32 protein-coding genes (2 of these 32 cut by a window edge) are annotated in these 57,671 nt (G+C 75.7%); 19 read left to right on the top strand and 13 right to left on the bottom strand.

Annotated features, from left to right (window positions below; all coding sequences use genetic code 11):
• A protein-coding gene (locus ACIRD3_RS10510; protein ID WP_402213954.1) for an ABC transporter substrate-binding protein crosses the window boundary here: on the bottom strand, positions 1-386 show its 5' end (the start). The gene continues 913 nt to the left of window position 1, outside the view; 386 of the gene's 1,299 nt are visible here — the first part of the coding sequence; the start codon lies at positions 384-386; its stop codon lies off the left edge, out of view.
• A 283-nt stretch (positions 387-669) separates the two neighbouring features.
• Here ACIRD3_RS10510 and ACIRD3_RS10515 point away from each other — a divergent pair, with 283 nt between their 5' ends.
• Entirely contained in the window at positions 670-1,704 is a 1,035-nt protein-coding gene (locus tag ACIRD3_RS10515) for a LacI family DNA-binding transcriptional regulator (RefSeq protein ID WP_402214055.1), read from the top strand.
• A gap of 126 nt (positions 1,705-1,830) precedes the next feature.
• On the opposite strand, the gene panD is transcribed toward ACIRD3_RS10515, so the two are convergent.
• The 4 genes from panD to ACIRD3_RS10535 are packed head-to-tail and all read right to left on the bottom strand — an operon-like array spanning position 1,831 to position 11,022.
• A complete protein-coding gene (gene panD, locus ACIRD3_RS10520) occupies positions 1,831-2,250 on the bottom strand; it encodes an aspartate 1-decarboxylase (RefSeq protein WP_402213955.1) in 420 nt (139 codons plus the stop codon).
• Complete coding sequence (locus ACIRD3_RS10525) at positions 2,247-8,963, bottom strand: amino acid adenylation domain-containing protein (RefSeq protein WP_402213957.1); 6,717 nt, start codon at positions 8,961-8,963, stop codon at positions 2,247-2,249. The genes panD and ACIRD3_RS10525 overlap by 4 nt, the downstream gene beginning before the upstream one ends.
• Positions 8,960-10,804, bottom strand: a complete 1,845-nt coding sequence (locus tag ACIRD3_RS10530) for an amino acid adenylation domain-containing protein (RefSeq protein WP_402213959.1) — start codon at positions 10,802-10,804, stop codon at positions 8,960-8,962. Before ACIRD3_RS10530 ends, ACIRD3_RS10525 begins: the two co-directional genes overlap by 4 nt.
• The gene (locus ACIRD3_RS10535; protein WP_402213961.1) at positions 10,804-11,022 is read right to left on the bottom strand and encodes an MbtH family protein; all 219 of its coding nucleotides are present in this window, start codon (positions 11,020-11,022) and stop codon (positions 10,804-10,806) included. The genes ACIRD3_RS10530 and ACIRD3_RS10535 overlap by 1 nt, the downstream gene beginning before the upstream one ends.
• A 213-nt stretch (positions 11,023-11,235) precedes the next feature.
• Here ACIRD3_RS10535 and ACIRD3_RS10540 point away from each other — a divergent pair, with 213 nt between their 5' ends.
• The 5 genes from ACIRD3_RS10540 to ACIRD3_RS10560 all read left to right on the top strand — a co-directional run bounded on the left by ACIRD3_RS10540 (position 11,236) and on the right by ACIRD3_RS10560 (position 21,921).
• Positions 11,236-17,679, top strand: coding sequence for an amino acid adenylation domain-containing protein (locus ACIRD3_RS10540; RefSeq protein ID WP_402213963.1), 6,444 nt, complete (start codon positions 11,236-11,238; stop codon positions 17,677-17,679).
• Between the two features lie 494 nt (positions 17,680-18,173).
• The gene (locus tag ACIRD3_RS10545; RefSeq protein WP_402213964.1) at positions 18,174-18,800 is read left to right on the top strand and encodes a LuxR C-terminal-related transcriptional regulator; all 627 of its coding nucleotides are present in this window, start codon (positions 18,174-18,176) and stop codon (positions 18,798-18,800) included.
• A complete protein-coding gene (locus ACIRD3_RS10550; RefSeq protein WP_402213966.1) occupies positions 18,797-19,438 on the top strand; it encodes a response regulator transcription factor in 642 nt (213 codons plus the stop codon). Before ACIRD3_RS10545 ends, ACIRD3_RS10550 begins: the two co-directional genes overlap by 4 nt.
• Positions 19,439-19,650: 212 nt before the next feature.
• Positions 19,651-20,922 (top strand): diaminobutyrate--2-oxoglutarate transaminase, encoded by a 1,272-nt coding sequence (ectB, locus tag ACIRD3_RS10555; RefSeq protein ID WP_402213968.1) that lies wholly within the window; start codon positions 19,651-19,653, stop codon positions 20,920-20,922.
• A gap of 27 nt (positions 20,923-20,949) precedes the next feature.
• Complete coding sequence (locus ACIRD3_RS10560) at positions 20,950-21,921, top strand: ornithine carbamoyltransferase (RefSeq protein ID WP_402213970.1); 972 nt, start codon at positions 20,950-20,952, stop codon at positions 21,919-21,921.
• Positions 21,922-22,080: 159 nt separating this feature from the next.
• Here the strand turns inward: ACIRD3_RS10560 and ACIRD3_RS10565 are convergent, their stop codons facing one another.
• On the bottom strand, positions 22,081-29,463 hold the full coding sequence (locus tag ACIRD3_RS10565; RefSeq protein ID WP_402213972.1) for an amino acid adenylation domain-containing protein: 7,383 nt from the start codon (positions 29,461-29,463) through the stop codon (positions 22,081-22,083).
• Between the two features lie 185 nt (positions 29,464-29,648).
• On the opposite strand from ACIRD3_RS10565, the gene ACIRD3_RS10570 reads away from it, so the two are divergent.
• From ACIRD3_RS10570 to sbnB, 3 genes are all read left to right on the top strand, one after another.
• A complete protein-coding gene (locus ACIRD3_RS10570; protein WP_402213973.1) occupies positions 29,649-30,911 on the top strand; it encodes an MFS transporter in 1,263 nt (420 codons plus the stop codon).
• Between the two features lie 191 nt (positions 30,912-31,102).
• Positions 31,103-32,116: a 2,3-diaminopropionate biosynthesis protein SbnA gene (gene sbnA / locus ACIRD3_RS10575; protein ID WP_402213975.1), complete on the top strand. Its 1,014-nt coding sequence runs from the start codon at positions 31,103-31,105 to the stop codon at positions 32,114-32,116.
• Complete coding sequence (gene sbnB / locus ACIRD3_RS10580; RefSeq protein ID WP_402213977.1) at positions 32,110-33,123, top strand: 2,3-diaminopropionate biosynthesis protein SbnB; 1,014 nt, start codon at positions 32,110-32,112, stop codon at positions 33,121-33,123. The genes sbnA and sbnB overlap by 7 nt, the downstream gene beginning before the upstream one ends.
• 127 nt (positions 33,124-33,250) lie before the next feature.
• On the opposite strand, the gene ACIRD3_RS10585 is transcribed toward sbnB, so the two are convergent.
• From ACIRD3_RS10585 to ACIRD3_RS10610, 6 genes are all read right to left on the bottom strand, one after another.
• The gene (locus ACIRD3_RS10585; protein WP_402213979.1) at positions 33,251-36,160 is read right to left on the bottom strand and encodes an AAA family ATPase; all 2,910 of its coding nucleotides are present in this window, start codon (positions 36,158-36,160) and stop codon (positions 33,251-33,253) included.
• A gap of 195 nt (positions 36,161-36,355) precedes the next feature.
• Positions 36,356-36,562, bottom strand: coding sequence for a hypothetical protein (locus ACIRD3_RS10590; protein WP_402213981.1), 207 nt, complete (start codon positions 36,560-36,562; stop codon positions 36,356-36,358).
• A 40-nt stretch (positions 36,563-36,602) separates the two neighbouring features.
• Positions 36,603-39,689, bottom strand: coding sequence for a type 2 lanthipeptide synthetase LanM family protein (locus tag ACIRD3_RS10595; protein WP_402213983.1), 3,087 nt, complete (start codon positions 39,687-39,689; stop codon positions 36,603-36,605).
• Between the two features lie 166 nt (positions 39,690-39,855).
• Entirely contained in the window at positions 39,856-40,215 is a 360-nt protein-coding gene (locus ACIRD3_RS10600) for a nuclear transport factor 2 family protein (protein ID WP_402213985.1), read from the bottom strand.
• Positions 40,216-40,292: 77 nt separating this feature from the next.
• Complete coding sequence (locus ACIRD3_RS10605; protein WP_402213987.1) at positions 40,293-41,219, bottom strand: SDR family NAD(P)-dependent oxidoreductase; 927 nt, start codon at positions 41,217-41,219, stop codon at positions 40,293-40,295.
• A gap of 160 nt (positions 41,220-41,379) precedes the next feature.
• The gene (locus tag ACIRD3_RS10610) at positions 41,380-42,579 is read right to left on the bottom strand and encodes an MFS transporter (protein ID WP_402213988.1); all 1,200 of its coding nucleotides are present in this window, start codon (positions 42,577-42,579) and stop codon (positions 41,380-41,382) included.
• 128 nt (positions 42,580-42,707) lie between these two features.
• Between ACIRD3_RS10610 and ACIRD3_RS10615 the strand changes: the two genes are divergently transcribed.
• Positions 42,708-43,598, top strand: coding sequence for a LysR family transcriptional regulator (locus ACIRD3_RS10615; protein ID WP_402213990.1), 891 nt, complete (start codon positions 42,708-42,710; stop codon positions 43,596-43,598).
• Positions 43,599-43,705: 107 nt separating this feature from the next.
• Here the strand turns inward: ACIRD3_RS10615 and ACIRD3_RS10620 are convergent, their stop codons facing one another.
• The gene (locus tag ACIRD3_RS10620) at positions 43,706-44,728 is read right to left on the bottom strand and encodes a LuxR C-terminal-related transcriptional regulator (protein WP_402213992.1); all 1,023 of its coding nucleotides are present in this window, start codon (positions 44,726-44,728) and stop codon (positions 43,706-43,708) included.
• Between the two features lie 307 nt (positions 44,729-45,035).
• Between ACIRD3_RS10620 and ACIRD3_RS10625 the strand changes: the two genes are divergently transcribed.
• The 9 genes from ACIRD3_RS10625 to ACIRD3_RS10665 all read left to right on the top strand — a co-directional run.
• Positions 45,036-45,254 (top strand): hypothetical protein, encoded by a 219-nt coding sequence (locus tag ACIRD3_RS10625; RefSeq protein ID WP_402213994.1) that lies wholly within the window; start codon positions 45,036-45,038, stop codon positions 45,252-45,254.
• A 101-nt stretch (positions 45,255-45,355) separates the two neighbouring features.
• A complete protein-coding gene (cysC, locus tag ACIRD3_RS10630; RefSeq protein ID WP_402213995.1) occupies positions 45,356-45,952 on the top strand; it encodes an adenylyl-sulfate kinase in 597 nt (198 codons plus the stop codon).
• A complete protein-coding gene (gene cysD, locus ACIRD3_RS10635; RefSeq protein WP_402213997.1) occupies positions 45,949-46,887 on the top strand; it encodes a sulfate adenylyltransferase subunit CysD in 939 nt (312 codons plus the stop codon). Before cysC ends, cysD begins: the two co-directional genes overlap by 4 nt.
• Entirely contained in the window at positions 46,887-48,131 is a 1,245-nt protein-coding gene (locus ACIRD3_RS10640) for a sulfate adenylyltransferase subunit 1 (protein ID WP_402213999.1), read from the top strand. Before cysD ends, ACIRD3_RS10640 begins: the two co-directional genes overlap by 1 nt.
• A complete protein-coding gene (locus ACIRD3_RS10645) occupies positions 48,128-49,570 on the top strand; it encodes an FAD/NAD(P)-binding protein (RefSeq protein WP_402214001.1) in 1,443 nt (480 codons plus the stop codon). The genes ACIRD3_RS10640 and ACIRD3_RS10645 overlap by 4 nt, the downstream gene beginning before the upstream one ends.
• Positions 49,567-50,490, top strand: a complete 924-nt coding sequence (locus tag ACIRD3_RS10650) for a Gfo/Idh/MocA family protein (RefSeq protein ID WP_402214003.1) — start codon at positions 49,567-49,569, stop codon at positions 50,488-50,490. The genes ACIRD3_RS10645 and ACIRD3_RS10650 overlap by 4 nt, the downstream gene beginning before the upstream one ends.
• 179 nt (positions 50,491-50,669) lie before the next feature.
• Complete coding sequence (locus ACIRD3_RS10655) at positions 50,670-53,822, top strand: amino acid adenylation domain-containing protein (RefSeq protein WP_402214005.1); 3,153 nt, start codon at positions 50,670-50,672, stop codon at positions 53,820-53,822.
• Positions 53,819-55,072 (top strand): MFS transporter, encoded by a 1,254-nt coding sequence (locus ACIRD3_RS10660; RefSeq protein ID WP_402214007.1) that lies wholly within the window; start codon positions 53,819-53,821, stop codon positions 55,070-55,072. Before ACIRD3_RS10655 ends, ACIRD3_RS10660 begins: the two co-directional genes overlap by 4 nt.
• Before the next feature lie 26 nt (positions 55,073-55,098).
• Positions 55,099-57,671, top strand: the 5' portion of a protein-coding gene (locus ACIRD3_RS10665) for an amino acid adenylation domain-containing protein (protein WP_402214009.1). The gene runs 490 nt beyond the window's last position; only the first 2,573 of its 3,063 coding nucleotides appear in the window; its start codon is at positions 55,099-55,101; its stop codon lies beyond the right edge, outside the window.

A 57,671-nucleotide genomic window follows, 5' to 3' on the forward strand; every position in this document is an offset into this window, starting at 1 on the left:
TCCCCCGGCACCGGCAGCTGCAGCACCGGCGAGAGGTCCAGGGCCTGCCCGGCCGCGGCGGTGGTGCCGTAGACCTTGTCGTCGGACTCGTCCCACAGGTCCGGGGCCCGGTTGGCGGCGATCGCCGGGCCGATCTTCTTGGCGATGTCGCGGCCCGCCCAGGTGACGTCGACCTTGGCACCGGTGACGGCGGTGAAGTCGTCGATCGCGGCCTTCAGCACCTTGGCCTGCGGCTCGTCGGCGCGCCACATCGACCAGTAGGTGAAGCCGCCGTCGGCCTTCGCGCCAGCCCCCGGGCCGCTGCCGCAGGCGCTCGCCCCGAGGGCGAGGGCGAGGGCGGTGGCCGCGCCGGCGATCCGGCGTGCGGACATGGTGGTTCTCCCCATGGTGGTTCCTCTCGGAGGCGCGAGATCGCGAGATGCCGTGCGGACGGGTCGTCAGCCGGGGCCCGAGGACGGGGCGTCGCTGTGGATGGCTGGGACGATACGGTCGGGTTGACCGGTAAATCAAGGGTGCGCACAGAATCGGCTTCCGGCTCCGCGCGGCCCGCCGGGCGCTGTCGCGACGAACCCTCACATCACGGCCCGGACAAGGGCTCGGAGCAAGCTTGACGGCCCCTCAGCGGTGCCTTACGGTGCACCGACAGCAACTTGACCGGTAAATCGAAGGATCCAGCCCATGGTGACGATGCAGGACGTGGCCGAGCGCGCCGGGGTCACGAAGCAGACCGTCTCCAACGTCATCCGGGGGCGGGGGGCGGTGAGCCCGGCGACCGCCACCAGGGTGCGCGCCGCGATCGAGGAGCTGGGGTACACCCCCAACCTGGTCGCCCGCTCACTGGCCACCGGCGCCACCCGGACGGTGGGCCTGTTCGTCCCGACCGTGACGGGCTCCTTCTACCCCGCCATCGTCGAGGAGGTCGAGGACGTCCTCGACCGGAACGGCTACCACCTGCTGCTCTGCACCACCCGGCTGGACGGCGAGCGCGCCAAGCGGCACCTCGCGGGACTGACCAGCCGTTCGGTGGACGCCCTGCTGATCGCCGGCGACCGGGACCTGATCGACCACCTGCCGCTGCTGGCCGAGGCCTCCTTCCCGGTCGCCCTGTGCGCCTGGGAGACCGACGCCCCGGACCGCTTCCCGGTGGTCACCATCGACTACGAGCGGGCGGGCTACCTGGCCGGGCGCCACCTGCGCGAACTCGGCCACCGGCACGTCGCCGTGCTCGCCAGCCCCGACCACGCCCCCCGGGTGGCGGGCTTCCGGCGCGCCTTCGCCGCCGACGGCCTGACCGTCCCCGACAGCGCCGTGCACACCGCGCCCGAACCCACCCCGGCGGGCGGCTTCGCGGCGGCCACGACGGCGCTGACGGCCGACCCGGCGGTCACCGCGCTGTTCGCCACCCACGACGTCCTCGCCCTCGGCGCCCTGGAGGCCGCCCGGGCCGCCGGCCGCTCCGTCCCGCGCGACCTGTCGATCGTCGGCCACGACGACAACCCGGAGGTCGGCGCGGCCCGGCCGGCCCTCACCAGCGTGGCCATCCCCAAGCGGGAGATGGCCCGCGAGGCGGTCGAGCTGCTGCTGCGCGCCCTCACCCGCTCCGGCAGCCCGGCCAACTCGCTCCAGCTGCTGCGCCCGGAGCTGGTCGTCCGGGACAGCACGGGCCCGGCCGGGAACGCCGGCGGGACCGGCCCGTCGGTGTGACCGGCACGGCGGGGGCCGGCGACGTGACCGGCCCGCCGGCGGACGGCGGACGGCTGACGGCTGACGGCCCGCGAACGGGTGGAGCCCCCGGCGGGGGCCGGGGGCTCTCGGGGCGGGCGGGGTCGGTCAGCGCGGGTCGACGGCGTCGCCGCGGCTGGTGCGGGTGCCGGGGACGGGCTCGGCCGGGTCGGTGGTGTGGGCGATCGGGCGGTTGTCGGCGTCGACCATCAGGACCGTGGGCACCAGGGCCTTGGCCTCGACGTCGCTGACGGTGGTGTAGCTGATGATGATGACCAGGTCGCCGGTGTGGATCAGCCGGGCGGCCGCGCCGTTGATGCCGATGATGCCGCTGCCGCGCGGGCCGGCGATCACGTAGGTCTCCAGGCGGGCGCCGTTGTCGATGTCGACGATGTGGACCTGCTCGCCGGGGAGCAGGTCGGCCGCGTCCATCAGGTCCTGGTCGATCGTCAGCGATCCCACGTAGTGCAGGTCCGCCTGGGTCACGGTGGCGCGGTGGATCTTGGACTTGAGCATGGTGCGGGTCACGGCCGGTCTCCGTTGGTCTCGGGGTGGGATGGGTGGGAGTCGCGGGCGGGTGGGGCCGGCCGGCGGAAGCGGCGGCCGGCCACCAGCCGGGGCGTCTCGTCGGTCGGGCGCGCGGCGTAGTGGGGCAGCGCCGCGGCCAGCGCGGCGACGGTGGAGCGGTCGAACAGGGCCCGGACCGGCACGTCCAGTCCGGTGGCGTCGCGCAGCCGCAGCGCGATGCGGGTGGCCAGCAGGGAGTGGCCGCCGAGGTCGAAGAAGTTCTCGTGCACGCCGACCCGTTCGACCCCGAGCACCTCGCACCACGCGTCGGCGACGGTCCGTTCCCGCTCGGTCCGCGGCGCCAGGTGGGCGCCGGTGCGGGCGGCCGGGGCGGGCGCGGGGAGCCTGCCCCGGTCGACCTTGCCGCTCGGGGTGAGCGGCAGCGCGTCCAGCACGACGAAGGCCGCCGGGATCATGTAGTCCGGCACCGACCGGCCCACCAGGTCGCGCAGTTCGGCGCTGTCCGGCACCGTGGCGCCGGGGAACGGCTCCAGGTAGGCGACCAGTTCGGCCTCCCCGGTGCCCAGCGCGGTCGGGTGGACCACCGCGGCCCGCACCTCCGGGCGGCCGAGCAGCACCGCCTCGATCTCGCCGGGCTCGATCCGGTGGCCGCGGATCTTCACCTGGTGGTCCGCCCGGCCGAGCAGCTCGACCCGGCCGTCGGGGTGGCGGCGGCCGAGGTCACCGGTCCGGTAGAGCCTGGCCCCGGGCTCGCGGCCGTGCGGGTCGGGCACGAAGGCCTGCGCCGTGACCCCGGGCCGGTCCAGGTACCCCCGGGCCAGGCCGGCGCCGCCGAGGCAGATCTCGCCGGGGACGCCGACCGGCACCGGCTCCAGCCCGCCGTCCAGGACGTGCAGGACGGTGCCGGGCACCCGCGACCAGTGCGCCGGGGTGCCGTCCGGGTGCAGCCGGGTGACGGTGGTCCACACCGTGGTCTCGGTGGGGCCGTACAGGTCCAGCACCCGGGCGCCGTCGGCGGCGAGCCGGCGGGCCAGGTCGGCGGCCAGCCGCTCACCGCCGCACAGCACCACCAGCCCGGCCGGGGCCGACCAGCCGCTGTCCAGCAGCATCCGCAGGGTCACCGGGGTGGACTGGACGATCGCCGGGGTGGTGGCGGTGATCAGTGCGGCCATCCGCAGCGGGTCCCTGGCCTCCTCGGCGGTCGCCATCACCACGGCGGCGCCGACCAGCAGCGGCAGGTACAGCTCCAGGACGGACGGGTCGAAGGAGACCGTGGTCAGCGCGGCCACCGGCGCGCCGGGGCGCAGGCCGGGCAGGTCGAGCATCGCGGTCAGGAAGTCGGCCAGGCCGCGGTGGGTGATCATCACCCCCTTGGGCCGGCCGGTGGAGCCGGAGGTGTAGATGACGTACGCGAGGGAGTCCGGGTCGAGCTCCGGGGCGGTGAAGGACGGGCTCTGCCGGGCGATCGCCGCGCGGGCCGCGTCGAGCCGGACGACGGCGGGGCCGCTGCCGTCCGCCGGCAGCCCGGTGAGCCGCTCGGCCAGGCCGGTCTCGGTGACGATCACCGAGGCGCGGGTGTCGGCCAGCACGAAGGCGTTCCGCTCGGCGGGGTGGTCCGGATCCAGCGGCACGTACGCACCGCCGGTGGCGAGCACCGCCAGCAGGGCGACCAGCAGCTCCGGGCCGCGCGGCAGGTGGACGGCGGCGGTCGAGCCGGGCCCGAGGCCGAGCTCCCGCAGGTGGCCGGCCAGCCGGGCGGTCCGCTCGGCCAGCTCACGGTAGGTCAGCCGCTCGCCCGGGTGCGACCCCGAGCCCGGGTGCGCCCCCGAGCCCGGGTTCGAAGCCGGAGCCGGACCCGGACCCGAGCCCGAGCAGATCACGGCCGTCGCGTCCGGGCTGCGGGTCAGCTGGTCCTCGAACAGCGCGAGGAGGCTGCGTCCGGGGGCGGCGGCCGGCGGCTCGGCGTTCCAGCGCTCCAGCAGCGTGCGGCGGTCCGCTGCGGGCAGCGTGGCCCGGCGCGGGTCGGCCTGCGGGTCGGCGGCCAGCCCCTCCAGGACGTGCCGGTAGGCGCGGGCCAGCAGACCGAGCTCGGCCGGGCCGACCCGGGCCGGGTCGGCCTCCAGCAGGAACCCGCCGCCGACGGTGGAGACCGAGAGGCCGAACTCGTTCGGCTCGCGCTCCCCGACCGCGTCCGGGCCGGCGGCCGCGCCGTCCCGCACCGCGAGGTCGGTGTGGTTGAAGAAGACGTCCACCAGGGGCGTCCCCTGGCCCCACGCCCGCTGCATCGCGGCCAGCGGGTAGTGCCGGTGCGGCCACAGGGCGGTCTCCTCGGCGAACACCGCGCGGGCCAGCTCGGTCCAGCTCGGGGCGTCCAGGGTCTGCCCGAAGGGGACGGTGTTGAGGAACATGCCGCGCGCCTGGTCGCCGTCGGCCGTCTCCGGCCGCACGTGGCAGACCAGACCGGTGTGGAAGGCGACCGGGCTCTCGGTACCGCCCCTGATCAGGCCCAGCACGGTCAGGTGCGCGGCCAGCAGGACGCTCTTCAGCGGCACCCCGGCGGCCCGCGCCACCGCGTGCAGCTCCGGCAGCAGGTCGCGGAAGTCGACCCGGGCCACCTCCTCGGCCGCCGGCCGTCCGGCTTCGCCGGGCCGGGCCGCCCAGGCCTGCGGGAGCGCGAGCGGGGTGAACCGGGCGAGCCGCTCGCGCCAGAACTCCTGGTCCGCCTCGGACCGCAGGGAGCGCCGCTCCAGGGCGATCGCGTCCGCGAACCGGGTCGCGGGCGGGGCGGCCGGGGCCGGCTCCCGGCCGTCCCGGAGGGCCCGGTAGCAGCCCAGCAGCTCGGTGACCAGCGAGGTCTGGCTCCAACCGTCCAGCACGGCGTGGCAGTTGCTCACCGACAGCTGCCAGCGCCGCTCGTCCAGCCGGTAGGCGGTCAGCCGCAGCAGCCCGGGCACCGCCAGGTCGAAGGGCGCCAGCCGGTCGCGGGCGACGGCCGCGGCGAGCTCGGCCCGCTGCTGCGCCGGCTCCAGCTGCCGCAGGTCGACGTGGCGGACCGGGACGGTCGCGGTGGGGTGCACCAGCTGCAGCGGCTCGGAGAACGAGGACAGGTCGATGGAGGTGCGCAGGATCTCGTGGCGCTCGGTCAGCAGGGCCACGGCGGCGTGCAGCGCCTCCGCGGAGAAGGCGCCGTCGTCGTGGACCGGGTGGTGGAGGCCGTTGAGGTACACGCCCCGTTCGGCGCCCGCGAGCATCTCGTAGACCATGCCGGTCTGGCCGAGCGAGAGCGGGTAGGCGTCCACCAGCCCGTCCGGGAGGAGCGCCCGGTCGGCCTCGCCGACCAGCTCGAAGCGGGCCGGGCCGGCCTGCGCGGCGCTCGTGCCGCGCGGGGCGACGGCCTCGGCGAGCCGGGCCACCGTCTGGTGCCGGAAGACGTCCTGGACGGCGAGGTCGAGCCCGGCCGCGCGCAGCCGGCCGACCGCCCCGATGGCGCGGATCGAGTCGCCGCCGAGCGCGAAGAAGCTCTCGTGGACGCCGATCAGGTGCGGCTCGGTGCCGAGGGCTTCGGCCCAGGCCCGGGCGATCAGCTGCTGGGCCGGGGTGCTCGGCGGGGTGTGGTCCGCCGCCTCGGCCGGTGCCGGGTCCGGTGCGGGGAGGGCGTTGCGGTCGATCTTGCCGCTGGGGGTGAGCGGCAGGGCGTCGAGGGCGCGGTAGTGGCCGGGCAGCATGTGGGCGGGCAGGGTGTCGGCGAGGTGGGTGCGCAGCTGCGCGGGGGTGGGCGGGGTGGCGCCGGGGGCGGTGACGGTGTACGCGGTGAGCCGGCCGGTGTGGACGGTGACCACGGCCTGGGTGAGCGCCGGGTGGGCGCGCAGGGCGGTTTCGATCTCGCCGAGTTCGATCCGGTGGCCGTGCAGCTTGACCTGGTGGTCGGTGCGGCCGTGGTAGGTGAGGGTGCCGTCGGGGTTGTGGTGGGCCTGGTCGCCGGTCAGGTAGAGCCGGGTGCCGGGGTGGCGGGGGTCGGGGTCGGGGACGAAGCGTTCGGCGGTGAGGGCGGGGCGGCCCAGGTAGCCGCGGGCGAGCTGGACGCCGGCGAGGGCGAGTTGGCCGGTGAGGTGGACGGGTTGCGGGGTGAGGTGCTCGTCCAGGACGTGGGTGCGGGTGTTGGCGATGGGCCGGCCGATGGTGACCGGCTTGCCCGCCGGGCAGGGGGTGGCGGTGACGTCGACGGAGGCCTCGGTGGGGCCGTAGAGGTTGTGGAGTTCGGCGTGCCGGGTGGCCGGGTGCCGGTGGAAGGCCTCGACGAGGTCGTCGGGCAGGGCCTCGCCGCTGCACAGGACCCGGCGCAGCGGGGTGAGCGCCGTGGCGGGCGGCAGGGTGTCGAGGAAGGCCCGGAGCATGGCGGGGACGAAGTGGGTGGTGGTGATCCGCTCGCCGGCGATGGTCTCGGCGAGGTAGCCGGGGTCGCGGTGCCCGTCCGGGCGGGCGACCACCAGCGTCGCCCCGGTGGCCAGCGGCCAGAAGAACTCCCACACCGAGACGTCGAAGCTGTACGGCGTCTTCTGCAGCACCCGGTCGTCCTGGTCGAGGCCGTAGGCGTCCTGCATCCAGTGCAGCCGGTTGACGATGCCGCGGTGGGTGATCACCACGCCCTTGGGCAGGCCGGTGGAGCCGGAGGTGTAGATCACGTAGGCCGGGTTGTCCGGGTCCACCGGCACGGCCGTCCGCGGCGGCTGCGCGTCTTCTTCGGGCATGGGGGCCTCGCCGGGCGCTCCCGGGGGCTCGTCGATCAGGACGGTCCGGGCGCCGTGCCCGGGCAGGCCGGCCGCCAGGTCGGCGGTGGTGACCACGACCGGGGTTCCGGAGTCGGCGAGCATGTGGGCCAGCCGCTGGGCGGGGTACCCCGGGTCCAGGGGCAGGTACGCCCCGCCGGCCTTGAGCACGCCCAGCAGCGCCACCGGCAGTTCCAGGCTGCGGTGCAGGCACACGCCGACCACCGACTCCGGGCCCACGCCCGCCGTCCGCAGCCGCCGCGCCAGCCGCTCCGCCGCCGCGTCCAGCCGCGCGTACGACAGTTCGCGGCCTTCGAAGCGCACCGCCACCGCGTCCGGGGTGCGCGCCGCCTGGTCCTCGACCAGCCGGTGCAGCAGCCCGTCCGCCGGGTAGGCCACCGCCGTGTCGTTGAACCCGGCCAGCAGCTCCAGCTCCCGGGCCGAGGCCAGCGGGACCTGCCGGAGCGTCGACCCGGGCTCGGTGGCGAGCTCGTCGAGCAGCGTGCCGAAGTGCCGGGCGAGCGCCGCCATCCGGTCCCGGCCGAACAGCGCCGTCGCGTACTCGACGACTCCGCGCAGCGAGCCGTCGGGCTGCTCGGTCAGGTGCACCGTCAGGTCGAACCGGGATCCGTGCCAGGGCACGGCGAGTTCGGTGGCGCGCACCCGCGCGCCGTGGAATCCCGCGGCCTCGTTGTTGTTCAGCGCGAACATGATCTGGAACAGCGGGTTGCGGGACGGGTCCCGCTCCGGGGCGAGCTCGTCCACCAGCCGCTCGAACGGGACCTCCTGGTGGGCGAAGGCGTCCAGCGCCGTCTCCCGTACGCGGTCCACGGCGGTCAGGAAGGACGGGTCGCCGGACAGGTCGGTGCGCAGCACCAGGGTGTTGACGAAGAAGCCGAGCAGGCCGCGCACTTCGGCGCGGGTGCGGCCGGCCACCGGCGTGCCCACCACCACGTCGGTCAGGCCGGTGTGCCGGGCCAGCAGGACCTGGAAGGCGGCCAGCAGCACCATGAACGGCGTGGCGCCGCGCGAGCGCCCGAGCTCCGCCAGCGCCCGGGCGGTGTCGGCGGGGACGGTGAACGGCAGGGTGTCGCCGGTCGGGTCGAAGACCGGGGGGCGGGGCCGGTCGGGGGTCAGCTCGGTCGCGGTCGCGCCGGCGAGCCGGGAGCGCCAGTACGGCACCTGGCCGGCCGCCGGGTCGGTCGCCTGCCCGGTCTCCGGCCCGGCCGCCGGGTCGGTCTCCGGCCCGGCCGCCGGGTCGGCGGGCGCGCGGCGCTGCCAGGCGGCGAAGTCGGCGTACTGCACCGGCAGCGGCTCCAGCGGACTCGGCGCGCCGGTGGCGAACGCCCCGTACACCGCGCCGAGTTCACGGGCGAGCAGGCCGACCGACCAGCCGTCGAAGGCGATGTGGTGCACGGCCAGGGTCAGCACGTGGTGGTCCTCGGCGATCCGCGCCAGCCGGGCGCGCAGCGGCCACTGGCCGGCCAGGTCGAACGGGGTCCTGGCCTCGCGCTCGATCAGCTCCGCCAGCCGCGCCGTGCGCTCGGCGGGGGCGAGGCCGCCGAGGTCCAGCTCGGCGAAGTCCGGGTCGGCGGCCCGGTCCACCAGCTGGACCGGCCGGTGGTCGTGCTCCTGGTAGCGGGTGCGCAGCACCTCGTGCCGCTCGACCAGCTCGCGCAGGGCGCGGCGCAGGGCCGGTACGTCCAGCGGCCCGCGCAGCTCCCAGGCGAAGGGCAGCACGTACTCGGCGGTGCCGGGGCGCAGTTGCTCCAGCGTCCAGAGCCGCTGCTGGGCGAAGGAGAGCGGCAGGGGGCGGTCGCGCGGCACGGGGCCGATCGCCCCGGACGCGCGCGCGGGGCCGGCCGCGCCGCTCAGCAGGCTGTCCAGCAGCGCCTGCCGCTGGTCCCCGGAACTCCCCGACACCCGCGGGTTCGACACCGTACTCATCCCTCACGCACCTGCGACAGCATCAACTCGACCTCGGAATCGGATAGTTGCTCGACATGCCGGACGATCGCTCGGTGCACCAGGGCGGCCAGCCGCTCGACCGTCGGCTCGTCGAACACGGCGCGCGCGGGCAGCTCGACCGGGAACCGCTCCCCCAGCAGCGCGACCACCTGGGTGGCCAGCAGCGAGTTGCCGCCCAGCGCGAAGAAGTCCTCGTCCACCCCGACCCCGGCCACGCCGAGCAGCGTGGTCCAGATCTCGGCGACGGACTCCTCCAGCGGCGTCCTGGCCGCCGTGCCGGGCCCGGCCCCGCCCGCGGCGGGCGCCGGCAGCGCCGCCCGGTCCACCTTGCCGTTGGGTGTGAGCGGCAGCTCGGCGAGCGTCACCCAGGCGGTCGGCACGAGGTGCTCGGGCAGCCGCTCCCGCAGGTACGCCCGCAGCTGTGCGCCGGTGGGGCCGGGTTCGCCGCCCGGGACGACGTAGCCGACCAGTTGCTTGTCCCCGGCCGCGGTCGGTCGTACGGCGACGGCCGCCGCGGCGAGCCCCGGGTGGTTGCCGAGCGCCGCCTCGATCTCGCCGGGCTCCACCCGGTGGCCCAGGATCTTCACCTGCTGGTCGCGCCGGCCCAGGAAGCGGAACAGGCCGTCCTCCTGGCGGACCACCAGGTCGCCGGTGCGGTACAGCCGGGCGCCGGGCGTGGCGCCGAACGGGTCCGGCACGAAGCGCTCGGCGGTCAGGGCGGGCCGCCCGAGGTAGCCGCGGCCCACCCCGGGGCCGCCGATCAGCAGTTCGCCCTCCACGCCCGGGCCGACCGCCCGGCCCCGGTCGTCCACGACGTACGCGGCGGTGTTGGTGATGGCGGTGCCGATCGGGATGCTGCCCCGCGTCTCGGCCACGGTGATGCCGCGCCGGACGCAGCTGAACGTGGTGCACTCGGTGGGCCCGTAGCCGTTGCTGACCTCGACGCCGAGCTCGATCAGGGCCCGCACCTCGGCGGGCGGGGCGACGTCGCCGACCACCAGCACGTGCCGGGCCCCGGCGAGCGCGCCGGGGCGGGTGCGCACCACGTGCTGGAACAGCCCGCTGGTCAGCATCAGCTGGGTGACGCCGTGGTCCCGGACGGCCCGCTCGATCGACTCACCGGTGGGGATGCCCTGCGGCAGCACCGCCAGCCTGGCGCCGTTGGCCAGCGGGGCCCAGATCTCGAAGGTGGAGGCGTCGAAGGAGAGCGGAGCGAGCATCAGCACCACCTGCCCGGCGTCGAGGTCGACGTAGTCCACCTCGTGCACCAGCCGCAGCACGTTCCGGTGCGTGATCCCGACCCCCTTGGGCCGGCCCGTGGAGCCGGAGGTGTACATCAGGTAGGCCAGGTCGTCCGGGTGCGTGGCGACCGGCGGCGCGGTGGCCGGCCGGGCGGGCACCCCCGGGCCCTGCGGCATCGGGAGGGCGCGCAGCCCGGGCACACCGGCGAAGCGGTGCGCCTCCTCCGGCCGGACCAGCAGGATCCGGGCCCCGGAGTCGGCGGCCATGAACCCCAGCCGCTCGGCCGGGTACTCCGGGTCCAGCGGCACGTAGTAGCCGCCGGCCTTGAGCACGCCGAGCAGCGCGACCACCACCTCGACGTCCCGCCCCGCGCAGACCGCCACCGGGTCGCCGCGGCGGACCCCGTGCTCGCCCAGCAGCCGGGCCACCCGGTCCGCCCGGGCGTCCAGTTCGCCGTAGGTCAGGCGCTCGTCGCCGCACTCCACCGCGACGGCCCGCGGTGCGGCGGCCGCGTGCCGCGCGACCCGCTGGTGCAGCGTGACCTCGGGCAGCGGCACGTGCTCGCTCCGCTCGTTCATCAGCCCTGGCTCGCCTGCTCCATGCGGCGCCGCAGGCTGAGCGGGCGCATGTCCGTCCACACCTCGTCGATGTGGTCCAGGCAGGCCGCCTTGGGCCCCTCGAACCCCTCCCGGGACCAGCCGAGCGGCAGCTCCCGGTCGGCGAGCCAGATCGAGTACTGCTCCTCGTCGTTACGGACCACGCAGTAGGTGCGCTCGTCGGTGTTCTCGTCAGCCATCCCGCTGTCCTCCCGCAATGCTCGACCGGCCTCGGTGTCCGGCGCTGTCGCAGGACAGCGTGGCGCAGGCCGGATCGACGGCCACAGAGAAGAACCGACAGCGGAGTGCGCAGTCGCGGAGCGCGCAGGTCTGCCGGTCCCTCTCTTCCGCGCGCCGCCGGGTGCTCGGCAGGCTGACCGCACGCCGACGTGGCGCTCTGTGGGAGGTGGCAGGTGAACGGTGGTTACGGCCCGGAGGCCGAGGTGGCGGACGGTGCTGCGCAGGGGCAGCCGGTGCACTGCCCGACGTCCTTCGCCCAGGAACGGCTCTGGTTCCTCGACCAGTTGCGGCCGGGGGCGGCGGACTACCTGCTGCCGCTCGTGCTGCGGATCACCGGTCCGCTGGACGCCGCGGCGCTGGTCCGGGCGGTGCAGGCGGTGCTGGACCGGCACGAGGTGCTGCGCACCCGGTACCCGGCGGCCCAGGGCGCTCCCGTCCAGGAGATCGCCGAGCACGCGGAACTCCCGGTCGGGCAGCTGGACCTGCGCTACCTCCGGCCGTCCGACCGCGAGGCGGAGGCGCGCGCGATCGTCGACCGGGCGATCCGCCGCCCGTTCGACCTGGCCGCCGACCTCCCGCTGCGGCTCACCCTGCTCCGGCTCGCCGACGAGGAGCACCTGCTGGTGCTGGTGGTGCACCACATCGCCTTCGACGGCTGGTCCTGGGGCGTCCTGGCCCGGGAGCTGGACGCCTTCTACGGCGCGTTCACCGGCGGCGGGGCACCGCTCCCCGCGCCACCGCCGGTGCAGTACGCCGACTTCGCCGACTGGCAGCGCGCGTACCTGTCCGGCGACCGGCTGGACGGTGAACTGGCCTACTGGCGCGACCGGCTCGCCGACCTGACCCCGCTGGCCCTGCCGACCGACCGGCCGCGGCCGGCGGTGTGGGACGCGGCCGGCGACAGCGTGGAGTTCGAGCTCGCCCCCGAGCTGGTCGCGGCGGTCGGCGCGCTGGCCCGGGCGCACGGCGCGACCCCGTTCATGGTGCTGCTGGCGGCGTTCCAGGCGCTGCTGGCCCGGCACAGCGGCGGGCTGGACATCGCCGTGGGCACCCCGGTGGCGGGCCGGTCGCTGGTGGAGGTGGAGGAGCTGGTCGGCTTCTTCACCAACACCCTGGTGATGCGGGCCGACCTGTCCGGCGACCCGAGCTTCCTCGACCTGCTGGCCCAGGTGCGGGAGACGGCACTGGACGCCTTCACCCACCAGGACGTGCCGTTCGAGCGGCTGGTGGACGAGCTGGCGCCGGACCGGGACCTCTCCCGCAACCCCCTGTTCCAGGTCTCCTTCGCCCTGCAGAACGCCGCCGCCCGGCCGTTCACCCTGCCCGGCCTGGAGGTGCGGGTCGTCCCCACGCCGGGGGCGGGAGCGGCCTTCGACCTGACGCTGCACGTGCTGGAGCACGAGGACGGCACCCTCTCCGGCTCCCTGCAGTACGCCACCGCCCTGTTCGACCGGGACGGCGTCCGGCGGCTGGCGGACCACTACGGCCGGCTGCTGGCGGGCCTCACCGCCGAACCCGAGCGCCCGGTCAGCCGGGTCGAGCTGCTGGACGCCGCCGAGCGCCACCGGCTCGACGAGGCCGGCCTCGGGCCGGTCGTCCCCCGCCCCGACCGCTGCCTGCACGAGCTCGTCGCCGAGCAGACCGCCCGCACCCCCGGGGCCACCGCGGTCGTCTTCGGCAGTACGGAACTGACGTACCGTCAACTCGACACCCGGGCCGACCGGTTGGCCCGCCGTCTGATCGCCCTCGGGGCCGGCCCCGAGGTGCCGGTGGCGGTGGCGCTGCGTCGCGGACCGGACCTGGTCACCGCGCTGCTCGCGGTCCTCAAGGCGGGCTCGGTGTACGTCCCGATCGACCCCGAGTACCCGGCGGCGCGCCGCGAGCACCTGCTGCGGGACAGCGCGGCCGCCCTGCTGATCGCCGACGCCTCGCACGACCTGCCGGGGTTCCCGGCCGACGTCGTCCTCGGCGCGGCCTTCGACTGGGCCGCCCTCCCGGCCGGGGACGGCGCCGCCGACCTGCCGCCGGTCGACCCCGCCGGCGCCGCCTACGCCGTCTACACCTCCGGCTCGACCGGCCTGCCCAAGGGCGTCCTCGTCCCCCACGAGGGGATCCGCAACCGGGTGCTGTGGACCGTCGAGCGGCACGGCCTGACGGCCGGCGACCGGATCCTGCAGAAGACCACGATCGGCTTCGACGCGGCGATGTGGGAGTTCCTCGCCCCGCTGGTGTGCGGCGCCACCGTCGTACTGGCCCCCGACGGCGCCCACCGCGACCCGGCCGCGATGCTCCGGGCGGTGGCCGAGCACGGCGTCACCGTGCTGCAGCTGGTGCCGTCCGTCCTGAGCACCCTGGTGGACCAGCCGGGCCTGGCCCGCTGCACCAGCCTGCGCCTGGTGTTCTGCGCCGGCGAACCCCTGCCGGCCCGCCTCTGCGACCGGCTGCTCGACCAGGTCGACGTGGAGCTCTACAACACCTACGGGCCCACCGAGTGCTCGATCGACGTGACCGCCTGGCGCTACCGGCCCGAGGACCACGCCCGGACCGTCTCCATCGGCCGGCCGCTGGACAACCTGCGGATCCTGGTCCTCGACCGGGACGACAACCTCGCCCCGGTCGGCGTCCCCGGCGAGCTGTGCGTGGTCGGCGTCGGGCTCGCCCGCGGCTACCTGGGGCGCCCCGGGCTGACCGCCGAGCGCTTCGCCCCCAGCCCCTTCCCGCAGCACCCCGGCGAGCGGCTCTACCGCACCGGGGACCTGGCGCGGTGGCGCCCCGACGGCCGGCTGGAGTACCTGGGCCGGATCGACGGCCAGCTCAAGGTCCGCGGCGTCCGGATCGAACCGGGCGAGGTGGAGGGCGTCCTGTGCACCCATCCGGGCGTCGCCGCGGCCGTGGTGGGCGTGCAGCGCCGCGACGACGGGGACCACCGGCTGGTCGCGCACGTCGTGCCCGAGGCGGCGGCGGCGCTCGACGCGCAACAGCTGCGCTCGCACCTGGCGGGCCGGCTGCCGGAGGCGATGGTCCCCTCCGCCTTCGTCCTGCTGGACGCCCTGCCGCTGACCGCCAGCGGCAAGGTCGACCGCGCGGCGCTCCCCGCGCCCGACCCCGGGCGGACCGAGGCCGCGGGCGCCTACGTCGCACCGCGCTCCCCCGTCGAGCAGGCCCTGGCCGCGATCTTCGCCGAAGTCCTGGGGGTGGAGCGGGTCGGCGCCCGGGACGACTTCTTCGCGCTCGGCGGGCACTCCCTGCTCGCCACCCGGGTCGCCTTCCGGGTGCGCGGCGCCCTGGGCGTCGAGCTGCCGCTCGCCCAGGTCTTCGCCCGGCGCACCCCGGCCCGGCTGGCCGAGCTGATCGAGACCGGCTACCGCGGCGTCGAGCTGCCGCCCATCACCCCGGTGCCCAGGACCGGACCGCTGCCGCTCTCCTCGGCACAGCAGCGGCTCTGGTTCCTCGACCGGCTGGAGCCCGGCAGCGCCGAGTACCTGGTGCCCGCCGTGCTGCGGCTCACCGGCCGACTGGACGAGCGGGCGCTCGCCCTGGCCCTGGACCGGGTGGTGGCCCGGCACGAGGTGCTGCGCACCCGGTACACCGAGGCGGACGGCGTGCCCGTCCAGGTCATCGACCCCGCGCGCCCGCTCGGCCTGACCGCGCTGGACCTGCGCGGCCGCCCCGAGCCCGAGGTCCGCGCACGGCTGGCCGCGGAGACCGGGCGGCCGTTCGCGCTCGACCGCGAGCCCCCGCTGCGGGCCGCGCTGCTGCGGACCGCGGAGGAGGAGTGGATCCTCGCCCTGACCTTCCACCACATCGCCACCGACGCCTGGTCGACGGAGGTGATCACCGAGGAGCTCGGCCGCTTCTACCGCTGCCTCACGGCCGGCCGGCCGCTGCCGGACGCCGCACCCGCCGTCCAGTACGCCGACTTCGCCGCCTGGCAGCACGAGCGGCAGGACGAGCCGACGATGGCGGACCAACTGGCCTACTGGAAGGAGCACCTGAGCGACCTCCAGCCGCTGGAGCTGCCCACCGACCGGCCCCGCCCGGCGGTGCGCGACCCGCGCGGCGAGCTGCTCAGCGTCGAGGTGCCCGCCGAGCTCGGCGCGGCGGTGGCCGCCCTGGGCCGGGCCCGTTCGGCGACCTCGTTCATGGTCCTGCTCGCCGCCTTCCACGTCCTGCTGGCGCGCTACAGCGGACAGTCCGACCTCGCGGTCGGCACCCCGGTGGCGGGCCGAACCCGCGCCGAGACGGAGGACCTGGTCGGCCTGTTCGTCAACACCGTCGTCCTGCGCGCCGACCTCTCGGGGGCGCCGACCTTCGCCGAACTGCTCGACCGGGTGCGGGCCGACGCCGTCCAGGCCTACGCCCACCAGGACCTCCCGTTCGAGCGGCTGGTCGACGAGCTGCGCCCGGACCGCGACCTGTCCCGCAACCCGCTCTTCCAGGTGATGTTCGACCTGCTGCACACCCGGCGCAGTCCGCTCACGGTCGACGGCGTCGAGGTCGAGGAGCTCCAGGCCGACTGGCAGGTCGCCAAGTTCGACCTCGGCGTCACCCTGGACGAGCGGCCGGACGGCACCCTGGAGTGCTGCTTCGAGTACTCCACCGCGCTCTTCGACCGGTCCACCGTGCAGCGGATGGCCCGGCACTACCTGCAGCTGCTGCGCAGCGCCGTCCGCACCCCGGACGCCCGGATCGGCGAGCTGGAGATGCTGACCGCGCCGGAGCGGCGGCAGCTGCTCACCGACTGGCGCGGCACCGCGGCCGAGCAGCCCCGGCAGCTCGTGCCCGAGCTGTTCTCGGCGCGGGCCGCCGCCCAGCCGGACGCGCTCGCGGTGGTCTTCGCCGGCCGGTCCGAGAGCCATCTCACCTACGCCGAACTCAACGCCCGGGCCAACCAGTTGGCCCACCACCTGCGCGCCGCCGGGGTCGGCCCGGAGAGCGTGGTCGGGGTCTGCCTGGAGCGCGGACCGGACGTCGTGGTCGCCCTGCTCGGCGTCCTGAAGGCCGGCGGCTGCTACGTGCCGTTCGACCCCGAGCACCCGGCCGAGCGGCTCGCCTTCATGCTGGCCGACGCCGGGGCCGGGACGGTGCTCACGCACAGCCGCTTCGCCGACCGGCTGGCCGCCGGGCCGGCCCGGGTGATCAGCCTGGACGCCGACCGGGAGCGGCTGGCACAGCACCCCACCACGGACCCGGCGGTGACCGTTCACCCGGAGCAACTCGCGTACGTCATCTACACCTCGGGGTCCACCGGGCAGCCCAAGGGCGTGCTGATCCAGCACGGCTCCTACGCCCACCACTGCGAGGTCATCGCCGAGGCCTACGGCATCGGCACCGAGGACCGCGTCGTGCTGCTCTCCGCGCTCACCTTCGACGTGGCGATGGACCAGATGGCGGCCACCCTGCTGGCCGGCGCGACGGTGGTGGTGAGCGACCCGCTCTTCTGGAGCCCGGCCGAACTGGCGGACCGCCTGGCCGAACACCGGGTCACCGTCATGGAGATCACCCCCGCCTACTACCGCGAACTGGTCGGCGGCCTCCGGCCGGGCGACCGACGGCTGGCCGGGCTGAAGCTGATGAACGTCGGCAGCGACGTGGTCACCGTGGACGACGCCCGGCAGTGGGCCGCCACCGGACTGCCCGCCCGCTTCCTGTGCAACTACGGCCCGACCGAGGCCACCGTCACCTGCGTCCTGCACCCCGTCGCCGGCGAACTGCCCGGCGCCCGAGGGGAGTCCACCCTGCCGATCGGCCGGCCGGTGCCGGGCACCACCGCGTACGTCCTCGACCCCGACCTCAACCCGGTGCCGGTCGGGGTGGCGGGCGAGCTCTACCTCGGCGGCGTCCGGGTCGCCCGCGGCTACCACCGCAGGCCGGCGCTGACCGCCGAGCGCTTCGTCCCCGACCCCTTCTCGCCCGCGCCCGGCCGCCTCTACCGCACCGGCGACCTGGTCCGCTACACGGCCGACGGGGTCATCGAGTTCCTCGGCCGGATCGACCAGCAGGTCAAGATCCGCGGCTTCCGGATCGAACTCGGCGAGATCGAGGCGGTGCTCGCCCGGCACGCCCTGATCCGGGCGGTCGCGGTGGTCGCCCGGGACGTCCGGCCCGGCGACCGCCGCCTGGTGGCCTACCTCGTCACCCACGACGGCACCGCCCCCGACATCGCGGCCCTGCGCGCCTTCCTGGGCGACCGGATCCCCGAGTACATGATCCCCTCGCTCTGGGTGGACCTGCCCGAACTGCCGCTCACCAGCAGCAAGAAGGTGGACCGCAAGGCCCTCCCGGCCCCCGGGGCCGGCCGCCCGCAGCTGGAGCACGGCTACCTCGCGCCCCGTACCGCCGCGGAGGAGGTGATCGCGGGAATCTGGGGCGAGGTCCTCGGCCTGGACCGGATCGGCGTGCACGACGGGTTCTTCGACCTCGGCGGGCACTCGCTGCTCGCCACCCGGGTGCTCGCCCGGCTGCGCCGGCGGTTCGCGCTGGAACTGCCGCTGCGGCTGCTCTTCGAGGCGCCCACCGTCGCCCTCCAGGCGGAGGCCGTCGAGCGGGCGATCGAGGCGGAGATCGAGGGGCTCTCCGACGAGGAGGTCACGGCCCTGCTCGCCGAGGAGGCGTAGGACACGCCCCACGTGTCGGCCGGGGCCGGCCGGGCTTCGGCCCCGGCCGGCCCCGGCCGTTCCCGAATGCTCCGATGTCCGGAGCACGCTGCTCCGATGATCGGACACCGCCGGGCCGTCCCCCGGACTCCGCTCCGACCGCGAACGGAGGGCCGGCGCCTTCATGGGGGCATCGCCCCCAGGTTTCCGCGCGGGCCCTGCTCGGGGGTGCCACCGCCCCCGGCTACGGTCGCACGACGCGGGCACGGCCGTACCGGCGGTGGCGCCCCGACGGGCACCCGACGCCGTGGACGGCCGACGGACGGGCGGCGGACGACCGACGGACCGGCGGCGGCGGCAGGTCGGCGGCCGCCGGAGGCCCCCGGCGGCGGCCGTCCGCACCCCGGCCCGCGGGCGGATCGGGAAATCTGGGGGCCGTCACCCGATGCCGCGCGGCGCCCACCGGGGCGATGCTCTCTTCCTGTCGGGTACGGGCCGAACCCCAGGAGGAGCCGATGGGCGAACCGGTGAGAGTCAGCATCGTCGCGCAGGACCCGGTGCTGGAGGCCGGTACGCGGATCAGCCTGCAGCGCCACGGCGAGATCGCGGTGGCACCGCCCGGCGAACACGCCCAGGTCGCGGTCATCATGGTGGACCGGGTGACCCCGGAGGTGATGGACACCGTACGGGCGGCCCGGGAGGCGGACCAGCGGCGGGAGATCGTGCTGGTCGCGACGGAACTGGCGGCCGGCGACGCGGCCCAGGCCTTCGCGGCCGGCACCCGGGGGCTGCTGCGCCGCTCCGAGGCCACCGCCGAGCGCCTGGCCTGGACCGTGGTGGCCGCCGCCGCGGGCGACTGCACCCTGCCGCCGGACCTGCTGGACGGGCTCCTGGAACACGGGCCCGGGGGCGGCGCCCGCCGCACCGGCGGAGCGTCGGCCCCGGCCGGGTGGGAGCTCTCGGAGCGGGAGCAGGCGGTCATGCGCCTGGTCGCCGACGGCCGGGAGACCGAGGAGATCGCGCGGGAGCTGTGCTACTCCTCCCGCACCGTGACCACCGTGGTGCACGACGTCACCCGGCGCTTCCGGCTCCGCAACCGCGCCCACGCGGTGGCCTTCGCCCTGCGGGCGGGTCTGCTGTGAGCGCCACGATGACGGCCGCCCGCCCCGGCGCGGCGCCCCGGGTCCGGGTGCGGGCGAGCGACGCGGCGGCGCGCGCGGCGGTGGAGGAGAAGCTGACGGTCGCGGGGCTCCGGCCCGCCCAGGCGCCGGACCCGTCCGCGCGGGACGTGCTGGTGGCCGTCGGCGACACCGCGGACGGCGCGATCGAGGCCTGCCGGGCCGCCCTGCCGGGCGGCGGCGAGCGGCGGTTGGTGGTGGTGGCCGACGCACTGTCCCGGCACGGCGTCTCGCGGGCGCTGCGGGCGGGCGCCCGGGCCGTGCTGCTGTCCGCCGAGGCGACGCCGGCCCGGCTGGCCGCGGCCGTCCACTCGGCCCACCGCGGCGAGGGCCGGCTCTCCCACCTGGCGCTGACCTGCCTGCTCAACGGGTCCTCGGAGCGGCCCGCCCCCGGCCGGCGCCCGGGCACCTCGGCGCTGACGGCCCGTCAACTCGACGTGCTGCGCCTGATGGCGGACGGCTACGGCAACGAGGCCATCGCCCAGACGCTGCGCTGCTCCAAGCACACCGTCAAGAACGTGATCTACGAGCTGATGGCCCAGCTCCAGGTGCACAACCGGGCCCACGCGGTGGCGCACGCCGTCCGGACCGGGCTGATCTGACCCGCCGCGCGGGCGGCGCCGCCGCACCGGCCGGGACAAACGCGCAGCGCCCCGGCCACCGAGGCTGCCGCTCGTTCCCTGGCAGCGTGCCGCCGTCCGGCGGCACGCTGCTCCTGCCCATGTCCGTACGGCGGGCATGGCGACCCTGCTCCCCTCACCCCGGCGGCGCCACGAGCCGCCCGCCGCGGTCTCGTCCCTGCCGAGAGGACCCGATGGACATCGCCGAGCACACCCACGAGTTCAAGACCTTCGAGGAGCTGGAGTCGGAGGTCCGGATCTACTGCCGCAAGTTCCCCGCCGTCTTCGAGCGGGCCAAGGGCGTGGAACTGCACGCCGAGGACGGCCGGACGTTCATCGACTTCTTCTGCGGCGCCGGGACGCTCAACTACGGGCACAACGACGACTTCATCAAGACCCGGGTGGCCGAGTACCTCGCCGCCGACGGCATCGCGCACGGCCTGGACATGTACACCGTGGCCAAGCGGGAGTTCCTGACCGCCTTCGCGGACACCGTGCTGCGGCCCCGCGGGCTGGACTACAAGGCGCAGTTCACCGGCCCGACCGGCACCGACGCCGTGGAGGCCGCGCTCAAGCTCGCCCGCAAGGCCACCGGCCGCACCGGCCTGGTCGCGTTCACCGGCGCGTACCACGGCATGTCGCGCGGTTCGCTCGCGGTGACCGGCAGCCGCCGGGCCCGCCGGGCGGGCGGGGTCAGCGGGCAGGACGTCACCTTCGTCCCGTACGAGGACGGCCCGCAGGGCCCGTTCGACTCGGTCGGGTACCTGGAGCGGCTGCTCGCCGACCCCTCCTCGGGCGTCGACCTGCCCGCCGCGGTGATCCTGGAGCCGATGCAGATGGAGGGCGGGGTCTACCCGGCGAGCGCCGGCTGGCTGCGCGCGCTGCGCGACCTCACCGATCGGTACGGGATCCTGCTGATCCTGGACGAGATCCAGGCGGGCTGCGGCCGCTCCGGCCGGTTCTTCTGCTTCGAGCACGCCGGGATCACCCCGGACGTGGTGACGCTGTCCAAGTCGCTCAGCGGCTACGGGCTCCCGCTCTCGATGGTGCTGTTCAAGCGGGAGCTGGACGCCTGGGAGCCGGGCGAGCACACCGGGACCTTCCGCGGCAACCAGCTCGCCTTCGTCGCCGCCACCGCGGCCTGCGAACTGTGGCGGCAGGAGTCCTTCCACACCCACCTCACCGCCGCGATCGAGCGGCTGGACCGGTTCCGCGGCGAACTGGCGGAACTGGGCCAGGACCTGCGGGCGCGCGGGCGCGGCATGGCGCTCGGCATCGACCTCGGGGCGGCGGGCGGCGCCCTGCGCGCCGACCGGCTGCAGCGCCACGCCTTCGAGCACGGGCTGATCGTCGAACTGTGCGGCCGTGACGACGAGGTGGTCAAGCTGCTGCCGCCGCTGACCGTCGACCTCGCGCTGCTGGACCGGGGCCTCGACGTGCTGCTGCACGGCCTGAAGACGGTCTGACCCCGCCACCACGGAAAGGAGAGCGCGATGTCCCGTCCGGTACGCCGCCACCTGATCTCGATCGACGACCTCGGCTTCGAGGAGATGCACCGCATCGTGCGCCGGGGCGCCGAGTTCGCCGCCGGCCGCGGCGAGGACGCCCGCACGCTGCGCGACGCGGTGGTGGGCATCCTGTTCCGCAAGACCTCCACCCGCACCCGGACCGCCTTCTCGGCCGGCGCGCTGCGCCTGGGCGGCCGGCTGATCACCTACGGCCCAGGCGACCTGCAGGAGAACACCGGGGAGACGGTCGAGGACACCGCCGCCGTGCTGTCCCGGATGCTCGACGTCCTGGTGGCCAGGACCGCGGGCAGCGAGGCCGAGCTGCGGGCCTTCGCCGCCCAGCGGCGGATGGCGGTGGTCAACGCGATGAGCGCCGCCGAGCACCCCACCCAGGCGCTCACCGACCTCACCACGCTGTACGGCCGGTTCGGGCGGATCGAGGGCCTGCGGGTGCTCTACGTCGGCGAGGGCAACAACACCGCCTCGGCGCTGACGCTGGCGCTGTCCCGCTACGCCGGAACGGAGCTGCACCTGCGCACGCCGGACGGCTACGGGGTCGAGCAGCGCTACCTCGACCGGGCCGCCGCGTACGCGGCGGGCAGCGGCGCGCTGGTGGCGCAGCGGCACGACATGGCCGAGCTTCCCGAGGTCGACGTGGTCTACACCACCCGCTGGCAGACCACCGGCACCAGCAAGGCCGATCCGGACTGGCGGCTCGCCTTCGAGCCGTTCCGGGTGGACAAGGCCGTCATGGACGCCGCCCCCGGCGCGTTGTTCATGCACGACCTGCCCGCGCACCGCGGCGACGAGGTGACCGCCGAGGTCCTCGACGGGCCCGCCTCGATCGCCTTCGAGCAGGCCGAGAACAAGTACCACAGCGCCCGCGCGGTGCTGGAGTGGTGTGTCGGCGGCGGCCCGGCGGAGGACGGTGGGGAAGGCCTCGTCCTCGCCGGCTGACCCCCGGCCCGAACGGGCCGCCTCCCGGGAACGACCGGGAGGCGGCCCGTTCGGCGTGTCGGCGGCCCGGGGGCGACGACGAGGACGACGAGAGGACGGCTCCCCGCGACCGTGTCGCGGGGAGCCGTCCTCTCGTCGACCGACCGTCGGTCCGTACCGTCAGTCCGTCTCCGCCATCAGCCCGTCGAGCAGCCGGGCGAGGCCCGCGACGTGCGGCGGCTGCAGCACGCCGAGGTGGTCGCCGCCGACCCGGTGGACCTCCAGGCCGCCGGGGGTGAGCTCTGTCCAGCGCGCCAGGTACTCCCGGTAGGGCTGCCCGGAGGCCACCTCGTGCCCGCCGCCGGCGAGTTCGTCGCCGATCAGCAGGTGCATCCGCCCCGGGAAGGGCCGGTGCCGGTAGCCGAGGGTGGCCTGGGCCAGCTCGCGCCAGACCTTGAGCCGGCCCGCCCAGAAGGTGTCACCGGGCCGGGGCGCCAACTTGGGGCCCTCGTCGATGACGTAGTCGAGCACCTTGAGGAACTCCGCCTGGAGGAGTTCGACCTCCTCCTCCCCCACCGCCAGGTCCAGCTTGCCGAGCAGTTCCTCGCCGTGCGCCAGCATCGCCGCCTCGTCCCACAGGTTCCTGCGGGTGTGGCTGTCCAGGGCCGGGTCGAGCAGGGCGAAGGTGACCCGCTCGCCGTCCTGGTGCAGCCGGTGCGCGAGTTCGCTGGTGACCGGTCCGGCGCCGCACCAGCCGAGCAGGTGGTACGGCCCGGTGGGCCGGATGGCCCGGATCCGGCCGAGGAACTGCTCGGCGACGCTGCCGATGCTCTGCGGCGAGGGGACCTCGGCGTGCAGGCCGGGCCACTCCAGGCCGACCACCCGGCGGTCCTCGGCGAGGTGTTCGGCCAGGTGGACGTACCACTGGGCGCCGCCCGGGTAGACGCAGAACAGCGGTGCCCGGGTGCCCTCGCGCCGCAGCCACAGCACGGAGTCCGCGGCGGCGTCCACGGCCCGCGCCGGGTCGGCGACGAGCGCGGGCGCGAGGTCGGCGGCGACGGCGGGGTCGATCGCCCGGGCCAGCTCGGCGACCGTGCGGTGCTGGTAGAAGTCGCGGAAGGCGACCGCGAGCCCGTGCGCCTCACGCAGCCTGACGATCACCCGCATCGCGATCAGCGAGTGCAGGCCGAGGTCGGTGAAGGAGTCGTCCACGCCGACCCGGGGCACCCCCAGCACCTCGGCGAGGGCCGTCGCCAGGATGCCCTCGACCGCGGTGCGCGGCGCCAGGTACGGGGTGGCGGGGAGGCTCCCGGCGGCGGGCTCCGGCAGGGCGTGCGGGTCGACCTTGCCGCTGGGGGTGAGCGGCAGCGCGTCCAGCAGCACGAAGCCGGACGGGACGAGGTACTCGGGCAGTCGGCCGAGCAGCCACTCCCGCAGCTCACCGGGCCGCGGGTCCGCGCCCTCGCGCGGCACGGCGTAGGCGACCAGGGCGCGCTCGCCGCCGGGGGCGGTGCGCACCCGGACGGTGACCTCGCGGACCTCCGGGTGGCGGCGCAGCACGCCCTCCACCTCGCCGGGCTCGATCCGGTAGCCGCGGATCTTCACCTGGTTGTCCGCCCGGCCGCCGAACTCCAGCACGCCGTCCTCCCGGTAGCGGGCCAGGTCGCCGGTGCGGTAGAGCCGGGCTCCCGGCTCGGTCGCGTACGGGTCGGGGACGAAGCGGTCGGCGGTCAGCCCGGGCCGCCGCGCGTAGCCGCGGGCCAGCTGGACGCCGCCGATGTACAGCTCGCCGGTCACGCCGGCCGGGACGAGCCGCAGGTCGCGGTCGAGGACCCGCAGCACGGTGTTGGCCACCGGCCGGCCGATCGGCACCGGGCCGGTGGGCAGCAGGTCGGCCCGGGACTTGAGGACGCAGCAGCCGACGGTGGCCTCGGTCGGTCCGTAGTGGTTGACCACCGCGGTGTCCGGGGCGTGCTCGGTCCAGGCGCTGAGCGCCTCCCGGGTGAGCTCCTCGCCGCCCACCACCAGGCGGTCGGTGGCGCCGGCGAGCGCCGCGGGCGACAGGGTGCGGTTGAGCACCGCCAGGTGGGTGGGGGTGAGCTTGACCAGGCCGAACCCGCCGCGCTCCAGGGCGGCGACCAGGCCGTCCAGGCCGGGGGTGCCGTCGTCCTCGGTGAGGGTGACCGGACGGCCGGCGAGCAGCGCGGGGAAGAGCGAGGTGACCGGCAGGTCGAAGGTCATCGCGGAGTAGAGCGGGGAGCCGGTGCCGCGCACGTCCGGGAACTCGGCCGCCGCCCAGGTCGCGTAGTTCACCAGGGAGCGGTGCTCGATCATCACGCCCTTGGGGGTGCCGGTGGAGCCGGAGGTGTAGACGGTGTAGGCGAGGTTGCCGGGTGTGGCGATCGGGCCGAGGTCGTCCGGGCTCTGCGCGGCGAGCTCCTCGTCGCGGTCGAGCAGTACGGCCTCGGCGTCGTGGCCGGCGACCAGGCCGGCCAGCTCCTGCTGGGTGAGGACGGCGGCGGCACCGGTCTCGGTGAGCACGCCGGCCAGCCGCCGGGCGGGGTGGGTGGCGTCGAGCGGGAGGTAGGCGCCGCCGGCCTTGAGCACCCCGAGCAGTGCCGCGACCAGGTCGGGGCCGCGGCGCAGCAGCACCCCGACCGTGGACTCGGGGCCGACGCCGAGCGCGCGCAGCCGGCGGGCGATCCGGTTGGCGCGGGCGTTGAGCGCGGCGTAGTCGAGGGTGCTGCCGTCGGCGCAGTGCAGCGCCGCCGCGTGCGGGGTGCGGGCGGCCTGCCGCTCGAACACCTCGTGCACGCAGGCGTCCGGGACGGCCCGCTCGGGGCCGGTCGCGAAGCGGTGCAGCTGCTCGCGCTCCTCGGCGGCGAGGGCGTCGGCGCCGGCGTCGCCCCCCGGGTCGGCGGCCATCGCCTCCAGGATCCGCCGGTACAGCCCGGCCAGCCGCTGCGCGTGGGCGCGGCTGATCCGCTCGGGGCGGCCGTAGAGGACGAACACGCCGGGGAAGGTCGAGGCGTCCAGCGCGAACTCGTTGGGGCTGACGTCGACCACCTCGTCGGAGTCGATCTGCTCGTCGTCCAGGACGTGGAAGTCCAGGTAGGTGAAGGACACCTCGACCAGCGGCGTGCCGTCGCCCCAGGCCCGCTGCATCTCCGGCAGCGGGAAGCGGCGGTGCGGCCAGGCCGCGACCTCGGCGGCGAAGACCTCCCCCACCAGCTCGCGCCAGGTGGCGCCGGTCAGCTCGACGCCGAGCGGCACGGTGTTGAGGTGCATGCCGCGCACCAGCTCGCCGCCCTCGGTCTCCAGACGGCCGTTGAAGACCAGTCCGCTGTGGAAGCGGCGGCTGCCGCCGATCGTGGCCATCGCCTTCAGGTGCGCGGCGAACAGCACGCTCTTGAGCGGCACCCCGGCGTCGGCGGCCAGCGCGCGCAGGCCCGGCTCCAGGTCGTGGAACGGCACGGTGACCTGGTACGGGCGCTCGCCGGCCGCCGGGTCGGCGGCCCAGGACGGCGGCAGGACGACCCGCTCGAAGTCGGCGACCCGCTGCTGCCAGAACGCGCGGTCCTCGCCGGAGGCCAGGGAGCGCCGCTCCAGCGCGACGTGGTCGGCGTAGCGGACGGTGTGCCGCGGCCCGGCCGGGTCGGCCGGGGCCCGGCCGTCGCGGATCGCCCGGTAGTCGCGCATCACCTCGTCGATCAGCGAGTGGTGGCTCCAGCCGTCGAGGATCGCGTGGCACTCGATGAAGGAGAAGGTCCAGCGGTCGTCGGCGGTCTGGTGGACGTGGAAGCGCAGCATCGGCGCCCGGGCGACGTCGAAGGGCGTGCGGCGGGTGCGGGCGGTGAACTCGGCCAGCTCGGCGCGGACCCGCTCCTCGTCGAGCCCGCGCAGGTCGTCGTAGCCGACCTCCAGGACGGCCTCGGCGTGGACCAGCTGGAGCGGTTCGGAGTAGCCGGTGAGGTCGAAGGCGGTGCGCACGATCTCGTGCCGCCGGGCGAGCCGGGCGGCGGCCTCGCGCATCGCGCGCAGCGAGAACGGCGCGTCGTCGGTGAACGGGAAGAGCGTGATGTTGTGGTACGGGCTCTCGTCCCGGTCGGCGAGCATCTGGTAGACCATCGCGGCCTGCACCATGGCGAGCGGGTAGGCGTCCACCAGGCCGGGCGGCAGGGCGGCCCGGTCGGCCGCGGAGAGCAGCGCGAACGGCGCCACCCGCTGTTCCTCCGGGTTCGGTTCCGCGTCCGGCCCGACGCCCGGTCCGCCACCCGGTCCCCCGCCCGGCCGTCCGCTCGGCCGGCGCTCGGCGGCGGCGAGGTCGGCGAACCGGGCCAGGCCCTCCACGCTCTGGTGCACCAGCAGGTTCTGCACCGTCAGGTCGACCCCGCGCCGGCGCAGTGCGCCGATGACCTTGATCGCCCGGATCGAGTCGCCGCCCAGGTGGAAGAAGTTGTCGAGGGCGCCGACCTGCGGCAGCCGGAGGACCTCGGCCCAGGTCTCGGCGACGATCCGCTCCGTCCCGGTCCGCGGGGCCACGTGTGCGGCGCCGCCGAGGACGCGGTGGGCGTCGGGGTCGGGCAGGGCGCGGCGGTCGATCTTGCCGTTGGCCGTCATCGGGAAGGCGGCCAGCGGGACGAAGACCGCCGGCACCATGTAGCCGGGCAGGGTCCGGCCGAGGGCGGCGCGCAGTTCCGCCGGGTCGAGGGTACGGCCCGCGCGGGGCGCGACGTACGCGACCAGCCGGGCCTCCCGCTCGTCGGCGCGGCGGTGCGCGATCACCAGGCTCTTGTCCACCTCGGGGAGCGCGCCGATGGCCGCCTCGATCTCGCCGGGTTCGATCCGGTGGCCGCGGATCTTCAGCTGGCCGTCGGCCCGGCCGAGGAACTCCAGTTCGCCGTCGGCGTCGTAGCGGGCGAGGTCGCCGGTGCGGTACATCCGGGCGCCCGGCGTGGTGGCGTACGGGTCGGGCAGGAACCGCTCGGCGGTCAGCGCGGGGCGGTTGAGGTAGCCGCGGGCCAGGCCGGGCCCGGAGACGTAGAGCTGGCCGGGGACGCCGATCGGCACCGGGCCGAGGTCCGGGTCGAGCAGGCGCAGCCGCAGGTCGCCGAGCGGGCGGCCGATCGGGCTGCGCCGGGCGCCGGCGGTCTCCTCCGACCGCACCGGGCGGTGGGTCACGTGGACGGTGGTCTCGGTGATGCCGTACATGTTGACCAGTGCGGGCCGCTGGTCGCCGAACCGCTCGAACCAGGGCGCGAGTTCGGCCACGTCCAGCGCCTCGCCGCCGAAGACCACGGTCCGCAGCGCCAGGGCCCCGGGGCGGAGGTCGGCCAGCGCCACGGCCTCCTGGAGGCCGCGGAAGGCGGAGGGGGTCTGGTTGAGCACGGTGACGCGCTCGGTGACCAGCAGGTCCAGGAAGTCCTGCGGCGAGCGGGAGACGGCGTACGGGACCACCACGACCCGGCCGCCGTTCAGCAGCGCGCCCCACAGCTCCCAGACCGAGAAGTCGAAGGCGTAGGAGTGGAACAGCGTCCAGACGTCCTCGGGGCCGAAGCCGAAGTCCTCCTGGCAGGAGCGCAGCAGGCGCAGCACGTTGGCGTGGCTGACCGGGACGCCCTTGGGGGCGCCGGTGGAGCCGGAGGTGTGGATGACGTAGGCGGTGTTGCCGGGGCTCGCGAGCGGGGCGGGGTCGGTGTCCGGCCAGTCCTGCCCGGCCTCGTCGAGCAGCAGGGTGGTGACGCCCTCGCGGGCCGGGCCCTGCCCGCCCGCGCTCCGGTCGGTGACCAGGAGGCCGGCCCCGGCGTCGGCGAGGATGTACGCGAGCCGGTCGGCTGGCTGGCCCGGGTCCAGCGGGAGGTAGCCCGCGCCGGACTTGAGCACCCCGAGCAGGGCGACCACCAGGTCGAGCCCGCGCTCGAAGCGCACGCCGACCAGGGTCTCCGGGCCGGCTCCGTGCGCGCGCAGCCGGTGGGCGAGGCGGTTGGCCCGGGCGTTCAGCTCCGCGTAGGTCAGCGAGACGCCCTCGCAGGTGGCGGCGGGGGCGTCGGGGGTGCGCCGGGCCCACTGCCCGAAGACCTCGGGCAGGGTCTCCTCGGCGGGGTAGCCGCGGCCGGGTCCGCTCCAGGAGGCGAGGAGTGCGCGCTCGGCCTCGGGCAGCAGGTCGAGCCGGTGGACCGGCCGGTCCGGGTCGGCGGCGATGCCGGCCAGCAGCCGCAGGTAGTGCGCGATGGTCCGCTCGATCGTCGCCGGGTCGAACAGCGCGGTGGCGTACTCCAGTTCGCCGCTGACGGAGCCGTCGGCGGTTTCGGTGAGCGCGAGCGAGAGGTCGAACTTGGCGGTGCGCCAGTCCACCGCCCGCTGCTCGGCGCGCAGCGCGCCCGTCCCGGCCGGGGCGTGCGCGGCGAGCTGGAAGACCACCTGGAAGATCGGGTTGCGGGAGGGGTCGCGCTCCGGCGCCAGTTCGTCGACCAGCCGCTCGAACGGGGTCTCCTGGTGCGTGAAGGCGCCGAGCGCGGTCTCCCGGACCCTGCCGAGCAGTTCGCGGAAGGACGGGTCGCCGCCGAGGTCGGTGCGCAGCGCGACGGTGTTGGCGAACAGGCCCACCATGGCCTGGGTGTCGTCCCGCTCCCGGCCCGCGACCGGGGTGCCGACCACCACGTCGGTCTGCCCGCAGCTGCGGCCGAGCAGGAGCTGGAAGGCGGCCAGGTGCACCAGGAACGGGGTGGCGCCCTGGGTGCGGCCCAACTCCACCAGGGGCTGCGCGAGTTCGGCCGGGACGGTGAAGGTGGCGATGGCGCCGGCGGCGTCCCGGACCGGACCGCGCGGCCGGTCGGTCGGCAGCGCGAGCGGGGTGAGGTCGGCCAGGGTGTCCCGCCAGTAGGCGAGTTGGCCGGCCAGCCGGTCGCCGGACAGCTGCGCGCGCTGCCAGGCGGCGAAGTCCGCGTACTGCACGGCCTGCGGGTCCAGCGGGTCCGGCCGGCCGGCCGCGAACGCCTCGTGGAGTGCGCCGAGTTCGCCGAGCAGCACGTCCTCCGACCAGCCGTCCGAGGCGATGTGGTGGAGCGTCAGCAGCAGCGCGTACGCCTCGCCGGGGAGCCGCGCGAGCAGGGCCCGGACGGGGTGCTCGGCGGCCAGGTCGAACGGCCGCCGGCCGTCCTCGGCCACCAGCCCGGCGAGCCGCCGTTCCGCCTCCGCCGGCTCGGCGGACCCGAGATCGACCTCGGTCAGGGCGATCGGCCCCGGCGCGTCGATCGTCAGCACCGGCTCGTCGTCCACCGCCGGGTAGCGGGTGCGCAGCACCTCGTGCCGGGCGACCAGCGCGTCCAGCGCGCGCCGCAGCGCCGCCGGGTCCACCGGCCCGGGCAGCCGCAGCAGCAGCGGCATCAGGTACTCGGTGCCGCCGGGCTGGAGTCGGTCGAGCACCCACATCCGGTGCTGCGCGAACGACAGCGGGAGAACGCCGTCCCGGGGCACCGGGACGATCCCCTCCTGCCGCTTCTTCGTCAAGCCGCTCAGGCGCCGCTGCAGCAGCTCCGTGCGGGAGCTCGGGCTCGTGCTCATCCTTCGCCTTCCTGTGCGTGCGACGGGGTCCGGGGTCCGGTGACGGTCGACCGGCCGGGCGTCAGCCTGCCGACTGCGCGGGGCACACGGCAGGGTCAGCACGGCCGACGTTCCGGCGGCGAACTGCGCGCGTGACTGCCGGTCCTTCTCTGGGCCCGGGGCGGCCGGCCTCCCAGCATCGATCCATGACCGACACCGTGCGCGAGAAAGTCCCCGAGGACGTCCAGCCGTTGCTGCGCAACCGGGACTTCCTGCTGCTCTGGCAGGGAGCGGCGGTCTCCGGGCTGGGCTCCAACGCCTCCAGCGTGGCGTACCCGCTGCTGGTCCTGGCGCTGACCGGCTCCCCGGCCGACGCCGGCTTCACCGGCTTCGTCGCGCTGGTGCCGCAACTCCTGTTCCCGGTCCCGGCGGGCGCCCTGGTCGACCGCTGGAACCGCCGGCGGACGATGGTCTGGTGCGACGTACTGCGCGCCCTGGCCATCGCCAGCGTCGCGGCGGCCCTGCTGCTGGACCGGGTGTCGCTGGCGCACATCCTCGTGGTCGGCTTCGTCGAGGGCACGCTGACGGTGTGCTTCCAGATCGCCGCCTCGGCGGCCGTCCCCAACGTGGTGCACCCGTCCCAGCTGGCCGCCGCGCTCTCCCGCAACGAGGCGCGGGCCCGCGGCGCCACCATGCTCGGCAAGCCGCTGGGCGGCGCCCTGTTCGGCTTCGGCCGGGCGCTGCCCTTCCTGTTCGACGCGGCCAGCTACCTGTGGTCGCTGGTCTCGCTGCTGCTGATCCGCACCGAGTTCCAGTCCGAGCGGCGCCCCCGGGGCGAGCCGCTGCGACGCGAACTCACGGAGGGCGTGCGCTGGTTGTGGCGCAATCCGTTCATCCGCACCACGACCTTCCTGATCGCGGGCAGCAACCTGCTGTTCCAGGCGCTCTTCCTGACCGTCATCCTGATGGCGCGCGACCAGGGCGGCTCGTCGACCGCGATCGGCCTGATGTTCGGACTGGGCGCGGTCGGCGGGGTGCTCGGCTCGCTGCTGGCGCCCGAGGTGGAACGGCGGCTGTCCATGCGGACGGTGGTGATCGGCGCCAACTGGGCCTGGGCGCTGCTGGTTCCGCTGCTCCTGGTGGTCCGCGGCCCCTACCTGATCGGCGCGGTGTACGGCCTGATGTGCTTCGTCGGCCCGGTGTGGAACGTGGTGACCTCCGCCTACCAGCTCGCCGTCACCCCGGACGCCATCCAGGGCCGGGTGCTCGGCGCGGTCGGCGTGATCGCCTTCGGCGCCGTCCCGCTCGGTTCGCTGATCGGCGGCCAGCTGCTCTCCCGCTTCGGCGCGACCGCCACCGTCGGCGTGCTGGCCGCCTGGATGGTCCTGCTGGGCGCCACCGCCACCCTCAGCCCCGCGGTGCGCTCCGCCCCGTCCCTGGCCGGAGCGGCGGGCTCCGGCCGGTCCTAGCGGCGGGCTCCGCCCGGTCGCAGGGGCGCCCGTCCTGCTGCCCGTTTGTCTCTTGTCGCCGTTCCCCGGCGCCCGGCAGGCTCGCCCCGTCGCAGTGTCAACCACCAAGGCTAGGAGGGCCGTTGTGGCCGAGGAAGCCACCGACACCTGCACGTTCCAGGTCGTCGGCAACGACGAGGAGCAGCATCCGCATGTCTGACACCGTGCCGGCCGGCGTGCTCCGGACCGTGGGCCGGACGCCGCTGGTCGAGCTGACCAGGATCGAGCCGGCCAGCCACTTCCGCCTCTTCGCCAAGCTGGAGGCGCACAACCCCGGCGGCTCCATCAAGGACCGCTCCGCCCTGGAACTGCTGCGCGAGGGCATCCGCTCGGGCCGGCTGGTCCCCGGGCGGTCCGTGGTCGTCGAGTCCAGCTCGGGCAACCTGGGCATCGGACTCGCGCAGGTCTGCGGCTACTACGGGATCCGCTTCATCTGCGTGGTGGACCCCCGCGCCAACCGGCAGAACATCGCCGTCATGCGGGCCCTGGGCGCCGAGGTCGAGGTGGTCACCACGCCCGACCCGGTCACCGGCGAGTACCTGCCGGTGCGGATCCGCCGGGTGCGCGAGATCCTCGCCATGACCGAGCACGCCTACTGCCCGGACCAGTACTCCAACCCGGCCAACCCGCGCTCCCACCACGCGACCATGCGGGAGATCCAGGAGGCCGTGCCCGGCGGCCTGGACTACCTGTTCTGCGCGACCAGTTCGTGCGGGACGCTGCGCGGCTGCGCCGAGTACGCCCGGGAGCGGCGGCTCCCGGTGACCATCGTGGCCGTGGACGCCGAGGGCAGCGTCATCTTCGGCCGCGATCCCGCCCCCCGGCTGATCCCCGGCCACGGCGCGGCCGTCCGCCCGGCGCTCCACCAGGACGGCCTGGCGGACGAGGTGGTGCACGTCAGCGATCTCGACTGCGTGGTCAACTGCCGTCGCCTGGCGAACCGCGAGGCCATCCTGGCGGGCGGCTCGGCGGGCGCGGTGATCGCCGCGGTCCGGCGGATGAGCGCCCGGATCCCGGTCGGCGCGAGCTGCGCGGTGATCCTCCCCGACCGGGGCGAGCGCTACCTCGACACGATCTACGACGACGCATGGGTGGCCTCGCACTTCGGCGACGTCGCCCACCTCTGGAAGGAGAACGGCCCGGTGGCCGAGGTGACAGCATGCTGATTCTGACGGCCGGCGAGGTCCGGCAGGTGCTGGACGGTGCCGAGCACGAGGTGGTCGAGGCGGTCGGCCGGGCGTACCGGCTGCACGCGGCCGGACGCACCGCGGTTCCGCACTCGCTCTTCCTGCGCTTCCCCGACTCGGCCCGCGACCGGATCATCGCCCTGCCCGCCTACCTCGGGACCACCGGGGGCCCCGGAGACCGCGAGCCGGTCGCCGGCATCAAGTGGATCTCCTCCTTCCCGGGCAACCTGGCCTCCGGACTGGAGCGCGCCTCCGCGGCGGTCGTCCTCAACTCGATGCGCACCGGCCACCCCGAGGTGCTGCTGGAGGGATCGGTGATCTCCGCCCGGCGCACCGCCGCGAGCGCCGCGCTCGCGGCCGCCACGCTCGCCCCGGCGGAGCCGCAGACCGGCGTCACGCTGGTCGGCTGCGGCGTGATCAACTTCGAGGTGCTCACCTTCCTGCGGGCCCTGCTGCCCGACCTGGCCGAGGTCACCCTCTTCGATCTCGACCCGGCCCGCGCGCGGGCCTTCGCCGAGCGCTGCGCGGACCGGCTGCCCGAGCTCAAGACCACCACCGCCGAGCGGATCGAGGACGCCCTGGCGGCCCACCGGCTGGTCTCGCTCGCCACCACCGCCGCCGCCCCGCACCTGGACGCCTCGCCCTGCCGGCCCGGCACGCTGCTCCTCCACCTGTCCCTGCGCGACCTCTCCCCGGAGACCATCCTGTCCAGCGTCAACATCGTCGACGACGACGACCACGTGTGCCGCGAGGCCACCTCCCTGCACCTGGCCGAACAGCAGGCCGGCCACCGCGACTTCATCGCCGACTCGATCGGCGCCATCCTCACCGGCGGCCGGGGCCACCGCGACCCCGGGGCGCTCACCGTCTTCTCGCCCTTCGGCCTGGGCGTCCTCGACCTGGCCGTGGCCGACCTGGTCCACCGCAAGGCGCGGGAGCAGGGCCTGGGCACGGACGTCCCGGACTTCCTCTCCCCGGAGGCCTAGGAGCCCGCGGGCCGTGAGCCGCGGGTCCGCGAGGGGCTGGTTCGGGCGGGGCGATCGGCGTCGCCCCGCCCGAACCGGTCGGACACGCCCCTCGCGGACCCGCCCGACCCCGGTGCCGCGCGCCCGGTCAGTCCCCGCACAGCGCCCGGGCGAGGCTGCACAGCTCCGCCCGGTCCGGGCTGCCGGTCTTGTGCAGCAGGCTGGCGATGTGCTTCTCCACCGTGCGCGGCGAGATGGACAGCCGCTGGGCGATGTCCTGGTTCCCGAGCCGCTCCACCAGCAGCGCGAACACGTCGTACTCACGCGGCGTCACCCCGGCCGTGCGCAGTTCCCCGGGGATCAGCTCGCGCCCGGTGCGCCGCTGGGCGACCACCACGCCCGCCTGCCGGATCATCGACCGGCAGGCGCCGGCGACGGACCGGACGCCGGCCTCGTGGAAGTACTCCTCGGCGGTGCGCAGCCAGGCGACCGGCTCGCCCCAGCCGTCGGCGAGGGCCGCCTCGGCGACCAGCCGCAGTCCGAGGTGGTGGGCGGTCGGGAAGCCGCGGAACTCCCGCGCCGCCTGCTCCACCAGCGCGGCGGCCTCCCGGCCTCGACCCTCGCGGCCGAGCAGGACGGCGTCGGCGAGCACCAGGAACTGCCGGTTCCAGGCCAGGGCTGCGGCTGGCGCCGCCCGGACGGCCGCGTGGGCGGAGCGGTCGGCGGTGTCCGCGAGGGCGGCGAGCAGCGGCCCGAGGCCGTACCGTCCGCTGAGGTAGAAGACGTTGGGGTGGCGGTCCTCCCAGGCGGCCGCGGCGGCCAGCTCCTCGACGGCCCGGGCCCGGTTCTCCTCCAGGAGGGCGCAGAAGGCCCGGCACAGCCCGTACAGCACCGGCGTGAGGAAGGAGGCGGAGTCGTCGGCCCGCTCGAAGCGCAGCAGTTCCCGCTCCATCTGCCGCCGCCGGCCCTGGTGGGCGGCGACGGTGGCCGCCACCAGCAGCAGGTAGCGGTGGATGCCGAGGTTGCGCATCCGGGCGCTCGGCTCCAGGCAGCGGTCGATGATCTCCCGGGCCGCCGGGAAGTCGGCGCGCTGCAGGGCGTCCATGGCCAGCAGGCCGTCCGCGTGCTGGGCGAGGACGAGCGCCCCCAGGTCGCGGGCGGCGTCCCTGGCCTCGCGGATCCGACGCGCGTCACCGGAGCGCATGAAGGCGTTCCCGCCGAGCCGCAGCAGCGCCTCCACCCGCCAGACCGGCAGGGTGTGCGCCTCGGCGACGGCGAGCATCCGCTCCAGGCAGGCGTCGGCGTCGTCGAAGCCCCGTTCACGGGCCAGCAGGGCGAGCAACTGCCAGGCCTGGCAGGCCACCACGGGGAGCTTCTCGCGTTCGGCGACCTCGGCCGCCTCGCGGGCCAGCCGCTCGGTCTCCTCCGTCGCCCCGCCGTGGTGGCCGGGCAGCAGCGCCAGGTGGCCCTCGACCACGGCGAGGGCGGCGGTCTGGCGGGGGTCCCCGGAGCCGCCCAGCTGGGTACGGGCGGCGGCGATCTGCGCCAGGGTGTCGGCGGCCCGCTCGGCGATCACCGCCACCCAGGCGAGCCTGGTGTGCAGGGCGACCCGGCGCTCGATGTCCAGCGCGCCGGCCCCGGCCGCCGGGAGGGACTCGGCCAGCGCGAACACCCGGTCCAGTTGTCCGGCCTCGGCCAGCGCGTAGACCAGCGACTCGACGACGTCGGTGCGGTCGGCCGCCGCGGCCAGCCCGTGGGCCCGCTCCAGCAGTTGGACGGCGGTGGCGGAGGCACCCGCGGCCAGCTCCCGGCGGCCCGCCTCGGCGTAGAGCAGCGCCGCGCCCGCCCCGTCGCCGCCCAACTCCCGCAGGCGCGCGACCAGCTGGCAGCGGCCGTCGGCGAGGGCCGGATCGGCCGCCAGGATCGCCTCGGCCGCGCGGCGGGCGATCACCGCCCGCTCGGCCGGCGGCAGTCCGGCGAGCAGGGCCTCCGCCGTGAGCGCGTGCCGGAAGGCGTACTGGTCGACGGCGGTGGGGTCGGGGACGACGAAGCCCGAGGCGGCCGCCGTGGCCAGGTGGTCGAGCAGCGGCCGCGTGCCGTGGCCGGTGATCAGTTCCAGGGTGCCGAGCGAGAACCCGGTGCCCAGGGTGGCGGCGAGCAGCAGGAGGTCCCGGACCTGCGGATCGAGCTGCTCCAGCCGGTGCCGCAGGCCGCTGACCACGCTGGCCGGAACGGCGGTCGCCAGGTCCCCGGCGACCCGCCACCCGTCGCCGTCCGCGCGCAGCGCCCCGGATCCGACCATCTCGGTGAGCAACTCCTCGACGAGGTAGGGGTTCCCGTTGCTGACGGTGCTCAGCCGGTCGACCACGGCGGCGGGCACCCGCTCGACCGGCAGCTCCAGGCAGCCGGCCGCGAGGGCGCCGACCTGCGGCCTGCCGAGCGGCTCCAGGACGGCCAGCGAGGCGACCCGGCGTCGCTCGCCGCCCCGGGCGAGCTCCAGGGCGGCGCCCGGTTCGGGCAGCAGGGTGGCCACCAGGAGCACCGGCAGTCCGGCCAGGTTGTCGATCAGGTAGTCCACCACGGCGATGGTGTCCGAGTCGGCCTCGTGCAGGTCCTCCAGGACGACCAGACAGCCGCCGTCCCGGCCGAGTACGGCCAGCAGCCGCAGCACGGCCTCGGCCAGCTCGACCGCGCTCTCGGGGTAGCCGGGCACGGCGGTGTGCCGCCACTCCGGGATCACCCGGCCGAGGGCCGGGCGGTAGGGCTCCAGCTCCGGGTCGGCGGGGACACCGACGACCCGGAAGCGGGAGTTCAACGCCTCGATGAGCGGGCGGTACGCGATCCCGGCGCTGGTCGGGCTGCCGCGTCCGCGCAGCACCGGCAGGCCGAGCTCCTCGGCCCGGCCGACGCAGTCCGCGGCCAGCCGGGACTTGCCGATCCCCGCCTCGCCCACCAGGAAGACCGCGTGGCCCGCATTGTCCCGAAGACCGGTCAGAACCGTGTGGAGCAGCGCGAGTTCGGTCTCGCGGCCGATGGTCGTCGGGGAAGTGTTGCGCACGCTTCGCAGGCTACTGTGCCGATGTTGTGATGAATAGTGATCTCCGGAGGAAGATAATCACTTCCCGGGCACGCCTGCGGGTACCGGCCACTCCTTCCTCTCGCCCCTCTCCCCTCTCCCTCTCCCTCGCCCCGATTCTTCCTCTTCCCGATCCGCTCCTCCCGCCCGTCTCCGCTCCGCCCCCGAGGGGGCGGGTCAGTGGGGGTCGTCGGTGACCGGCTGGCTGATGGTGGTCCACTGCTCGAGGGTGGAGCGGAACATCGTGGGCTCGCGCAGCAGCCGGGAACGGCGGCCGAGCCCGCCGCCGCTGCGCAGCCGGATCTCACCCGCCGGGTGGTCGGCGGCGGCTCTGGGCCCGCTGGTGGGCCGCGGGCGGCGGAGCACGAGGTCGGTGCTGTCCATGAACGTTTCCTTCCGCTGTGGATGATCCAGGAGGTCGACTTCAGGTGGTCCCGGAGGTGACCGCGTCTCCGGGAACGGGGACGAACCGCCCTTCGGACGGCGGTTCGTACGGTGCTTCGGACGGTACTTCGGACCGTGCTTCGGACCGTGCTTCGGACGGTGGTTCAGGGCTCGGCGAGTGCAGCAGCAGCGCCGAGGGGACGCGGTCGGCGAAGCCGAGCCGCAGCAGGCCGTGGCCGAGGCCGGCCGGGCCGGTGAGCAGTCCGGGCGAGCCGGTCCCGCCGGGGGCCGCGCCCCGCGGACCGCGCCGGACCACACCGGCGGCCCGGTCCCCGAGGGCCGTCCGGCCGGGCGCCCGGTGGAGCAGTTCCAGGGCGCCCCACTCGCCGTGGCAGAGGCTGGCACCGGGCAGCGGTCCGGCGGCCGCGAGGCTCCCGACGGCCTCGGTGACGGCTGCGGCCAGCGCCGGGTCCGCCATCGCCTCGGCCCGGTCGGCCACCGCCAGCGCCACTCCGGCCAGGCCCGCGCACCAGGAGAGGTCCGCCCCGGCGGAGGGCCGCGCGGCCACGGCCGAGCGCAGCGCAGCCAGCCCCGAGCGGCGGTAGGGCTCGCCGCCCCCGGCGGCGGCGAAGCCGAGCAGCGCCCAGCCGACCCCGGCCGCGCCGGTGGCGAAGCCCGGCGCGGCCGGGAGGGGCGCGGCGGCCAGCCGGTCGGCGCAGTCCCGCGCGCCGCGCCGGAGCGCGGGCGAGGGAAGGACGCGGTGCGCGGCCAGCAGCGCGGCCAGGCCGCCCGCCGTACCGTCCAGCACGCCGAGCGGCTGCTCGGCACCGGCGGCCCGGACGGTCAGCGCGGCGGCCGGCTCGATCAGGGTGCGCAGCTCGGCGTCGTCCAGGGCGGCCGAGGTCAGGGTGAGGGCGTACAGGATGCCGCCGAGCCCGGTGAAGCCGCCCGAGCCGACCGCGCCGAGGTCCTCCGCCGGGAGCGCGTCGAGCCGGCCGAGCAGCTCCGGCAGCGGGCGCAGCGCGGTGAGCGCCGTCTCCGCGTAGCGGTCCGTGCCGGTGAGCTCCGCGAGTTGGGCGAGGAACAGGGCGATCCCGGTGTAGCCGTCCCCCAGGTCCGCGCCGCAGGGCCCGAACCGGCGGTAGCGCTCGCCGAGCAGTTCCGTGCCCAGCCAGTTCGCCCGCCCGCGGCCCCGGTGCGCCTGCCGGACCAGCTGGTCGCCGAGCTCCCGGGCGGCGGCGAGCAGCCGCTCGGGGTCGGGCACTTCGCCGGGCGCGGCGGCGCGGGGTTCGGACGGCGCGGCGGCGCGCGGGCCGGGCACGGCGGCGGGATGGGCCGGTTCCGCGGTGCGGCAGGCCAGCGAGGCCCGGATGATGCGCTCCTGCCCAGCGAGGTCGTCCTCGTCCATCGCCGCGAGGCGGTCGGTCACCCGGGCGAGTCCGGGCCGGTCCAGGGCGTCGGGGATGCGGGTGCCGGTGCCGCTCCACAGGTCGGCGCGGCCCGGGCGGGCGGTGAACACCGGCACGTCGCCGTCCCACAGTTCGGCGACCTCGTGGTCCAGCAGCCCCGGCCAGCCCGGGTCGTCCACGGCGTCCGTGCCGAGCAGCCGCAGCAGGTCCTCCCGGTCTGCCGGCTCCCGCAGCGCGTCGGGGTGGGTGGCCTCGGCGAGGACCGTCGCGTAGACCTGGGTGGCCCGGGTGACCACCCGGACTTCGTCGTCGGCGAAGCGGCGCAGCAGGCCGGTCAGCTCCGGCCGGCCGGCCAGGACCGCGCGGTAGCCGGCGCGGAATCCGGCCACCAGCGCCTCGGCGTGGGCGGCGGGCTCGACGGGCCCAGCGGACTCAGCGGACTCAGCGGCGGCGTCGGCGTCGTCCAGTCGCGGCCGGTTGCCGCCGCCGCGGACGGCGCCGGACCGGCGGACCATCCGCATCTCGTCGGTGCCGGCGGCCTCCCAGCCGATCCCCTCCAGCGGGGCGCGGCGGTCGTCGCCGCCGCCGAGGCCGGAGAGGTCGAGGGCGGTCTCGTCCCCGAGGACCAGGTGCGGGAGCAGTCCGGTCCGCTGGACGGACGCGTCCAGGGCGCGGGCCGCCGGGTCCTCGGCGGCCGGGCCCTCGGGCCCCGGCGGGTGGAAGAGCGTCTCGACGTCCACCGCCACCGGGTGGTCGCCGCAGGCGATCAGGTTCTCGAAGTGCAGGTCGGTGAGGTCCAGGACGTGGGCGAGGGCGAGCAGCGCGCCCTGACGCCGGTAGAACCGGTCCAGCTCGGCCGGGGAGGTGCAGGGCCTGGCCTCGATGAACTCCGCCCAGCCGTGGTCCGGCCGGGTCAGCAGGGCGGGCGTGCGCAGGTCGGGCGTCCCCGGGCGGGTGTTGAACCAGTCGACCAGTTCGCCGAAGTGGCGGTCGGCGGCGAGCGGGCGGGGCTTGTGGACCACGCGGCTGCCGTCGGCGAAGCGCAGGACGGCGACCCGGCGCCCGCCCCGGTGGGCGTCGCCGGCGGCCCGGTCCACGGCGACCAACGGCCCCGGGTCACGTCCGGCCAGGAGCGCGGCGAGCAGCTCGGCGCGGTCGGCGGCGTACCGGGTGAGCAGTTCGGCCATGGCCGCGACGGCGTTCACGCAGTGGCGGCCGAGCAGCCGGGCCAGCACCGGGTACGCGGCGCACAATCGGGCCAGGCCCGCCCCGGTCCCGGTGGTGGCGACGAAGTCACGGAACCGGTCCTGCGGGGTCGCGCCCGCCAACCGCCCCTCCGTCCGGGCCACCCGGAGCTCCAGCACCAGCGTGCGGGCCGCCAGGCCGCCCAGCGCGGCGGCCGTGGTCACGGTGAACTCCCGGACGATCTGAGGCAGTTCGGCCACCCGTGCGAGCTCCGGCCCGAGCGCGGCGAGCAGCCGACGCCCGGCCAGGTCGGCGAACGGCGCCAGGACGAGGGCGAAGCCGGTCGTCCCGGGCAGCGGTACGGACGGCGGGAACGGAGAGCGGGGCGCGGCGGCCAGCGCGGCCTCGACGAACTCCGCCGGGTCGGCCGGCTCCGCTCCTCGCGGGCCCGGCGGCTCCGCCGGCACGAGACTCGGCGACCACCGGCGCGAGGCGACCGCCTCCGCTGCTGCGAGCGCACTGTCACCGATCACGGCGCAGAGCCTGTCAGTCCGCGCGGCGGCCGCGCAAGAGGCGGGAAACTGCCGAATTTACCCTACCGACCGCACCGACTCTCGTGCCTCCAGCAGGAGTTGAGTGCCCGTCCGGTGTTCCTCCGGTGTTCCCCGAGCCCTCCCCTCGTAGGGCTCGGGGAACCGTTCACCCGGTCTTGCCGTAGCCGAGGCACTCGACGATCAGGCCGTCCCGGACGAGCGCGATGGTCACGCCCCGGACCGAGTCGGCCGGTCCCTCCCCGAAGCGGTGCCGCCAGCGGACCGTCGCCCGTTCACCGCTGACGACGACCGCCTCCGGTTCGAAGCGGCCCGCGCGGTCCTCGATGAGCGTCCGGCAGAGCTCCAGACACGCGGTGCGGCCTTCGTACCGGGCCCCGTCGGGTGCGGGCTGCCTCGGCTCGATCACGCAGTCCTCGGCGAGCAGGTCGGCGAGCAGGGAGACGTCCCGGTCGACGAAGGCCCGGATGAAGCGGTGGACGGCCTCGTCCGTGGCGCGGAACGACATGCCGCCCCCTCAGGAGCCGGCCGGCCGACGGGCCGGCGCCGCACCCCGACCGCGGGCAGGCCCCCGGCCGCGCCGGTTCACCGGGACCCCGCCCCGGGACCGCTCCCCGTCTCCCCGGCCTCCCCGGCCGCGTCGGCGGGGGAGGCGGCCGCGTCGGGTGCGGCGATCGCGTGTTCCGCGGCGCGGCTGACGTGCTCCCAGGCCGACCAGGTCTCCATCCGGGTGCGGGCGATGTCGAAGGCGAGGTCGTAGACCATGCTTCCGAGGAGCAGGCGCAGCGGCGGTTCGTCGCTGTCGACCAGCTCCAGCAGCGCGGCCGCGGCGAGCTTCGGGTCGCTGTCGACCGAGCCCTCGGCGAACTGCTTGGCCAGTTCCTCCCGCAGCGGCGCGTAGGCGTCGAGGGGGCTGGTGCTGCGCATGGCGGAGTAGAGGTCGGTCCAGTAGCCGCCCGGCTGGATCATGCTGACCTTGACGCCGAAGCCCGCCGCCTCCATCGCCAGGGCCTCGCTGAGGCCTTCCAGCGCGAACTTGCTGGCGCTGTAGAGGCCGGTGCTCGGGAAGCCGCCGAGGGCGGCGATGCTGGAGACCTGGACGACGTGGCCGGAGCCCTGCTCGCGCAGGACCGGCATGACGGCCTGGCTGACCCAGAGGGCACCGAAGAAGTTGACGTCCATCTGGGCGCGGGCCTCGGCCTCGGTGAACTCCTCGACCATGCCCATGGAGAGCATCCCGGCGTTGTTGACGACGACGTCGAGCCGCCCGTAGTGGCCGGCCGCCGCACTGACCGCGGCGAACACCGCGGCGCGGTCGGTCACGTCCAGGGCGAGGGGCAGCACCCGGCCGGGGTGGGCGGCCGCGAGCTCCTCCAGCGGGGCCACGGTGCGGGCGGCGACCGCGACCCGGTCTCCGGCGCTCAGCGCCGCCTCCGCGAAGGCGCGGCCGAGGCCGCGGCTGGCGCCGGTGATGAACCAGACGCGGTCGGTGGTGTCGGCAGGGGTGTTCACGTGCGTGTTCCTGTTCGGTGCGGCGCCGTGGCGCGGGTCGGTGGTGTGGTGCGGGTCGGTGGGTGTGGTGCGGGTCGGTGGGTGTGGTGCGGGTCGGTGGTGTGGCGCGCCGGGGGCACGGGGCACGGGATGCGGTGACCCAGCGGCCCCGGGCCACCGGTCAGGCGGTCGTCCGGCGCGCGCTGCGGACGGCCAGGAAGGTGACGAGGGTCAGGACCGCTCCGGCCGGCAGGACGCCGTTGATGCCGGCGGTGGTGGCGACGACGCCGCCGAGGAGGGCCCCGAGCGCGATCGCCAGGTTGTAGACGGAGGTGTTCAGCGCGGTGGCCGCCTCGGTCGAGTCCGGTGCCGCCTTGAGGATCCAGGTCTGGACGCTGACCGGCACGCCGCCGAAGGCCAGCCCCCAGCCCAGCAGCAGGAGGGCCCCGCTGACCGGTGTGCGGCCGGCGAGCGGGAAGACCGCGAGGATCGCCGTCAGCAGCACGCTGATGGAGACGATCGTGGCACGGATGTTGCGCTCGGCGGCCGCCCCCGCGAGGAAGTTGCCCAGGATGCCGGCGACGCCGAAGCCGAGCAGCAGCGGGCCGATCGCGCCTTCGCCGATCCCGGAGGTGCTCTGCAGGACCGGGCTGACGAAGGTGAAGGCCGCGAAGTGGCCGCCGACCAGGAGGAAGGTGGAGAGGACTCCGGCACGCACCACGGGGTGGCGGAACTGCTGCGGCAGCGTGCGCAGTTGGACGACCTGCTCGGCGGGCATGGGGGGCAGCAGGAAGAGCAGGGCGACCAGCACGAGCAGGCCGAGCACGCCCGCGGCCACGAACGCGGTGCGCCAGTCCGCGAGGCCGCCGACCAGGGTTCCGGCCGGTACACCGAGGACGTTGGCCGCCGTCGCGCCGCCGAAGACGACCGAGATGGCCCGGGGGATGGACCGCTCCGGCACCAGCCGTACGGCGAGGCCGGCGGCGAGCGCCCAGAAGCCGCCGATGCTGACGCCGACCAGGAAGCGGGCTGCCAGCAGGACGGTGAAGTTCGGCGCCGCCGCCGACAGTCCGTTGGCCAGGACCATCAGGGTGATCAGGGCGATCAGGGCCACCCGCCGGTCGAGGCGTCCGATCGCCACCGGGAGCAGTGGCGCGGTGACGGCGGCGACCAGGCCGGGGACGGTCACCATCAGGCCGGCGGTTCCCTCGGAGACGTCGAGGGCTCCACCGATGAAGGGCAGCAGTCCCACCGGCAGTGACTCGACGGTCACCAGCGCGAAGGTCCCGACGGCCATGGTGACGACGGCGAGCCAGCTCCTGAGGGGCACCCGCTCCCGGTCGGACGCGGTGGGGGATCTCTCGGCTTCGGTGAGGGCCATGGCGGTCTCCGTTCGACGGGGAAGGGCTTCGGACCGCTGTCGATCTTCGAATCCCTCGCCATGATCATCAACACCGAAGATCGGTAGGATCTGATAACCAGGACTTATGACCGGGGGGTCGACCGCAGGTGGACGTAAGAGAGATCGAGATCTTCCTGACGCTCGCGGAGGAACTGCACTTCGGGCGGGCGGCCGCCCGGCTGCACCTCACGCAGGCGCGGGTCAGCCAGGTGATCTGCCGCCAGGAACGGCAACTCGGCGGTCTGCTCTTCGACCGCTCCAACCGCCGCCGCATCCGGCTGACCCCGCTCGGCCACCAGCTGCGCACCGACCTGAAGCCGGTGTACGCGAACCTGCGCCACAGCCTCGAACGCGCCCGGATGACGGCCCGCGGCAAGACCGCGCGCCTGCGCGTCAGCCTGATGCCCTTCAACGTGCCCGACCTGCACCGCTACTGGCAGACCTTCCGGGCCCACCACCCGGAGTGGGAGCTGCAGATCCGCACCGCGCCCTACGTCGACGCCTTCGCCAGGCTCCGCGAGGGCGACGCGGACGTGCTCGTCACCTGGCTGCCGGTGGACGAACCCGATCTCGCCGTCGGCCCGGTGCTCTTCTACGACCGGCGCACCCTGGCCGTCTCCTCGGACCACGAACTCGCCGACCGCCACACCGTCCCGATCGAAGCCCTCGGCGACTTCGGCCACGCCATGCCGCCCGACATGGCCGACTACGTGCAGGACGGCTACCTGGGGTTCCACACGCCCCGGGGCAAGACGATCGAACGCATCGAGCAGGTCACCAACGCCGACGAGCTGATCAGCCTCGTCATCAACGGCGAGATCGTCCACCCGTTCCCGTCCCACGTCACCCACTACTGGTCGATGTCCCACGTGCGCTTCATCCCGATCCCCGAGATGGGGACCATCCCCTACGGCCTGGTGTGGCGCAGGGGCGACGACAACGAGCTCATCCGGGCCTTCGCCCAGATCGTCCGCAGCCTCGGCCCCGTCCGGTTCTGACGGGTGCCGCCCGCGCCGCCCCAGCAGAGAAGTCCGCGGTGGACAAGCGATCAACGACGTCCGCCGCCCCCGGCCCCGCGCGGCAGCGCCGGGCGACGCACGGACGCTCAGGAGCCGGAGGGCTCCAGGATGCCCATCTCGGAGATCTTCAGGGCGGCCTGGAACCGGGTCTGGACGCCCAGGCTGTCCAGCAGTCCCGAGATGGTCCGGCTCAGGGTCCTCGCGGAGACGCCGAGTTGGCGGGCGATGGTCTCGTCCTTCACCCCGGCGGCGAGCATCCGGATGATCAGGTGCTCCTGGGCGGTGAGCGGCACGTCCACGGCCGCGCCGTCCGGACCCCCGCGGTCCAGCGGGACGGCGTCGTGCCAGCAGAAGTCGAAGAACGTCTGGAGCGAGCGGACGAGTTCGGTGCCCCGGATGGCGAAGGCGCCGCGCGAGCTGTCCTGGGGGTCGATCGGGAGCAGCGCCAGGCCTTCGTCGAAGATCAGCATCCGCAGCGGCAGGTGGGCGGCGAGCCGGACCTCCATGCCGAGGCGGGTGATCTCGGTCAGGTACTCGGCCATGTGCGGCACCTCCGCGATGTGCCGGGCGTAGAGCGTGCGGACCTGGATGCCGCGGCTGACCACCTCCTGGTCGCGCAGGAGCATGTCGTCCATCACCTCGATCGGCGGGATGCCGCCGGGGTGCATCGTGCTCTCGTGCGCCTGCACCATGCTGACCGCGTCGTCGATGAAGGCGTTGACCTGGCTGCCGCTGCGCAGGGTCTCGATCTCGACGACGCCCCGCTCCTCGGCCCGCAGTCGCATGAAGCCGCTCATGATGGTGCGGATCGACTCCCGGGTGCGGGCGAGCTGCTGCTGGTGCAGCGTGACCTGGCGCTCCTCGGTCGCGAAGAGCCGGCTCAGGGCGGCTTCCGGGTCGATCGCGCTGTAGCCGCCGGGCGCGGTGGTGGAGGCGGCCAGCAGGCCGAGGCGCTCCAGCAGGTCGAGCGCGGCCTCGACCTCGGCGGGCGAGACACCGGTCTCGCCCGCGATGTCCTCCACCAGCCAGCTCGGGTGCTGGTGGATCAGCCGGTAGACCGCCTGGGTGAGTGACGCCTCGGCATCCGTGCCGACGGTGGTGCGCCGCATTTCCGTTCCCCCTGTTGCTCCCCCGTGGGCGTCCGCGACCGCGTGGGTGGAGGTCGGCGCCCACCTCCCGCGGGCCGTGCCGCGGGCCTTGCACAGTACCTCGTGTGATCACGCCATGCCACAGATCGCGCATCTCACATGGCGAGACGAACCGGCGCCGTGGCCGCCATCCGTCATGGCCGATGGCCGCAACCCGCAACCGTGGATTCGCGATCACCGGACGAGCAGGATGGACGTCAGAAGGCCGGAGCGAGGCGCCGACAGCGCCCCCCGGTCGAGCATCCGATCGCCGTTCAGGGGGAGAACCATGTCCAGGTCGTTCCGCATCGTCCCGTCGCTCGTCGCCGCCACCGCCGCGCTGGTCCTCTCCGGTGCCGCCGTCGCCGCAGCGGCCGACGCGCCCGCCGGCCCGTCCGCCCGGGTCTCGGTGGCCGCCGACGGTGCCGGCACCGCCGCCACGCCCCACACCGAGCCCGGGGCCACCCCGACCCCGACCGGCGGCCCGGGCAGCAACGGCTGGTGGTAGGCCGTGCCCGCCGCGCCGGCGGACCCGACACGCCCTCGGGGTCGCCCGGCCGACCAGGACCCGGAGCCGCCGGCTCCGCAGTGCGAGGAATGGTGGACGCGATGACGACTCCCGAACCCGCGGCGGCCCGGCCGGTCTCCCCGCCGCGGTCGCGCCAGGCGGGCGCGACCCTGTGGCTGACCGGCCTGCCGAGCGCCGGCAAGACCACGCTGGCCCGGGCCCTGTGCGCCCGCCTGGCGGCCGGCCCGGACGGCGGGCGACCGGTGGAACTGCTCGACGGTGACGCGCTGCGCGCCGAGCTCTCGCCCGACCTCGGCTTCGCCCCGGCCGACCGCGACCAGCAGGTGCGCCGGGTCGGCTTCCTGGCCCGGCGGCTGGCCGCCCACGGCGTCCTCGCCGTCGTCCCGGTGGTCGCCCCGTACGCGCGGGCACGCGGCCTGGTCCGGGAGGCGCACCGCGCGGACGGCGTCCGCTACCTGGAGGTGCACGTCGCCACCTCCCTGACGGCCTGCGAGGAACGCGACGTCAAGGGCCTCTACGCGCGGGCCCGGGCCGGGCGGCTCGCCGGCATGACCGGCCTGGACGCCCCGTACGAGGCACCCGAGCACCCGGACCTGCGGCTGCGGACCGAGGCCCGGACCCCCGACGCCTGCGTCGACGACCTCCTCCACCTCCTGACAAGGGAAGGACTGGCATGACCACCCTCGCCGAGCCACCCCGGCGGACCCCCGCACCCCCGGCGCCGGACGGGCACCTGAACGACCTGCGGGACGAGGCGATCCACGTCCTGCGCGAGACCGCGGGGCAGTTCGACCGACCGGCCCTGCTGTTCAGCGGCGGCAAGGACTCCGTGCTGGTCCTCCACCTCGCCCTGCTGGCGTTCCGTCCGGCCCCGTTGCCGTTCCCGCTGCTGCACGTCGACACCGGCCACAACTTCCCCGAGGTACTGGCCTTCCGCGACGCCGCGGCCGCACGGGCCGGCGCCCGGCTGCTGGTGGCGCGGGTGCAGGACTCCATCGACGCGGGCCGGGTCCGGGAGCGTCCGGACGGGCTGCGCAACCCGCTGCAGACCGTCACCCTGCTCGACGCGGTCGCCGAGCACCGCTTCGACGCCCTGATCGGCGGCGCACGCCGGGACGAGGACCGGGCCCGGGCCAAGGAGCGGGTCTTCAGCCTGCGCGACGAGTTCGGCCAGTGGGACCCGCGCCGACAGCGGCCCGAACTGTGGCAGCTCTACAACGGCCGTCACCTGCCCGGCGAGCACCTGCGGGTCTTCCCGCTCTCGAACTGGACCGAGCTGGACGTGTGGCGCTACCTCGCCCGCGAGGACGTCGCCCTGCCGGAGCTCTACCGGGCGCACCGCCGCCGGGTCGTGCGGCGGGACGGGATGTGGCTGCCCGAGTCCCCGCACGTGCCGCTGCGCGCCGGCGAGCGGGTCGAGGAGCGGCTGGTGCGCTACCGCACCGTCGGCGACGTCACCTGCACCGGCGCGGTGGAGAGCACCGCCGTCGACTACCCGGACATCGTCACCGAGGTCGCCCTGAGCCGCACCACCGAGCGCGGCGCCACCCGGGCCGACGACCGGCTCGGCCAGGCCGCCATGGAGGACCGCAAGCGTGAGGGCTACTTCTGATGACTGACACTCTGTTGCGCGTGGTGGCGGCCGGCTCGGTCGACGACGGCAAGTCCACCCTGATCGGCCGACTGCTGCACGACTCGTGCGCGGTCCCCGACGACCAGCTCGCCGCGCTGCTCGCGGCCGGGCACGAACGCGGCACCGGGCTCGACCTCTCCCTGCTGACCGACGGGCTGCGCGCCGAACGGGAACAGGGCATCACCATCGACGTCGCCTACCGCTACTTCGCCACCCCCCGGCGGTCGTTCGTCCTGATCGACACCCCCGGCCACGTCCAGTACACCCGGAACATGGTCACCGGCGCCTCCACCGCGGACGCCGCCCTGCTGCTCGTCGACGTCCGGGCCGGGCTGACCGACCAGACCCGCCGACACACCGCCCTGGTGGCCGCGCTCGGGGTGCGGCACGTGCTGCTGGTGGTCAACAAGATGGACCTGGCCGACTGGGCGGAGCCCGCCTACCGCGCCGTGGAGCGGGAGTTCCGCGCGCTGGCCGAGCGACTGGGGATCGCCGAACCGGCCGTCGTCCCGGTCTCGGCCGCCACCGGCGACAACGTGGTCGAGCCGTCCGCCGCCATGCCCTGGTACGGCGGCGGCCCGCTGCTCGCCCGGCTGGAGGACTGCGCCGCCGCGCCCGCCGACGCGCGGCCGGCCAGGATGCCGGTCCAGGTCGTGCTCCGCGCCGGCGAGTACCGGGGGTACGCGGGGCGGATCGAGTCCGGGGTGCTGCGGCCGGGCGACCGGGTCGTCGCGCTGCCGTCCCGGGCCACCGGCCGGATCGCCGCCATCGACGCCGCCGGCGGGGAACTGGCCGAGGCCGGCCCGGGCCGCTCCGTCGTCCTGCGGCTGCACGAGGACCTCGACATCTCCCGGGGCGAACTGCTCGCCGCGGCCGCCGACGCCCCGGAGCCGACCCGCGACCTCACCGGCACCGTGTGCTGGTTCTCCCCGCGCCCGCTGCGGGTCGGCGACCGCCTGCTGGTGCGGCACGGCACCCAGGTCACCCGGGCCGTGGTCCGCGGGATCGGCGACCGCTTCGACCCGACCACCGCGGACCGGGTCCCGGGACCGGCCGAGCTCGAACTCAACGCCCTGGCCCACGTCAGCCTGCGCACCATGACCGAACTCCCGGTCGACGCCTACCACCGGCTCCGCGCGACCGGCGCCTTCCTGCTGCTGGACGAGCAGGACGGCGACACCCTCGGCGCCGGCATGGCACTCCCCGCGGGCAGGGCCGCGTGAACCACGACACCACGACCCCCCGGGTCGCCGTGGTCGGCGCCGGCGCCGCCGGCACCCTGGCCGCCGTCCAGCTGCTGCGTCAGGCCGACCGGCACGGACTGCGCTGCGCGGTCGAACTCCTCGACCCCGCCGAGCTGCCCGGCCGCGGCGCGGCCTACCGGACGCCCGACCCCCGCCACCTGCTCAACGTGCCCGCCGCCCGGATGAGCGCGCTCCCCGAGGACCCCGAGCACTTCGTCCGCTGGCTCACCACCGCCGCCGGCGGCCGGTACCGGCCCGCCGACTTCGTGCCCCGCGCCCTGTACGGGCGGTACCTGGGCGAGCTGCTGGCCGACACCGCGCGGCAGTGCGGCCGCTCGGCCCGCCTCGTCCACCGCCGGGACCGGGTCGTCGGCCTCGACGCCCGCCCCGACCGCCCGGTGCTCCGGCTCGGCTCGGGCGAGCGCCGGAGCGTCGACGCGGCGGTGCTCGCGCTCGGCCCGCTGCCCTCGGCAGCCGGCTGGGCCCCGGACGCCCTGCGCGCCGACGCCCGCTTCCTCCGTACCCCCTGGGCGGCCGGGGCACTGGAACGGATCCCGGAGCGCGGCGACGTCCTGCTCGTCGGCACCGGACTGACCATGGCCGACGTGGCCGTCGCCCTGGAGCGGCCCGGCCGCACCCTGCACGCGGTCTCCCGCACCGGGCTGCTGCCCGAACGCCACCGCGAACACCCACCGCCCCCGGTGGACCCGCCCGCACTGGACGGCCTGCCGGACCTCGCCGCGCTGCGCCGCGCCACCCTGCGGCACCTGGCCGCGACCCGTCGTCACTGCGGCGACTGGCGGCCGGGCCTGGACGCCCTGCGGCCGGTCACCGCCGCGCTGTGGGGCGGCCTGTCGGCGGCCGACCGGGCCCGTTTCCTGCGCGAGGACCTGCGGCGCTGGGAGGTCCACCGGCACCGGCTGGCCCCGCCGACGGCCGCCCGGCTGGACGCGCTGCGCACCGCCGGCCGGCTGACCGTCCGGGCGGGCCGGGTCGCCGGCGTACGGCGCACCGACGGCGGACTGCGGGTGCGGCTGAGCGACGGCCATGAGCTGCACGTCGTGGCGGTGGTCGACTGCACCGGCGCCGCCCTGGACCCGCGCACCGCGGACGACCCGCTGCTGCGCTCCCTGCTGGCCGAAGGGACGGCCCGCCCCGGACCGGCGGGGGCCGGGCTGGACACCGCCGCCGACGGTCGGCTGCTACCCGCCGGCGACCGGGCCGGGGCGCCGCTGTGGACGCTCGGCGCGGCCCGCCGCGGGAACCTCCTGGAGTCCACCGCCGTCCCCGAGATCCGCGGCCAGGCGGCCGACGCGGCCGCCGCGCTGCTGCGCACCCTCCCCGGCTGGGAGCACGGCGCCCCGAACCCCCGAAGGAGCGCCGTGGACCGCGCGACCACCCTGGGAGCGACCCGATGACCCTCGGTGTCGGACTGGTCGGCTACGGGGTCGCCGGCCGCCAGCACGCCGCCGCACTGGCGGGCGCCGGGGTGGCGCGGATCAGGGCCGTGCTGGAGCCGGACCGGTCCACCGACCTCGGGCCGCTGCGGCGAAGCCCCGGCTGGGCGGACCTGCTCGACGACCCGGGCGTCCAGCTGGTGGCCCTGTGCACGCCCCCCGGCGGGCGGGCCGCACTCGCCGAGCAGGCCCTGGAAGCCGGCAAGGCCGTGCTGCTCGAACGGCCGGCGGCCTGTTCGCCCGCCGAGGTCGACCGGCTGCTCGCGGTCAGCCGCCGGGTGGGACGCCCCGTCGGGGCGATGTTCCAGCACCGGCAGCTGATCCCCGAGCAGGTCCTGCGCTGGGACTGGGGTCCGGGCGCCACCGCCGTCCTGCACGTGTCCCGGTACCGCCCGACCGCGCACTACCACCGGGCCGGCTGGCGGCACGACCCGGACCGGGCGCTCGGCGGGGTCACCGCCCACCTCGGGGCGCCCTACCTGGACCTCGCCTGCCAGGTGCTGGGCGAGCCCGCCGCCGTGCACGTGGTGGGCCGCCGCGAGGTCGCCCCCGGGATCGACTCCCGGATCGCCGGGGTGGTCGACTTCCGCGGCGGGGCAACGCTCAGCTTCGCCGTCACCGCCGAGTCCACCGTCCGCACCGCGCGGCTGGAGGTGCTGGGCGCCGACGGCCGGCTCCTGGTGCACAACGGCGAGGTGACCACCGAGACCGGCGGCGCGGTCGAGGACCACCCGACCGTCCCGGGGTCGCGGCTGCGCCTGGAGGTCTACCGGGAGATGGCCGAGGCACTGGCCACCGGACGGCCGCCGCGGCGCTGCCGGCTGGACGCCTCCCGCGCCGTGACGACCGTTCTGCACGCCGTCGCGGAACGGGCCCGCTGACGACCGCGCGGTGAGCACGGGCGCCGCCGCCCGGACCCTCCGCGCACGGCCCGACCGGCATCCCGCGCCGGCACCCGCGGCCGACACCCGCGGCCCGGCATCCCCCACGCCCGGCCCGACCGGGGACCTGCCGCCCCTCGCCCACCGTCACAACCCAACCCACGCCCTGGAGCTGGCTGGTGTCTCAACTCATCTCTCCGACCGGTCCGGTAGCACCGGCGGACCGGACCGCCGCGCCGAACGCGCCCGGCCCGACCGACGACGTCCTCACCTGTTTCCGACAGCGGGTCGCGGAGCACCCGGACCGGCCCGCCCTGGCCTGGCCCGGCGGCGCGCTGACCTTCGCCGAGCTGGACGCGGCCGCCGACCGGCTGGCCCGCCGTCTGGTCGAGGCCGGGGTGGGCGCGGGCTCGCGGGTGGCGCTGCACGCCGGGCGCGAGGCGGTGTCCGTGGTGGCGATCCTGGCCGTCTGGAAGGCCGGCGGGGCCTACGTGCCGCTGGACCCGTCCCACCCGGTGGAGCGGCTGCGCCTGCTGCTGGACGACTGCCGGCCCCGGCTGCTGCTCGGCCGCGCCGCGGCGCTCGACGACCTGGCGACGGCGCTGCCGGCGATCGCGCTGGACGACGCCCTGGCCCGTACCGACGGCCCGGCGGGGACACCCGACCAGGACGTCGCCGACCTCGGACTCCCGCTCGCCGGGGACCAGTTGGCGTACGTCATCTACACCTCCGGCTCCACCGGCCGACCCAAGGGCGTCGAGGTCGAGCACGGCAACCTCGCCCACCTGCTGCGCGCCAACCGGGACGTCCTGCACCCGGCGGCCGGTCCGCGGCCGCTGCGGGTCGGGCTCACCGCCTCCTTCGCCTTCGACGCCTCCGTCAACCAGCTCAGCTGGCTGCTGCGCGGCGACACCGGCTGGATCGTCGACGAGGAGACCCGCCGGGACACCCACGCCCTCGCCGCCCACCTGGCCGAACACCGCGTCGACGTCATCGACGTGACGCCCTCGCAGCTGGGCGTGCTGGTCGCCCTGGGGCTGTTCGAGGACCCGGAGCGGTCCCCGTCGGTGGTGGTGGTCGCCGGGGAGCCCACCGGCCCGGCACTCTGGAACCGCCTGCGGGAGATCCGCGGCACCCGGTTCTTCAACCTGTACGGCCCGACCGAGGCCACCGTCTACGCCACCGCCCAGCCGCTGGACGAGGCCGACGCCACCCCCACCATCGGCACCGCGGTGACCGCCACCCGCACCTACGTCGTCGACGAGCGGGGCGCACCGGTGCCGGCCGGCGGGACGGGCGAGCTGTGGATCGGCGGGACGGGCGTCGCCCGCGGCTACCTCGGACGGCCTGAGCTGACCGCCGAGCGCTTCCCGGCGGACCCGTTCACCCCCGGCTCCCGGGTCTACCGCACCGGCGACCTGGTGCGTCTGCGCCCGGACGGCCGGCTGGAGTTCGTCGGCCGGGTCGACGACCAGGTGAAGATCCGCGGCGTACGGGTCGAACCCGGCGAGGTGGCCGCCGAACTGGCCCGGCACCCGGGGGTGGGAGAGGCCGCCGTCGTCGCCCGGGCCGATGCCGACGGCGCCCACCGGCTGGTCGCGTACGTCACCGCCGCGCCCGGCGCAGGGACCCCGGAGGGGACGGTCGCCTCCTGGCAGGCGGTCTTCCAGGCCGCGCACGCGGGCGAGGACACCGTGGATCCGGAGTTCGACGTCCGCGGCTGGGCCAGCAGTTACACCGGCCTGGCCCTGCCCGAGGAGGAGATGCGGGACTGGGTCGACCGCACGGTGGCCCGGATCGCCGAGCTCGGGGCCCGCCGGGTGCTGGAGATCGGCGTCGGCAGCGGCCTGCTGATGTGGCGCCTGGCGCCGCACTGCGCGCGGTACGCCGGTACGGACCTGTCCGCCACCACGGTGGACCTGCTGCGGGAGCGGTTGCGGGCCCGTCCGCTGGACGGGGTCTCGGTCCACCAGGCCGAGGCCACCGACCTCGCCGCCCTCGCCGGGGAGCGCTTCGACTGCGTCGTGATCAACTCCGTGGCGCAGTACTTCCCGGACCAGGAGTACCTGCGGACGGTGCTGCGCACCGCGCTGACGGTGCTGGAGCCGCAGGGCCACCTGTTCGTCGGCGACGTGCGCCACCTCGGGCTGCAGGACGCCTTCCAGCTCGACCTGGCGCGCCACCGGCACCCGGACGGGACGCCCGCGGAGCACCGCCGCCTGGCACGGGAGGGACGCGAGGAGGAAGGCGAACTCCTCCTGGCCCCGGCCTGGTTCGAGCGGTTCGCCGCCGAGCACGGCCTCGCCGCCCCGCGCCTCGCGCCCAAGACCGGCCCGCACGACAACGAGCTGAACACCTTCCGCTACGACGTGGTGCTGACGCCCGCCTCCGACGGGCCGGCCCCGGTCGACGGCGACTGGATCGACGCCGGTGCCCGGGCCCTCGACGTCGCGGAGCTCCGGCGCCTGGCGGAGCGTCAGGAGCGGGTGCTGCTGCGCGGAGTGCCGCACCCCCGGCTCGGCGCGCTGACCCGGGCGGCCGCCGAACTCCTGGGAGGAGCAGGCGCCTTCGCGGCGACGGCGGGCGGCCTGACCCCGGCCGAGGTCGAACGGGCCGCGGCCGCGGCGGGCCGGCCGGTGGCGGTGAGCTGGCGGGCCGGGCACCGAGACGGCTCCTTCGACGCGGTGATCGGCGCGCGTCCCTGGGAGGCGGTCTTCCCCGGGCCGGCCGACAGCCCCACCGACGCCGACGGCGCCACCGGCTCCGGTGCCGCCACCGACCCGGTCCGGTCCGGCGCCGCGGCTCCGGACACCGCCAACCTGCCGCGCCCGCGCACCCCGGGCGCCACCGCCCGGCAGCTGCCGGCCGAGCTGGCGGCGCACGCCGCGCGGCACCTGCCCGAGCACCTGCGGCCGTCCGCGGTCGTCGTCCTGCCGCGCCTGCCGCTGACCACCAACGGCAAGCTCGACCGGGCCGCCCTGCCAGAGCCGCCGGGTGCCTCGGGCGCGCGGCGCCGGAGCACGGCCGGCCCGGCCGAACCCCCGCGGACCGCGACCGAGCAGGAGGTCGCCGCGCTCTGGGGCGGGGTGCTGGGCCGCACCGGTGTGGGCCGGCGGGACAACTTCTTCGAGCTCGGCGGGGACTCCCTCTCCGCCGCCAGCATGCTGGGCGCGATCGGCGACCGCTTCGGCGTCCGGCTCTCCCTGCGCCAGGTGATGGACACCGCGGACCTGGCGGACTTCTGCGACCGCGTCGACCTGGAACTGCTGGCCGGGCTCGACGACACCGAACTAGAGCGCCTGCTCGACGAGATCGAGGACACTCACCGATGAACAGCGGCATCTCAGCCATGCTCCTCCCGAAGGGCGGAGCCGCGCGCCGGCTCGCCCTCGCCGTCACCTCGGCCTGGGTCTCGGTGGCGATCATCGCCCTGGCGATCGTGCTCCAGGTGATCGACGCGACCGGCTCCTACTCGGCGGCCGGTCTGGCCGCGGCCGCCTACGGCCTGGCGGCGGCCCTGGTCAGCGTGCCGCGCAGTCGGCTCGTGGACCGCTACGGCCCCCGGCGCACCCTGCCGGCCCTCGCCGCCGTCCAGGTGGCCGCACTGCTGCTGATGATCGGCGCGGCCCGGGTGCACGCCGCCGGCGCGGTGTTCGTGGTCCTGGCCGCCGTCATCAGTGGCGCCACACCGCCGCTGATCGGCTTCGCCCGGGGCCGCTGGTCGGACGTCGTGCCCGAGGAGGAACTGCCCCGCGCCTACGCCCTGACCGCGATGCTGGGTGACCTGGCGCAGATCGGCGGCGCCCCGGCGGCGGCCCTGCTCGCCACCCTCCTGAACCCCTCCGCCGGACTGGCGGTGGCGGCCGTCTTCACCACCCTGGGCCTGCTGCTGATCAACCCGAGGACCGGCCCGGCCGACCGGCCCGACCAGGCCGACTCGGCCGCCGACGAGCCGGCCCCGGAGGAGTCCCGCGGCGTGCTGGGCGCGCTCGCCTTCCCCGGACTGCGCACGATCACCGTCGGCGGCATCGGCGCCGGCCTCGGCCTCGGCGCGGTGGACGTGGTGGTGGCGGCGCTGGCCACCGCCCGGGGCGACCGCTGGGCGGCCGGCCTGATGCTCGGCGCGCTCGGCGTCGGCGGGGTGGTCGGCAGCGTGCTGTCCCCGAAGCTCGCCAAGTACGCGCCGGGCGACCGGTACGTGGCCGGGCTCGTCGTGCTCCTGGTCAGCACCCTGGCCCTGGTGTCCACCCCGCCCGAGACGGTGGTCGGCGCGCTGCTGCTGGTCGTGGGCTTCGCCTGGGGCGTGACCAACGTCGTGCTCTACGAACTGCTCGACATCGTGGTGCCGAAGAGCCACTCCACCGAGGCGTGGGCGTGGCTGAGCACCGCCGAGTCGGTCGGCGCGGCCGCCGGGGCGGCGCTGGCCGGCGCCCTCGCGGGCCACTCGCTGACCCTGGGGTTCGCCCTGATCCCCGTCGCGGTCGCCGCCGGCCTGCTGGCCGGCCTGGTCGGGCGGCGCACGCTGACCGCGCCCGGGCAGCCGACCGTCGAACCGCGTGTCCCCACCGTCCCCGCGCGATGACGCGTGCCGAACAGGAGAGGTGTGCAGTGCCCAGGTTGACCCCGACCGACGCCGGAGGGGGCGAGGTGGACTTCACTCCCGTGGAGTACCCGCCCCAGGCGACCGTACTGGAACTGTTCCACGCCCGGGTGGCCGAGACCCCGGACCGTCCGGCGATCGTGCACGGCGACACCGTGCTGACCTACCGCCAGGTCGACGGCAAGGCCAACGCGCTGGCCGCCCGCCTCGCGGCGGCCGGAGTGCGCCGCGGCGCCCTCATCCCGCTGCTGGTCGGCAACGAGCCGCTGCTGCCGGTGGCGGCGATCGCCCTGATGAAGCTCGCCGCGCCGTTCGTCCCGGTGGACGAGGCCTGGCCGGCCGCCCGGACCGCCGCCGTGCTCGACCAGCTCGACCCCGCCGTGGTGGTCTGCTCGCCGGGCCTGGCCGAGCTCGCCGCGACGGTGGCCGGCACCCGCACCACGGTGCCGGTGGAGCTGGCCGCCCTCGCCCAGGACGCGGCCCCCGTGCCCGTCCCCGGCCCCACCTCGGACGACCTGATCTACGGGTTCTTCACCTCCGGCTCGACCGGGCTGCCCAAGTGCGCGCTCAACGCCCACCTCGGGCTGCTGAACCGGTTCCTGACCATGACCCGCCGCTTCGCCGAGGACGGCGCGGTCGTCCTGCAGAACAGCCGGCACGTGTTCGACTCCTCGATCTGGCAGCTGTTCTGGCCGCTGACCACCGGCTCCACGGTCGTCATCCCGGTGCGGCACGGCATCCTCGACCTGGCCGAGACCGTCAACGTGATCGCCCGCAACGGCGTCACCATGACCGACTTCGTCCCGTCGATCTTCAACACGCTGGTGACGATGCTCGCCGACGACCCGCGACTGCGCGCCTCGCTCGGCTCGCTGCGCCGGGTGCTGATCGGCGGCGAGGAGGTCTCCGCGACCGCCGTGCGGCGCTTCCGCGCCCTCATGCCGCAGGTCCGGCTGACCAACACCTACGGCCCCACCGAGTGCTCGATCGGCTCGGTGTTCCACGAGATCGACGACGCGGACGAGATCCCGATCGGGCGGGCCATCGACAACACCGTCGCCCTGGTGCTCGACGAGCGGCTGCGGCCGGTCGCGCCCGGCGTGCAGGGCGAGATCCACATCGGCGGCGACTGCGTCGGCCGCGGCTACCTCGGGGACCCGGACAAGACCGCCGCCGCGTTCCTGCCCAACCCCTTCCCGAACGTCCCCGGCCCGCTGATCTACCGCACCGGTGACCTGGGCTGGCTCGGCGAGGACGGCCTGCTGCGCTTCGCGGGCCGCCGCGACCACCAGGTGAAGCTCAACGGGGTCCGGATCGAATTGACCGAGGTGGAGGCGGCCCTGACCCGGCACCCGGCGGTGCGGGAGGCCAAGGCCGTGATCGCGGGCGAGGGCTCCCGCCAGCGTCTGGTGGCCTTCGTCCTGCTCGCGGAACCCGTCCCGGCCGGCCGGCTGCGCGAGTTCGTGGCCGGGCTGCTGCCGGGCGAGGCGGTGCCGAAGGAGGTCGTCGAGCTGCCGGCGTTCCCCCTCACCCCCAACGGCAAGGCCGACCGGCGGGCGCTGGCGGCGCTGGCCGCCTCCGGCGTCGACCGGCAGCGGGCCACCGAGCCGGCCACCGAGCTCGAACGGCGGATCCTGGCGGTCTGGCGGCAGGTCCTGGACCTGCCGGCGGTCGGCACCACCACCAGCTTCTTCGACGTCGGCGGTGACTCGCTGGCCGCCCACCGGCTGGCCGTGGCGCTGCGCGCCGTCCTCGGACGCTCGCCCAGCGTGCGCGAGCTGGTCAGCCACCCGACCGTCCGGGCGCAGGTCGCGCTGGTCCGGGAGGCCGACGCGGCGGGCGAGGAGCCGGTCATCGGCCGGCTGCGGGCCGACTCCGTGCTGCCCGCGGACCTGCGCCGGCGCACCGAGGAGCCCTGGCGCCTGGGCACCGTGCTGCTGACCGGCGCGACCGGCTTCGTCGGCGCCCACCTGCTGCACGAGCTGCTCGCCCGCACCCCCGCCCGGGTGGTGTGCCTGGTCCGCGCGGCCGACCGGCGGGAGGCCCGGGCCCGGATGGACGCGGTGCTGGCCCGCTACGGCCTGGCCGCGGACACCGCCACCCACCGGATGGAGGTGCTCCCCGGCGACCTCGGCACACCGCTGTTCGGGCTGGCACCGGAGGCCTTCGCCGCGCTCGCCGACGAGGTCGACACCGTCGTCCACAGCGGCGCCATGGTCAACCTGCTGCTCGACTACGAGGCCCACCGGCCGGCCAACGTCGAGGGCACCGGCGAGGTCCTGCGGCTGATGGCCACCGGGCGGCGCAAACACCTGCACCACATCTCGACCCTCGGGATCTTCCCCGCCGGGGCGCTGGACGGCGACCGGATCGCCGAGGAGGTGGAGCCGCTGGAGAACTCCCTGCCCTCGCACGGCTACGGCCAGTCGAAATGGGTCTCCGAGCGGCTGGTGCTGGCCGCGCGCGAGCGGGGCCTGGAGTCGAGCGTCTACCGCCTCGGCGAGGTCGGCCCGCACTCGGGCACCGGCCTGCCCAGCGACCGCGGACTGGTCGACGGGCTGCTGCGGGCGGCCGCCGCCCA

The organism is Kitasatospora sp. NPDC093550 (assembly GCF_044764985.1).
Classification (GTDB): domain Bacteria; phylum Actinomycetota; class Actinomycetes; order Streptomycetales; family Streptomycetaceae; genus Kitasatospora.

What these genes read in the sequence shown, in the direction of transcription:
- ACIRD3_RS10640 (WP_402213999.1), top strand. Translation starts at nt 46,887, where the DNA reads ATGACTGACACTCTGTTGCGCGTGGTGGCGGCCGGCTCGGTCGACGAC.
- ACIRD3_RS10650 (WP_402214003.1), top strand. Translation starts at nt 49,567, where the DNA reads ATGACCCTCGGTGTCGGACTGGTCGGCTACGGGGTCGCCGGCCGCCAG.
- cysD (WP_402213997.1), top strand. Translation starts at nt 45,949, where the DNA reads ATGACCACCCTCGCCGAGCCACCCCGGCGGACCCCCGCACCCCCGGCG.
- ACIRD3_RS10570 (WP_402213973.1), top strand. Translation starts at nt 29,649, where the DNA reads ATGACCGACACCGTGCGCGAGAAAGTCCCCGAGGACGTCCAGCCGTTG.
- ACIRD3_RS10625 (WP_402213994.1), top strand. Translation starts at nt 45,036, where the DNA reads ATGTCCAGGTCGTTCCGCATCGTCCCGTCGCTCGTCGCCGCCACCGCC.
- sbnB (WP_402213977.1), top strand. Translation starts at nt 32,110, where the DNA reads ATGCTGATTCTGACGGCCGGCGAGGTCCGGCAGGTGCTGGACGGTGCC.
- ACIRD3_RS10525 (WP_402213957.1), bottom strand. Translation starts at nt 8,963, where the DNA reads ATGAGTACGGTGTCGAACCCGCGGGTGTCGGGGAGTTCCGGGGACCAG.
- ACIRD3_RS10530 (WP_402213959.1), bottom strand. Translation starts at nt 10,804, where the DNA reads ATGAACGAGCGGAGCGAGCACGTGCCGCTGCCCGAGGTCACGCTGCAC.
- ectB (WP_402213968.1), top strand. Translation starts at nt 19,651, where the DNA reads ATGGACATCGCCGAGCACACCCACGAGTTCAAGACCTTCGAGGAGCTG.
- ACIRD3_RS10535 (WP_402213961.1), bottom strand. Translation starts at nt 11,022, where the DNA reads ATGGCTGACGAGAACACCGACGAGCGCACCTACTGCGTGGTCCGTAAC.
- ACIRD3_RS10565 (WP_402213972.1), bottom strand. Translation starts at nt 29,463, where the DNA reads ATGAGCACGAGCCCGAGCTCCCGCACGGAGCTGCTGCAGCGGCGCCTG.
- ACIRD3_RS10590 (WP_402213981.1), bottom strand. Translation starts at nt 36,562, where the DNA reads ATGGACAGCACCGACCTCGTGCTCCGCCGCCCGCGGCCCACCAGCGGG.
- ACIRD3_RS10660 (WP_402214007.1), top strand. Translation starts at nt 53,819, where the DNA reads ATGAACAGCGGCATCTCAGCCATGCTCCTCCCGAAGGGCGGAGCCGCG.
- ACIRD3_RS10600 (WP_402213985.1), bottom strand. Translation starts at nt 40,215, where the DNA reads ATGTCGTTCCGCGCCACGGACGAGGCCGTCCACCGCTTCATCCGGGCC.
- cysC (WP_402213995.1), top strand. Translation starts at nt 45,356, where the DNA reads ATGACGACTCCCGAACCCGCGGCGGCCCGGCCGGTCTCCCCGCCGCGG.
- sbnA (WP_402213975.1), top strand. Translation starts at nt 31,103, where the DNA reads ATGTCTGACACCGTGCCGGCCGGCGTGCTCCGGACCGTGGGCCGGACG.
- ACIRD3_RS10545 (WP_402213964.1), top strand. Translation starts at nt 18,174, where the DNA reads ATGGGCGAACCGGTGAGAGTCAGCATCGTCGCGCAGGACCCGGTGCTG.
- ACIRD3_RS10620 (WP_402213992.1), bottom strand. Translation starts at nt 44,728, where the DNA reads ATGCGGCGCACCACCGTCGGCACGGATGCCGAGGCGTCACTCACCCAG.
- ACIRD3_RS10560 (WP_402213970.1), top strand. Translation starts at nt 20,950, where the DNA reads ATGTCCCGTCCGGTACGCCGCCACCTGATCTCGATCGACGACCTCGGC.
- ACIRD3_RS10610 (WP_402213988.1), bottom strand. Translation starts at nt 42,579, where the DNA reads ATGGCCCTCACCGAAGCCGAGAGATCCCCCACCGCGTCCGACCGGGAG.